This window comes from Polynucleobacter sp. 71A-WALBACH (genome assembly GCF_018882365.1).
GTDB lineage: Bacteria > Pseudomonadota > Gammaproteobacteria > Burkholderiales > Burkholderiaceae > Polynucleobacter.
In genome coordinates, this window is record NZ_JACVOP010000001.1 from 940,112 (window position 1) to 995,266 (window position 55,155).

A 55,155-nucleotide genomic window follows, 5' to 3' on the forward strand; every position below is an offset into this window, starting at 1 on the left:
AAAGTGAATTTCGCTAATGCTGGCTTCGGGGCAACCTCTAATTTATGTGAAACTTTGATGAAGTCGACCTTATCGGCGTCATGGACCTCAGTTTCTTACAAAGGAACTGGCCCAGCATTGAACGATTTATTAGCGGGCCAGGTTGATGTGATCTGCGACCAACCAGCAAGTACATTGCAGCACATTCGCGCGGGCAACGTAAAAGCGCTTGCTGTGGCTACCAAAGACCGGATCAGCTCATTGCCTAGTGTGCCTACTTTTACGCAATCAGGAATGCCTGGTTTTCAGTTATCAGTTTGGCATGGTTTATATGCGCCGAAAGATACTCCAAAGCCAGTCATCGATCGATTTGTAAAAGCACTGAATATTGCCCTTAGTGACCCTGTTTTAGTACGTCGTTTTAGCGAAATGGATGCTGCGGTTTCTACTCCAGCTATGGCCAATCCAACAGCACTATCAAAATTCCTGGCTGCAGACGTAGCGAGATGGAAGACCGCTATGAAGAATGCCGGCGTTAAACCACAATAATATTTAAGTAAGTGTAAAAATGAAAAATTCAGAATCAATAGCGCCTGCAACATTTGAAGTTCTCAATCCGGCAACAGGAGAAGTCCTGGAGCATGTTCAAAATATGGGTGCTAGTGAAACTGAATCCGCTATTGCTAGGGCGAGTGAAGCTTTTCCATCTTGGAGTTCGAAGACGGGTAAAGAACGTGCGATTATTTTGCGTCGCTGGTTTGAGTTAATGCGCGAGAACTCAGATTATCTTGCTGAATTAATGTGTAAAGAGCAGGGCAAGCCTTTGCACGAAGCAAAAGGTGAGGTTAGTTATGCGGCATCTTTTCTAGAGTGGTTTGCAGAAGAGGCTAAGCGTGTCACAGGAGCAATTCCAAGTACTACTTGGAGTGATAAGCGCATGATGGTCTTAAAGCAGCCCATTGGAGTTTGCGCCTCTATTACTCCATGGAATTTTCCATTGGCGATGATTACCCGTAAGGTTGGCCCCGCTATTGCAGCGGGTTGCACAATCGTGATTAAGCCTGCCGAACAGACCCCGCTATCTGCTATTGCTCTAGCCAAGCTAGCTCATGAAGCTGGAGTGCCAGAAGGCGTTATTAATATTGTTACAGCTGATTCAAAGAATTCAATTGAGGTAGGGCGAGTTATATGCGACTCACCAATCGTCAGACATCTTTCTTTTACTGGCTCTACTCCAGTGGGAAAAATATTAATGCGACAGTCGGCTGCTACCGTCAAAAAGCTTGGTTTAGAGTTGGGAGGCCATGCTCCATTTATTGTTTTTGAAGATGCAGATCTAGATGCTGCCGTAGAGGGCGCGATGCAATCGAAGTATCGAAATGCTGGTCAAACTTGTGTGTGCTCGAACCGTTTCTATGTACACGATATTTTATATGATAGTTTTGTGGAGAGATTAGGCAAGGCTAGTAGCGCATTGGTCGTAGGAAATGGCTTGTTAGATGGTGTGCACCAAGGGCCATTAATTGATGAGGATGCCGTGAAAAAAGTTGAATCGCATATTGCTGATGCTGTTCAAAACGGGGCAAGAGTTATTTCTGGAGGCAAGCGTCATCAGTTGGGCGGTTTATTTTTTGAGCCAACTGTACTCGCAGAGGTAACGGAAGATATGTTGATCATGCGCGAGGAGACATTCGGCCCGGTAGTTGCAATCACTCGATTTAAAACAGAAGAAGAGGTGATTGCTGCGGCCAATAATAGCGAGTTTGGTCTAGCCTCATATTTCTATAGCCGAGATATCGGCCGAATCTGGCGTGTAGCGGAAGCGCTTGAATATGGAATGGTAGGTGTTAATAGTGGTGTTATCTCAAATGAGGTCGCGCCATTTGGTGGGGTTAAGCAATCAGGTCTGGGACGCGAAGGCAGCTCTTGGGGGATGGATGAATACCTGGAGATGAAGTACGTTTGTATTGGGCTGTAGCCAGCTGGAGATCTAGCGCACGTACTTGAATGTGCCGACTCCAGTGGCTAAAAGGGTTGAAGAATCAAGCCACACCTCTCCGCGTGCAAAATAAATTCCACGACCTTTGCGCTCAATAAAACCTTTTGCTACCAATATGCTGCCTTCTGCGGAGTTGAGGAAATTAGTTGTTATTGAAAGCGTGACGTTTTTTAATGGGGGCTCTCCTGGTGGTACATACAGACCCGCATAGCCCAAAACAGCATCCAGTAGCGTACACATTACACCCCCTTGTATTCGCCCAATTCTATTTTGGAGATTTGAGGAAACCTCCAACCTCATCTCTGCATAATCAGGACCCCATTCAGTTAATGTCACACCGAGGGATTCTAGAAAGGGGTTGTCTATTGCATGCATAAATTTTTAAATTGTTTCGACTGTTGAGTTTTGGCTAAATAGTTCGCCATTAGGTATTCCTACAATTTTACATTTGATCTTATTTAATCAGCCCGATAGAAAATTAAACTTCACCAGTATTAGTAAATGCCTAATTTTGTCGGTTAACCCAGCAAAACTCATGCATATCCCTAATCAAAACATCCAATAAGCACCTCTTTTTTCAGTCAGTGAACAACACATTCGCTCCAATGTAAATACAAAATCCCCTAGATTTCTCTAGAGGATTTTTATAACTGGTGGGTCAGAGGCGAATGACTTCGCCCACCCATCATTTTCTGCTTACTTGGTAATCTGCAAATAGGGTGCATTAGATATAGAAATCAAGCCTTGATAGGGGTTACTAAAAGTCAAGGAGATGATGAACAGCGGAGTGATGATGGTAAGTGTTGAGATGAGCATAGCCAGCATCAAAGCCTTGGGTTTGGATGAGTGCGTAAAGGCAACGGTAATCAACACCAAAACACCTAAAAATAGTAACGCATACCAACGAATAGGATGGACATCGATTGTGGCATAGGCTAGTCGCGTTTCTCGGGCGTTGTTAACTAAATTAAATGCGCTTAATAGCGCTTTAGATTCAGCCTTATCGGGTAGGGTGTTTGCCGCCTTAAATGTAGTCGCCCTCATCGCGATAAATTTTTCATCAGCCTCTGGCGATATGGATCGATTTTTTGATAATGTTTTCCATTCGTCATGAATGATGGACTGCGTATATTCCTTAGCAGCACCAGATAGATCAATGTCTTTGGGTATTGGGATTGAATTAGCAAGGCTAATAATGTTGAGAATGCCCTGACTCTCGATTTTAATAGCCTTAGTGGCGATACTATAGTTATCCCAGATGGATGTCGCAAGTAGAGCTGCAGTTAGTGAGAACAGCACTGCAGGAAGACTAAAGAAGGGGGCAACAATCCCTTCATATTGTTCAATGAAGTGTTTATTCTTTGGGTGGATAACTAGCCAGGTAATTAGAATGGAAAGGCTTGTGAAGCCGATCAAAAGCGCTAGGATCAGGGTGTTATCGCTTTGGAAGATTAAGTTTTGCAATTTGCACTCTTTTGAATAGGACGCGTTATATATGAAACTATCGAATCAGTGTAAAGGAAAGACAACGTTTTTTAAAATCCCCATTTGGCATTGAAAAACCAGCGAGTTGTCCTTAGGGGCGGCTGAATGGAGTTCACTTGTCGCTGGCGTTGATTACTTGGCGATCGAGGTTGTGTTCTGACTGGAACAAAAGAAAAGGAACCACATTTCTGTGATCCCTTTGTATTGCTGGTGGGTCGGGCGAGATTCGAGCTCGCGACCCATGGATTGCCAAAGCACCAATACCTATACCTATGGCCGTTATAAAGGTGATTTGTTGGTAAGTAACCTTTTATGACCGAAGTAGAGTAAAATACCTTTAGCGAATTTCAAGCTAATAGTGTTGTTGTACTAGTAATTAATACCGCAGTTCTGCGATAGTTCTTTTTAGCATCTCCCCCGCCATTCTTGACTCTCGCCTCATTTGGGGCATAGCCCTTTTTATATTTTTTTAAGGAATAGTCAGATATGGCAAACGGAATTGTGAAATGGTTTAACGACGCTAAAGGCTTCGGCTTTATTACCCCTGATCTTGGTGGCGAAGATTTATTTGCTCATTTTTCAGCAATTAATAGCAACGGCTTTAAGTCATTAGCTGAAGGTCAAAAGGTGACTTTTGATATTACTACTGGCCCTAAGGGCAAGTTAGCATCCAATATTCAACCTGCTTAAATCAGAAGCAAATGCCAGGCGGAAATTATTTGCCTGGCCTAAAGCCCAGTATGACTGGGCTTTTTATTTTTATAAAGGATGTTAAATGGCAAAAGAAGAGTTGCTTGAAATGGAAGGTCTTGTTGATGAAATTCTTCCGGATTCTCGTTATCGGATTACATTAGACAATGGCCATAAACTTATTGCCTATACAGCAGGAAGAGTCAAAAAAAATCACATCCGTATATTGGCAGGAGATAAGGTTTCTTTGGAGGTCTCTCCCTATGACTTAAGCAAAGGCCGTATTACATTTAGACATATTGATAAGAGACAATCTTTTGCTGGTGCGCCGAATAGACGACATTGATAGCCTTGAAGTTTAAAACTGAAAATTAACTTCATATTTGCAAAGAATCTCAGGCTCTTGTCGATACCGCCCCGGGTAACCATGAAATACTAAAACCACCTTCGGGTGGTTTTTCTTTGATCGCCTACTTTGTACCCAAGACGTCTCTTGGTGACAATTTAAAGTCTCAAATCAACCCTTATGGCGCTCTGCAAGCATCACTTGATGATGCGAAGCTGATGCTTATCCAAATTAGCATAAAAAGAGGGTGGGGTGGCTGGTAATATTTGGGCTGGTCTAATCCCATCTAAATATATATGAAAAATATCAGAGCATTCACCAGCGCCTTCATTTCAGTATCCCTAGCATTTGCCTCTATTGGAAACGCTTTTGCTTGCACGGCTCTCATGATTTCCGATGCAAATGGAAACTACTATCAAGGTCGCACAATGGAATTTTCGGCAAAAATTCCTACGTCTCTTACTTACTTGCCTGCGGGCTATAAGATTGTTTCTGCAACGCCCGACCACAAGCAGGCTATGACATTTGATACCAAGTATCCAGTGCTAGGCATGACTCTTGATGTACTTCCCAATGCTAAGCAATCCACTTTGGTGGAAGGCGCTAATGATCAGGGACTTACCTTTAGCCTCAATGCCTTTTATGACTTTACTTCAGTGCCTTGGACTGCAATGCCTACAACAACTGATGCAAGCAAAATACTTTCAGGCGCAGACTTTGGGAATTGGGTTGTAGGAAACTTCAAAAGTGTTGCGGAAGTAAAGGCCGCTTTGGTGGGAATTAATGGTCAGATTTGGCTCCCAGTTATTCCAATGATGGGGAACGTGCCCGTACCTGGCCATTACGCTATTTATGACAAAACTGGTGCTGCTCTTGTTGTGGAGTTTGATAACAATAAAATGAATGTGTATGACAATCCAGTTGGCGTATTGACTAATGGCCCTGCGTTTCCATGGCACCTAGCAAATTTATCGAACTATACATTTAACAATGTTGATAAAAATAATACACAGTTAGGCAAGTTAAAAATTCATTCGACTGATTCTGGTAATGCCTTACAAGCACTACCTTCAGCCCAAACTTCGCCAGGGCGTTTTGTAAAAGCAGCGTTTTATGCAAATTACGTTCAGCAGGGTAAAGCACCTGATCAAGCTATTCTTCAGCTATCTCACATCATGAACAATTTTGATAGGCCTACTGGCCTAACGATAGATCCTCCGGGTGCATTTGGAGATGGCCCTCCAGGGACTACTGCATCAAGTGAAGTCACATGGTGGACCGTAATGAATGACACTTCCAAACATCTTTTTTACGTTCGGAGCAAGAATTCACTGAACTGGACAGTGCTTGATTTCGCCAAGCTAAAAGGCGTAACTCAAAAGAAAACTATTTCTACTTATGATGTAGACAGGTTAGGCGCAGATGCGTCTAACTTATTTATAAACTGAACCATTATTTTTTCACCAATCAGAACCACCTTCGGGTGGTTTTATTTTGTCGGTTAATCCGACATTTGATGTGCTTAAGTGTTCTGAAACACGACACCTCAGAGATGCTCAGTCTCATCCTGCGTCTGACATCCCCACTCGAAAAGTCCATTAAGTTCCGTATCGTTCCGAACAATCACCGCATTTCACTAGCCTACAAAGACAAAACCCCCGCTATTGCTAGTTAGGGTTTCTTGATACTGGTGGGTCGGGCTAGATTCGAACTCGCGACCAACTGGCTTGAAAAGATTCAATTGGGTCTTAACAGAGATATTGCTATAAAAAAGGTGCTTTTTCAGATTAACTGACAAAGGTGGATGACCTCTTTCGGCCAATAGCAGCCGCTAGAGCAGAGGATTGAAAATCCTTGTGTCGGTGGTTCGATTCCGCCCCGGGCCACCAAGAATCTCAATAGCCTACTTGTTGGGCTATTTTCTTTTAAGGCTTGGCATGGTTAGCCACCATTACTTTCGGATACCCTGATTAAGAAGCGTCCTTTAAAAGGACAAATCAATTAGACATCCCTGCGTCAGTCGATGTCGTTTTAAACGACAAATTAGACGCTGAAATCAAAAACGCTTAACGAGGTTTAGAGCGACTGCGGGAGCAGTTCTGTAATTGGTGCTAAGGGCAGTATTGCCGTTGGTGTTAATGGCAGTCACACTTCCTCCCATATTGGCAAGGGCGTAAAGATCTAGGGCTGTGGTTCTATCAATCGCATAGGAAAACTTGGCAAATACGGGAATGAACTTGTTTTGACCAACGCCACCAGCGTAAGGGCCTGAATCATTTAGGCGAAAGCGATAGCTATTATAGGCTGCACCGCCCGACACTTTAAAGTCACTAGTAACCTTATAGGTTAGCTCCAGACCTGCGCCACCCGCTGGACCACCTGGGAATGGATTATTTAGATTCCAGCGATCAGAGATCTTCCAATCAATCACAATAAATGGAAATACTCGGTTCGTATCAATCTGGCGAAAGACGCCAGTACCCAGGCCTAGATTTAAGGTGGGCGAGAGTTGTTTTGAGCCATTAAAAATAGCGCCATAAGTAAGGGAGTTATTTAGATTGGCGCCAGTCTCTGCAGAAGACTCTATTGTGGGAATAAAGTTGAGCCTCCAATCAGAGTCGAGTTTGTGAGAATAGCTGAGGCCCAGTGCCGGAGTGCTAATCGTCGTCCATGGACTCTTCCCACCATAGCCGTAGCTATTCATATTGCTCCAGTTCCAAAACTGGCTGCCATAGCGAACAGAGACGCCAATTGAAGTTGCCGCTGAAATGGGTTTCAGCAAATTGAGCGTGGCGCCAGCACTAGACCACCCAAAATTCCCACCCGTATTTAGGCTGGTATTAAATTGGTTTATTCCCGTAACACTAACCGTAGCCTTAATAGCATCATTTTGTGCGACTCCATCAGGTTGGGCATGGCCTACCATAGGAATTCCAAACCAGATCAGGGATATGCTTAAGGTGGACAAATATTTTTTCATGGTCTTAGGATAATCGTTTTCTAGAATCCAAGGCTGTATAAAAAGCAATAATAAGCCTCTAATATTAAAAATATCTATTTAAACGACAGTTATTATGTCTAGATATCCTCTGCCCTGGTTCGATTCCGCCCCGGGCCACCAAGAAACACTAAAACCACCTTCGGGTGGTTTTTTATTTGGATGTCTGCTTTGGGTCGAAAGCAGTCTCTCGGTAATTCTGACGCTGCAATGTCGGTTAACCAGCGTCCGATATCCCCACTTGAAACGGCTAATAACTTTCGTATTGTTTCGAGCAGTCACCTAATTTCACTAACCTAGAAAGACAAAACCCCCACTATTACTAGTGGGGGTTTCTTGATGCTGGTGGGTCGGGCGAGATTCGAACTCGCGACCAACGGATTAAAAGGGTCCGCCTGACACATTGCAACTCTTGATAGCATAAATCTAACACAGAAATGCACAAATAAACATACTTCTGATTTAAGCTAAATTTTTACTAAAGCTTGGGGTGAAGATGAGGGAAAAATACTCTAGACAGGAAATTTTAGATTTAATTTGGGCACTCCCCATTTCTAAGGTTTCTAGCCAACTTGGCATTGCTGATAGTGCATTGTCAAAATGGTGTTCGACTGCGGATGTCCCCAAGCCGCCAATGGGTCATTGGATTAAAAAAGAGTTAGGCAAGCCAGTGCCCGAAAAGCCATTGCTTAATGCTTGGAATGATGGGGATGAGCCAGAGTTTTCTACCCTTAATAATCTTCAAAAAATAAAGAAGCCAGCTAAGCCTAAGTCTTTGGTTAAACCTATACCTGCTGCAGAAACGTTGGAGGCATCTGATTTTTCGCTAGCTGAGGATGAATTTTCCATCTATCAGGGCCGATCATTTCATCCAGTAATTGAGCAAACTTTTAAGGACTTAGATAAATCAAAAACCAATCGCTTTGGGCGTTGGGAGTCAGCTTCTGGATTTGATGTTCAGATATCTCCCGATAACACCCCACGAGCCAAGAGAATCTTGCAAACCATTCTGAATATATATTTAAACAAAGGGGCTGAGGTTAAAAATTATCAGCGTTGGTCGAATAGCAGCTCCCGACCAGTTTTAGTTATTGATGGTGAGTCTATCCAGTTTAGTTTTTATGAAACTGCCACTAGGCATATTCCACCTCTACGGCGCCAATCTTCCTATATGAGTTATGACGGCAACAGAAGGACTTATATGGCAAGTATTGATTACACGGCTAGTGGAAAGCTTGAACTAAAGATTAGTCATGTAGATCTGTATTCTGAGCGAACGCTGAAAGATTCCTCTAATAAATCGGTTGAAGAGGGGCTCTCTGCAATCTCTGAAATAGTCTCTGACCTAATGGTGAGGGGTAGGGCTGAGCGGATTGAGAGGGAGGCGAAGGAGCTTGAGCGAGAGCGTCTGCGAAAGATCGAGCAAAACAAGGCTGACGAGATTGAGAGGAAAAAGCGTCAGTGGCAGGAGCTACAAGAAAATGCTTCTGAATGGGCCGCTCTTCAAGAAATAAGAGCATTTATCAATGCCGTGAAGGCTGATAGGTATTTCCGCAAAAAACACCCTGATTGGCGCTTATGGGTAAGTTGGGCCTCGGATCAAGTGAATAGACGCGATCCCATTTATAAGATTAGAAATGGGAAAGCCCTTCCTGGCACCCCAATATAGCTTTTTTGGCTAATAAAGCTTAAATAATGTGTAATATATTACACAATTTATGGGATAATATCTTCATGAACTTGCGTGAAATTGGTCTCAAAGTTGGGCAGCGTCGTGCTGATCTGGGTTTATCTCAGGATCGGTTGGCAAAGCTTTGTGGCCTTTCAAGGTCCACTATCCACCATCTAGAGAAAGGCACTTTGAAGGATTTGGGTGCTGCTAAATTACTCTCCTTGCTATCCCTATTGGGTTTGGATGTCATCACTCAAGAGCACAGCAAAAAACATCATGGCTTGGATATGGCCAGTAAAACTGCAAGCGTTAGTTATAAAACTAAGCTTCACAGTAGTGACCTATCTCATTCATTAGCGTGTGGAAGATTGCCGGAAAGTATTTTTCCGCATGTTGCAACATTACTAGATGAGGCGCCTTTAGAAATTATTGTGTCTGCAGTTGAGGAGGCAGCAGCAGTGAATCATGTTGCACCCAAACTAATTTGGAAAAATATTGATCGGTGGGCGCATGAGATGCATTCACCAAGATCGGCATGGGCTTAATTGATGATGACTATCATTGAACGCGATTTACCTTCAGGGGTTTGGGAGGACTTGCTTCCGCATGCGCTTTCCATCATTGAAGATATTAAGAGTCATGGAACCCCCGATCCATTCTGGACTTTCGGGGGTGGTACCGTATTAATGTTTCGATATCAGCATCGTCTTAGTAAAGACATTGATATCTTTGTCCCAGATCCGCAGTACTTGGGCTTTGTCACGCCGCGCCTAAGTGATATAGCTGCAGCAGTCAGTACGGATTATGTTGAAGATCAAAGTTCATACGTTAAGTTAATTCGCCCGGAGGGGGAGATTGACTTTGTGGCATCTCCAAACCTAACAGAATCACCATTTGAGATATGGAATATTGGTGGGGAACATATTCGGGTAGAAACTGCTGCAGAGATTGTGGCAAAGAAATTATGGCATCGAGGCGACAGGGCGACTGCTCGCGATTTATTTGATCTATCTTTAGTTATTGAGCGTGAACCTGAAGCCTTGATGAAGGCTACCAAATTCTTGCTAAAAAATGCCGATCCATTTATTAGTCAGATAGCGAGCAGAGCATCAGTATTAAAGACCCAGTTCTCTGAAATCGATGTGCTTAATTACAGGCCGGACTATGATGAGGCCGCTCAAAGGGCGACTGCATTCCTGAGTACGCTTAAGTAATAAGTATTTTAGAAATGCATGGAGGCAAAATGTTAAAGCGATTTCAGGGGGATGCCGGGCGCAGACTGATAATAGAGGCGCTAACTGGGCAAAAATTAATTGGTGGAAATCGTGCGCTTGCTGAGCTGATCGCTGACAAGATAGAAGTTCAGGAGATTTATGCTGGGAATTGCCTAATTGAGCAAGGAGAATCTGATAACCACTTGTACTTTATTTTTAGTGGCGCCTTTGATGTCATTGTCAATAAGCGACGGATTGGGCGTAGGTTTCCAAATGATCATGTAGGGGAAATGGCTGCGATTGAGCCTTCTCAACCAAGAGCTGCATCAGTGATGGCTACTGAGACTAGTATTGTTGCGCAAATTGCAGAAAAAGATTTGGCAGATGTAAGCCAGCGCTATCCAGAAATCTATCGCTGTATTGCAAGAGAATTATCAAAACGACTCTACCAGCGGAATGTTCATGTAGGGGCTGCTCGTGATCGAATTAAGGTTTTTGTTATATCTTCCGTGGAGTCGCTTGAAATTGCTAGGGCAATACAGAATGCCTTTGCCTACGATGACTTCATTACTACTGTTTGGACGGATGGCGTATTTAAGGTTTCAAACTACACACTACAAAGTCTGCTAGATGCTGTAGATGATTCTGATTTCGCCATCGCTATCGCACATGCTGATGACAAGGCCTTGTATAGAGATCAAGAGTGGCCTGTTCCAAGGGATAACGTAGTATTTGAGTTGGGGTTATTTATGGGTAGGCTTGGACAGAGTCGGGCAATTCTTATGGAGCCACGTGAAAGCAATGTCAAGTTGCCTAGCGATCTAACTGGAATTACAACAGTTAATTATCGATATGAGCCTGGAGTCGACATTGCCTCACTCGTGGCCCCTGCTTGCAACCAACTCCGCGATCATATTCTCCGACTTGGACCAAACAACTAAGAGGCATCAATGGCGCTGTCTGACGACTTAAAGAAGTGGGTTGACGAAACGTTCACCAGCAATTGGGATATTGAAGTAACAGCTGGAGTCCCCGATCCCAAAGACTTACGCTTGAATTCTAACCATGCCAAAGATCTTCGCTCTGCTACAGTTCTCTATGCAGATCTTGATGGATCTACCGATATGGTAAATGAAATGAAATGGGAATTTAGTGCGGAGATTTATAAGACTTTTTTAAAGTGCGCGTCCGACATTATCAAGAGCGAGGGTGGCGTAATTACCGCATATGATGGGGATCGGGTGATGTCAGTTTTCACCGGAAAACTTAAAAATTCTGATGCAGCGCGATGTGCCCTAAAAATCAACTCTGCTGTGAAAGATATTATCCAGCCAGCAATTTCTAAGAAATGGAAGACTGACTTTGTAATTAAGCACGTTGTAGGTATCGATACCAGCCAGCTGAGGGCTTCCCGAATAGGGGTGCGAGGTGATAACGATCTTGTATGGATTGGGCGAGCTGCAAACTATGCTGCAAAGTTAACAAATCTTGGAGGCAAGCCAAGCTTAATAACTGAAGATGTTTATAAAATGCTTGCAGATAAGTCCAAGTATTTCAATGGTAAAAATATGTGGGTTCGTGAGTATTGGGAGGAGATGGATATCTGGATCTATAGTTCCACATGGAAGTGGACTGTATAGAGCTAACTCCCTAGTAATCTTGGTGCAGGGGTATCAAATCAATAGTTGTTCATCGGGTTGGTGATCCGTTACACCTACAGATTAAGGTTGGTGGGTCGGGCGAGATTCGAACTCGCGACCAACGGATTAAAAGTTCTTGTTCTAGTAGTCAAAAAGGCCTTTAACGCCTGTTTATATGGGGTTAAGACTCCATTGGTTCACTATATTTGACAGTATTTTGCTTCGTGGTCGAACTTTGGTTGAGCCTCTTAGGACCTTTTGAAGCCCAAAGAGGTTATTGATATAAGAAGACTGCAAAACTTAAAACCCCATTTCAAAAATGAGTCTAAATCTTTTTTACTTCAAGTAAAAGAATTAGTTCAGTTGAGTTGGCTTGACTAGCAGTACCACTAATGAATGGGAGTGGCCAAGGCCAGCTTGTTAGGCTGTTCTTTGTTGAATCGTTGAGCCCGCCTATGACTAAAAGCTCGTTATCTGTTACAGACAGGCTAGTACGCAGTTCACGCTTATTTAAAGTTGGAGAGCCATTCACACCAGTTGTTGTTTTAACGAAGCTAGAAATCTGCTGAAAAATATCAACATCAACGGCTTGATCGTGGACACGGGGCGAAACTTCAAATAGCGAACCTGATGACTTATATTCGATAGATTGGGTAGAAGTGCCAGTACCAGTGGTAACAATTGCCCCAAGAATAGGAACATCTGAACCGACCACAAATCGAGCCGTAGAGCCCGATTTAACACGGGTATAGGGGCTTGTAAGTATCGTGAAATTGCCGTTACTAGAAAGGACCTGAGATACATAGCTAGCATTCTGACGCTTCAAAGGGTGCTGGGTCATTCAAGCTTGGCAATGACAATGAAATACGCTCACCTAGCGCCTGATCACCTTCAAGATGTCTTAAGGCTCAATCCGATAGCAATTGGTTAAAAAACCAAAGTTTCCAAGTAAATTCAAAAAATTGAGATTTACTTGGAAACAATAAATAAGCCTTAAGCTTTCACAAAATGTAATAGCTGTTGAACTTTTGTTGAACTATTAAAGGAAAAGCCCCGCAAGCGTTAACTTGTGGGGCTTTTAGATACTGGTGGGTCGGGCGAGATTCGAACTCGCGACCAACGGATTAAAAGACGTGGAATTGTGTTCGAACAGTAGTCGAGTCATTGGTTTAAACCTGTGAGGAAAGTGGTGTGGTGTAGGCGGGTGGTCTCCTGGTGCCGGATTTGAATTCTTGGATTCCCAGTGGCGTCGACAGCATCATTATGAAGTGTCCGGAGAAGTGACACTAGGTTTGTCGGGTTAACCGACAAAATCTAAGTAGCCACTTGGGATAATAAAATCAGACTAGGGTAGTTTTTCGTCTTACTCTTCCAGTAGGCTTCTTAACATCCACGCAGTTTTTTCATGAACATCTTGTCGTTGAGTAAGCAAGTCTGCAGTAGGTTGATCATTTGCTTTTTCAACTAAAGGAAAAAGTTTACGAGCGGTTTTGGCTGTTGCTTCTTGAGCTTTAACAAGATGCTTGACCATATCCATTGCTTTTGGCACACCCTCAACCTCTTTTATTGAGGAGAGCTTGGCAAATTCTTTATAAGTTCCTGGGGCTGGCTCGCCAAGGGCTCTGATGCGCTCAGCTATTAAATCAAGTGCTGTCCATTGCTCGGTATATTGAGTCATGAACATGGTATGAAGAGTATTAAACATGGGCCCCTTCACATTCCAATGAAAGTTATGAGTCATTAAATACAAAGAGTAGCTATCGGCTAAAAGCTCAGATAAACCTTTAGCGATGGCTTTGCGATCCTTTTCACTAATGCCAATATCAATTGCGGTTTTGGATAATTTAGTACTCATAACTTCTCCTTCATTGGTAACGATGTTTCAGACGATGCTGATATCAACTTCTATATTGCCACGAGTTGCGTTGGAATAAGGACAAACTTGATGAGCGGTATCCACTAAATCCCTGGCAACTGACTTTTCTAAGCCGGGTAAGGCTATGGCCAATTTGACAGCGATACCAAATCCTTGTGGGATTGGGCCAATGTCAACACTAGCATCAATAGAAGCATCATCAGGCACCTTAACCTTTTTTAGCCCAGCAACATGCTTGAGTGCTCCCATAAAGCAAGCTGAATATCCAGCGGCAAAGAGTTGTTCAGGATTGGTTGCTGTACCAGTGCCACCCATTGCTTTTGGCAAGGCTAGGTCGACATTGAGTAGGCCATCATCACTAACGGCTTTGCCATCTCTACCGCCAGTAGTATGAGTATGGGCTGTGTACATTACTTTTTCGAGTTTGTTCATGGTATTACCCCTTCAATTAAAAAATATGGTGACTGTGTAAGTATTGGGTGGCGCCAATGGCGATTCCAGCAATATCAATGGCGGCGCCGATAATCAAGCGAGTAGGTTCTGTTTTTCTCAAGGCATTGATGATCATGGCTTGCCTCCATTGATGGCATTACTAAAGAATGTTGCCAAGTCTTTTTCAAACTCATGATTGAGAAAGTACAAGCTCTCAGATAAGTTGTAATGGTTCTTCATTTCTCGCTCCTTTCGTTTGTTAATGGCGATGGAGTGATTCTGAGCTGATATTTGTTATCAGTCCAATGAATAATTTTGAACTTTATTATCTAAAAAATAGATTATTATTGATATACGAGTTTTTAAGGCCTTTAGGCCGCTCTTGAGGCTGCTTTTCTCTGGGGGTTCCTAATCTATTAGGCGCTTAGCATTTATTGTTTGTGCTCAAATGAAGTATTGAACACAAGCTTGAGATGAAACCATTTAAAAAAATCTATGTATTGGGTGCAGGTGCCGTAGGGTGCTTCTTTGGGGGTATTTTGGCTCGTGCGGGTCTTGATGTCACGCTTATCGCTCGCCCCGATAGGGCTCAGGCGATTAATGAATTTGGTCTTGAGCTTGATTGCCAGACCTTTCATGATGTGGTGCATTTAAAAGCGAGTAGTGATATCTCATTGTTGGCTGATGCTGACTTGGTATTGTTAAGTGTTAAGTCGCCAGACACGGAGCCCGTTATTCGTTCGATTGATTCAATTTTGCCATCCCATTCTGTAATGTTAAGTTTGCAAAATGGCGTTGCTAATGTACCAATTGCAAGAACTTTTATTGCTAATGCCGTGTATCCAGTAGTTGTATATGTTGCCACTGGCATGATCGGACATCGAACTGTGAAGCATCACGGAAGGGGTGAACTCGTGCTCGGCTCTATTGATACCATGACAGATCAAGATTCAAAGATCCTCGCTGCGATTAGTCAATTATTTAATGAAGCCAGGATTCCTTGCTCTATTACTCAAGATATCAAAAAGCAGATGTGGCTTAAGTTTTTGGTCAATTGCTCTTATAACGGAATTTCAGCTATTGGACATGTATCTTATGGTGATATGGTCGCAGTTCAAGAAGTTAAGGCCTTAATAGATAAGATTACCAAAGAATTTCTGATGGTCGCGTTTATGGAAGGTGTGCATATTAGCGAGCGTGAGGCAAGAGAAGTTAATGAGTCAATTGCCAAGACCATGACTACTCAGATATCCTCTACAGCGCAAGATCTAGCTAAGGGAAGAAGGACGGAAATAAACTATTTGAACGGATATATCGTTGAGCTTGGTAAGCGTTATGGAATAGAGACGCCATGTAATTTATCTGTTTATGCGATGGTTAAAATGCTAGAGAGCTAGATTAAACCCAGCGCCCTTGATTAAGCAGCTTTAGAGTTCGATCGGATCTCATTCAACAGCCACTCCTCAAATAATTTAATTTTTTTATTTGATTTTTCACCACTCCGATAGGAGAGAAAGTGTGTTTCTTCCTTAATTCTTTTAAATTGATTGACTCCAATTTCAACCAGTTCACCCTTTGATATTTCGCGTTCAGCTAAGCGACTGCTCTCAAGCACCACCCCAAGGCCATCTACAGCTGCTGAAATCGATAAGGCGGCCCTATCGAACGAAAGTCTAGGTTGAGCACTTTGTACTAGCTTATTAATTTCAAACCATTTATTCCATGTCATTTGATTGATGGAGGAGTCAATTAATGTCAGTTGAGAAATTTGTAACCTTGCAGAATTCTTCGCATTTAGAATTTTAGGTGAGCACATGGGCAAAATATCTTCGCGACCAAGTGGTATGTGGATTACACCTGCACTTCCTAAGGTAGCTTGGTATGAAATAGCGATATCAATTTCTCGATTGCGTATTAAGTCAATTGGTTCTGGTCCAGACGTTAGTCTTATCGAGATGGTTGGGTTGGTATTGATAAATCTCGCCAGTCTAGGGCTTAACCATTTTGCTGCAAAGCTGGGTGCGCAATGTACCGCTAAGACTTGAGCATTAGGTGCTAATGTTACTTCGCTACATGCTGCCTCAATAACGTCAAACACTCTAGAAAGACTTTCTAACAGTCTTTTACCTTCACTGTTGAGTTCAACTTTACGATTGCGCCTGATAAATAGCGGCTTAGAAAAATATTCCTCCAACTCTTTAATTTGATGACTGATTGCTGACTGGGTGAGATGCAGTTCATTTGCTGCCAGGGTAAAGCTTTCAAGTCGAGCTGCAGACTCAAACGCCCTTAAAAGCACAAAATTTGGTATTTTTCTCATGTTTGGTAATTATATATGAATCACATTCATGTAAACATGCACAACTCTTGATTGTCAAAATAACTATGTCGCTTCAATATGGCGTTCAATTTGATCTAAATCAAATCGATCACAAATAACTGGAGGGGACAAGTGGCTGAGACTATCGATAAAAATGAACGCAAAATGGATCTGGGAAGTAGGGAGTCAATCTATCAACCAGAAGATGCAAGTTTGATTTTTCCTTATGCACCTAAATTTAAGAACTTTGCTGAGCAGCGACAGCATCTTAAAGAGAGGCTAGTCGCTGCATGTCGTGCATTTGCATTGGAGGGTTTTGATTATGGATTTGCAGGCCATCTAACTGTTCGCGATCCAGAGCATCCACATCTATATTGGACAAATCCAATGGCCGTTCACTTTGATCAAGTCAAAGTGTCTAATTTACTCTTGGCTGACCACCAGGGAAATGTATTAGAGGGTAAGCACGCCCTAAATCGTGCGGGATTTGTTTTGCATGCAGCTGTTCATGAAAAGCATCAAGACATCGTTGCTATGTGTCATGCACATACGGTTTACGGTACTGCATTTGCTGCCTTGGGTAAAAAATTAGAGCCTATCTCCCAAGATGCCGCAGCGTTTTACGAGGACCATATTGTATTAAGTGAGCAGGCGGGTCAAGTAGCTGTGGAGGATCAGGCGGGGTACAACGTAGCAGGCTCTATTCCAAAGGTAAAAGGCATTATTCACAAGAATCATGGATTGCTAACGGTGAGCCGTCACAGTATCGATGCAGCAGCCTTCTGGTTTATTGCGCTTGAAAGATGTTGCAAGCAGCAAATGGCAGTTATGGCCACCGGTGTTGAGCCAACCTTATTGAGCCCAGAGGTAGCTCGCTATAGCCGCGAACACGTTGGCAGTGAATATATTGGTTGGTTGCATTTCCAAACTATTTGGAATCAATTAATCGCAAAACAACCTGATATGTTTGCGTAATAAGCAAAAACTGTGGAGAAATTTATGAAGCTATTTAATCTTAAAAAATCACTCGCAATTGCAATTTCCATCTCAAGCTTGATGATGGGTCAAGCATTTGCGCAAAACGCAGAAATTAAAGAACGTACTTTGAAGTTCGCATATGTACAACCTAAGGGTAGTCATATGGGTTTTGGAGTGGAGAAGTTCGCTGAATTAGTGGCTAAAAAAAGCGGCAACAAAATCATCGTTAAAGGATATCCAGATGGATCATTGGGCGGCGATTTGAATGTTTTAACTTCATTACAAGGTGGAACCGTTGATATGACAACAATGCCACCTAGTCTTATGGTTGGCCAGGCGAAAGTGTATGGCGCATTTTCTATTCACTTCTTGTTCAACGATTTTAAAGAAGCCGATACTGTTTTGGATGGCCCGGTTGGCAAAAAGTTTTTAGAGAAAACTCCAAAGGGTGTAGTGGGATTGACCTATTGGGATCATGGCTTCAGAAATATTTCAAACAGCAAGCGCTCTATTGCAAAGGTAGAAGATATACAAGGCCTTAAACTTCGAGTCTTGCAAGAGCCTTTATTTGTAGATTCATTTAGTGCTTTGGGAGCTAACCCAGTTCCGCTAGCGTTTACTGAGTTGTACAGTGCAATGGAAACTAAAGCGGTTGACGGGCAAGACAATCCAATCGCTGCATTTGAGGCAAATAAGTTTTATGAGGTTCAAAAATACCTCTCCTCAACTCGTCACGTATATCAACCTCTTATTGTTTTAATCAGCAGTAAGGCTTGGGATCAATTTACTCCAGCTGAGAAAAAATTGATTCAGGAGGCGGCTAACGAGACAACAATTGAGCAGCGCAAAGTGTCTCGTGGCATGGATGCAAAGGCGATTGATTTGGTGAAGAAACAGGGCGTAATTTTTACTGATGTTTCTCCACAAGAGCGTTCTCGCATGAGAGACAAAGTAAAACCTGTTACTGATAAGTATTTGCAAGATATGAATGCAGTTGATCCTTTGCCAGCAGAATTGGTAAAAGCCGTCGAAGCACAGCGCTCTAAAAAATAAGTAAACTTTAGGCATATCAAGTACTGCTCTCAGCGGTCAATCGCTGAGAGCTTCTTCTATTTTGGCTATATGTTCATGATTTCATCTTTAATAAATTCCTTTTTTCGAATAATGAGGCTATTTACGGCCATATGTTTAGCGGTAATGGTTGTTTTGGTCTTTGGTAACGTTGTTTTGCGTTACGGCTTTAATTCTGGCATTGCATTCTCAGAAGAAATGTCTCGCTGGGCTTTTGTTTGGCTAATATTTGTTGGAGCTATTGGCGGCCTGAGGGATCTCTCACATCTTGGTGTTGATTCATTGGTCTCAAAACTATCGCGAACAGGAAAATTGGTGTGCTACATCCTCAGTCACATTCTGATGCTGGGAATTGTTGGAGTATTTCTATATGGCAGCTTTGCGCTGTTGATGATTAATTTCGATAACGTCACCCCTGTTTCAGGGGTTTCTCTTGCTTGGTACTATTCTGCTGCTATTTTCTTCTCGTTGGCTGCTTTACCGATTCTTTCATATCACTTGTATAAGGCGTTTAGCGGTCGCATTAGTGATGTGGAGCTTATTGCCATTAAAGAGTCAGAGGATGATGCGGATCTAGATGAGATTTTGAAAGATCTTGAGCATGTTAAGTCTCCTAATTTAAGTCGAAAGGGGATCTAATATGACTATTTTCATTTTCATTGGTTCGCTATTAGCACTGATGGCGTTGGGTATGCCCATCGCCTTTGCCTTGTTAGGGTGTGGCATCGCTTTAATGATGCATTTGGATATTTTTGATGCGCAAATTATTGCCCAGAACGTTATCGCTGGAGCTGATAGTTTTCCTTTGATGGCGGTCCCATTTTTCATGCTTGCAGGTGAAGTAATGAATGCTGGCGGCTTATCTAAAAGAATTGTTGCTGTTGCCTTGGGAGTGGTTGGCCATATTAAGGGTGGTTTAGGTTACGTGACTATTGTTGCTGCATGTATTTTGTCGGCCCTTTCAGGGTCTGCAGTTGCTGATGCCGCAGCACTATCGGCATTGCTGGTGCCCATGATGGTTAGTGCTGGCCATGATCAAAAGCAATCAGCTGGATTGGTTGCTGCAGCTGGGGTTATAGGGCCGATCATTCCCCCTAGTATTGGATTTGTCATTTTTGGCGTGGCAGCAAACTTATCTATTACAAAGTTATTCTTAGCCGGAATTTTCCCTGGATTGCTGGTTGGCCTTTCATTATGGCTAACTTGGTGGTGGCTTATTCGCAAAGAGAATATTCAGCCTCCACCGAAGATTCCATTTAATGAAGTGGCAAGATCTTTGATTGATGGATTTTGGGCTTTGATGCTCCCATTGATCATTATTTTTGGCTTAAAGCTTGGAGTTTTTACGCCAACAGAGGCTTCTGTAGTTGCTGCGGTATACGCTATATTTGTAGCCACTGTTATTTACCGCGAGCTAAAGCTTAGTGAGTTATTAGAGTTGTTTTCTAGGGCAGCTCAAACGACAGCGATTGTGATGTTCTTGGTTGCCGCAGCAATGGTCTCTGCCTGGTTAATTACCGTTGCTGATTTACCTTCTAAAGTTGTTGGTTTGCTTGAACCATTTATGAGTAATCAAATATTGTTGATGTTTGCAATCATGGTTTTGGTTGTGATTGTGGGCACGGCAATGGATATGATCCCGACAATTCTGATACTGACTCCGGTTTTGGTTCCAGTTGTAAAGCAGGCGGGTATCGATCCAATTTACTTTGGTGTACTGTTTATTATCAATAACAGTATTGGATTAATTACACCACCTGTAGGTACTGTTTTAAATGTTGTAGCTGGCGTAACAAAAACTTCTATGTCGGATTTAATGAAAGGGGTAATGCCTTTCTTGATAGCGGAGTTGGCCATCCTTTTGCTAATGGTTTTGTTCCCATCCCTGGTGACTGTACCTATGCGTTGGTTCTATTGACATTTGAATAGCCACATACAATAACCCTCATCAGATATGGTGGGGGTTTTGTGTTTTAAGCTTATTTTTGTAAGGTAACCTGACAAATCACCCTAGGCGTCCTTTTAAGAGGAGCTTACTGCCTCACTGGCCCGGCAGAGTCAAATATCCCCACCCAATAAACGCTCAACAGCTTGGCATTGCGACCAACAGTCACGAATACATTCCATTTGGCAAAAAGAAAAAGGACCACATTGCTGTGATCCCTTCGTATTACTGGTGGGTCGGGCGAGATTCAAACTCGCGACCAACGGATTAAAAGACGCAGAATTGTGCTGAACAGTAATCAAAACATTAGCTTAAACCTGCTTAGAAAGTGATGTGATATCGGCGGTTGGTCTAGCGGGTTTGGTTGGCGTAAGGTGGAGATCAATTGGTTTCGACAGCGTCTTGTTGGAGTGTCGCGTTTCCGGACGCTTATGTTGTCGGGTTAACCGACACTTGGAATGGGAGCTATCGGCCACTAAGAGACCTTCTGAAGTTGTTGAGCCGCCTCTTCCACCAAGTCATTGGGTATTCAGGGGGTTGTGGCATTACAGCAGCTATGTGAGTGATTAATCCATTTGACTTGTATGGAAAAGCTCTAAATGCAAAATACGAAGAAATATGCTGTAATTAGCTAATGAGAAAAATCCTGATAATTCTGGCCCTGCTAGCTTTATCGATACAAACATCCTATGCTACGGTTTCTGCTTACTGCCAAGAAGAGCAGGCAGCAGCTTCTCATGTTTCACATCACGAGCATGAGAAGCCAGTCAGCATTGCCTCTGCTAGCGATTCTGCAAGCTACGATTCTGATTGTGGGGTCTGTCATTTGGCGCATTCTCCAGCATTGCATTCCACTTTTAGCATTTCAGTTACCTCTACCATCTTTCATTATGAAGATGCACGAGTAGAGTTTTTAGTCGATATTTCTCCTCACCGCCCCGAAAAACCCAATTGGCTCGCTCTCGCCTAAGTTAGCGAGAGCCTTAACCTAATTCTTCTCCTCTCGCTAACTCTGTTTTGAACAAACAAATGGAGTTTTTATGTTGCGAGAGTATTCGGGCGTAGTTCGTCGCTGCGTCATTCAATTTACTGGATTGGTATTTATATTGGGATCGCCAATAGCGCTGGCTAATGCCGAGCTCAAAGGTGGATCGACCTTAAAGTCCTTCTATGAATCTTCATGGGAGCGCCAACCTGACTACAAGTCCTATCAGTATCGAGTAGAGGCCGCGCTTGCTAAGCAAAAAATTGCTAGCAGCCTTTTGGTAAGCCCAGCTTCGGTTGAAGTGTCGCAAAAGACCGATAGAACTAACAGCAATCAAGGCGCTAGTGAAACCATACTGGGTTTAGATATCCCCCTGTGGTTATGGAATGAGCGGTCAAGCTCAATTAATTTAGCGGATGCTGAATATAAAAAGCTTTTGTCTCAATACTATCTATCCCAATTGAGAATTGCAGCTGAAGTAAGGGATGCCTATTGGAATTACCAGAAATCAAAAATTGAGTCTGATTTAGCGCTACGCAGAAATGAGAATGCAAAGAGCTTAGCTCTTGATGTTGAAAAGAGATTTAAGGCTGGAGACTTATCTCGCGCTGATCTTCATCAGGCCAATGGTGCCCTCGCATCATCAGAAGCTTTTTTGGTCGAAGCGCAGGCCAACGTAATTAATGCTGAGCAAAGGGTGCGTACTTTATTAGGAAGTGAGTATCTCAAGAAAATTCAATTCGGTGACATTGCTAAAAATATTGAACCGCTACCTAAGGTTCCTGAAAACCTGTCAGGACTAGATTCTAGTTTGCCAATCGTTGCAGCCCTTGTAGATCAGTTAGAGGTTGCTAAAAAAGCAGTTGACCTAGCAAAGTCTCAAACTCGGGCTTCCCCACAATTGCAAATATGGACTACTAAGGGCCGTGAAGTCTATGGCGTTCCGTATCAGCAATCAGTTGCTGTTGGGTTAAGAATTCCTTTTGGCTCTGATGCTCGCAATACCAATAGATTGGCCAGTGCTACTGCTGAGATGGTCGATTCAGAGGTTCGATTGTCCTATGAGCGAGAGTCTGCATTAAGTAATGTGGAGTCAAATGTGGCTTTAGTGAAGTCGGCAAAAATGAAGCTTGGCGCTGCAGATAAGAGGTCTAACTTAGCCAATGAAACACGTCAATTTTTTGACAAATCATTTCGCTTTGGTGAAACCGATTTGCCCACAAGACTACGTATTGAGCTAGAAGCAGTGGATGCAAATAGGCAGGCTGCAATTGCAAAAATCAATTACGCAGTTTCAGTTTCAAATTTACGACAGGCCCTTGGCCTGTTACCAGAGTAAGGTCACTTTAACTATGAATTTATTGAACAAATATAGTCAGTGGGCGTCAAAACTATTAATTGCGCTATTTCTGACGATCGCATCGGCAACTTATGCAGGTCCTGGTCATGGGGAGGAAAAACCCACCACTGCACAAACTCAATCACTACCTCGCTTTTATGCTGAATCTGATCTCTATGAGGCGGTAGGAGTGATTAACGGCAAGGAAATCACGCTCTACCTAGATCGCTACTCCTCCAATGAATTGGTCAAAGGAGCCAAGGTTGAAATTGAGCTTGAGGGCTCTAAAATTAGTTCAGAGCCTCATGGCGATGGAGAGTATCTCTTTCGCCTAAAAAATAAAATTAAAGATCAGCCTACTGCGATCACCATCACGATTAATGATGATGTTACCGACATACTAGCAGCCACTATAGATCTAAGTTCCTTTGAGCGCTCCTCATTGATCACTTGGAAATCAGCAATAAAGATCTTGCTTTATTTCAGCCTCTTGATGGCAATTGCCTATTTGTCTTATCGCAAGAAAGAGGTGTTGATGACGAATACAAAAAAACTAATCAAACAAATTAAGGAGCGGGTATGAATCGCAAACAGAGAGATTTTGTATTTCGCCCCATTGTCCTCATTAGTTTATCTGTGGCGCTATTTGCTTTTAAGGTTTATGCTGGGCCGGGTCATGGCGAGTCGGAAGTATCCCAAGTTCAAGGTGACGCCCCTAAAAGACAGTCGGACGGCAGTCTTTTTATTCCCAAGCCTGCGCAACGCCAGTTACACGTGATGACAGCTCCTGGCCAGTTCGGCGAATATGCCAAAACCTATGATTTAGCTGGAAAAGTCATTATGGATCCTAACTTTGGCGGTAAGGTGCAAGCGATTGTTGCTGGCCGTATTACGCCGGGACCAGCTGGTTTTCCATTGCCCGGACAGAAGGTTAGTAAAGGCGATGTCTTGGCGTATGTAACGCCAGAGGCTGGCCCAGGAAAATCAAGATCACTTGCGGAAAGTCGACTAAAGCGTTTGCGAGATCTGAGCGATACGGTCCCTCGTAAGACTATTGAAGAGGCAGAAGCCGCTGTTGCTAATGAAGAATTAAGAGCCCCAGTCAGCGGAATTATTTCTACTACGGGTGTCGTATCTGGCCAAGTAGTGCAAGCAAGAGATCTAATCTTTGAGGTCGTTAATCCATCCAAGCTATTAATAGAAGCGCTTGCCTACGATTCAAGTCTGAGTAAGAACATTGCTGATGGCAAGGTGGATGTCAATGGCAAAGTGATTGAGCTCAAGTATCTTGGTGGTGGACAGACCCTCAGAGAGCAAGCCTTACCTCTAACTTTTTCTGCTAAATCGGACGATCTCCAATTTTTACCCATAGGTCAGCCCATTCGAGTATTTGTAAATACCGATAGCAAGATCACTGGAGTAAAGGCGCCTTCAAAATCATTAGTCAAAAGCAGCTCGAACCAAACAATTGTCTGGATTAAAAAGTCCCCAGAAATATTTGAGCCAAGAACAGTTGTATATGAGCCTTTAGATGGTCAGAGCATTGTTATTACTAGTGGTATTAAAGATGGTGAACGAGTCATTACTGATGGGGCATCCCTCATCAATCAAATTCGTTAAGGATTAAGACATGTTTACTTGGTTATTAGATTTCAGCTTAAAAAATCGCATGATAGTGATTTTGCTCGGTGCTATATCTATGTTCTATGGTGCCTACACCTTAAGCAAGATGCCTGTGGATGTCTTTCCCGATCTGAATAAGCCTACTGTCACCATCATGACCGAGGCTGGCGGAATGGCTTCAGAAGAAGTTGAACAACTCATTACATTCCCACTCGAAACGGCTATGAATGGTTTACCGGGAGTAGAGGCTATTCGCTCAGTATCTAGCGCCGGCCTCTCTTTCATATACGTTACTTTTGACTGGACTGTAGACATCTATCGCGCCAGACAAATGGTTTCAGAAAGACTGTCATCTATGGAGGGAGCAATTCCGGATGGCATTGTTTCGCGCATGGGGCCCATTAGTTCGATCATGGGTGAGATTATGCAAATTGCCATTCCGATTGATGAATCTAAGATTTCATCCATGCAGGTTCGCGAGTATGCTGATTGGGTTTTGCGACCCAGATTGATGGCTATCCCCGGGGTAGCGCAAGTCATTCCTATAGGTGGGCAAGTCAGGCAGTTTCAAGTGCAACCCAATACTCGCCGTATGGCGGAGCTAGGCCTTAGCATATTGCAGATTGAAGATGCATTGCGGGGCTACTCTGCAAATACGTCTGGTGGATTTCTTGAGTCCAATAATCGTGAGTATCTTATTCGTCATATAGGGCGAACCTCTAGCCTTGAAGATTTAAAGAACATTGCCGTATCGAACCGCAATGGACAAACAATACTTTTAAGACAAGTTGCAGATATTACTTTTGCACCAGCAGTTAAGCGAGGCGATGCCGGTTATGAAGGTGGGCCAGCAGTCATTCTAGGTGTACAAAAACAACCTTCAGCAGATACGGTAGCGCTAACAAAAAAGATTGAATCGGCTATTGCAGAATTAAAGCAGGGCTTGCCAACTGGCATGGAAGCTCCAAAAGTAACATTTAGGCAGGCGAGCTTTATTGATGCATCCATTAGCACTTTAGAGGGTAAGCTGATTGGCGCATCAATCTTTGTTGCTGTAGTGCTGTATTTCTTTTTAGGAACAATTCGCCCGGTCCTCATCTCATTAACAGCAATTCCAGTTTCAATTCTCTTAACTGCCCTAGTTTTTAAGTACTTTGGTTTATCAATTAATACGATGACCTTAGGAGGCTTAGCCATTGGAATCGGCGGCCTGGTTGATGATGCAGTAGTTGATGTGGAAAACGTAATTCGTCGCCTTAGAGTAAATCTAGATAAAGCATCTTTAGACCAATTAAGTCCACTAGCGATTGTGAGAGCCGCATCGCTTGAGGTAAGAACCGGAATTATCTATGCTACAGCCATCATCGTTTTGGTATTCATCCCATTATTTGCATTACCAGGTATAGAGGGGCGACTATTTGTGCCTTTGGGTATTGCATTTATAGTCTCTACTCTTGCATCGCTTTTAGTTTCAGTCACTATCACGCCAGTACTCTGCTTTTACTTGCTGCCCTCAATGCAGTCCCTGAGGGATCACGATACAAAGATTGTCACTTGGCTTAAAAGCCATTATGAGGTTCAGTTATCAAGGTTATTGGCGGCGCCTAAAAAGCCTCTGATGTATGCTTTTGCATCCGTCATAGTCGCTGCTGCCAGTGTTCCCTTTATGGCGAGCGCATTTTTACCGCCCTTTAACGAAGGGACTTTACTGATCGGATTGCGTTTAAATCCTGGTGTCTCTCTCTCTGAATCGGCGGGCGTAGCTAGCCAAGCAGAAAAGTTAGTCAGGCAGGTTCCAGAAGTGACTTATGTTGGACGCAGGAGTGGCCGCGCAGAATTGGACGAGCATGCGGAAGGTGTACATGTGAGCGAGTTAGATGTTGGTTTAAAGCCTGCGGGAGATTTAGATCGCTCCATGGCTGAGATACAGGCAGATATCAGGTCAAGATTAGTTAACTTACCCGCTGCAATTGCGATCGGTCAGCCAATCTCACATCGAATAGATCACATGCTTTCAGGAGTGCGATCGCAAATTGCTATTAAGATCTTTGGCGATGATTTGGACGTGCTGCGTAGCCAAGCCGACCTTCTAAGATCGAAATTGGCAGGCATTGAAGGCTTAGTTGATCTAGAAATAGAAAAGCAGGTTTTAGCACCACAAATTAAGGTCCGAATTGATTACGATAAGGCGGCGCAATATGGAGTTTCAACATCTCAGATTATGGCCACCTTGCAGGGCATGGTTGAAGGGGAGAGGCTCTCGCAAATTATTGAGGGTAATCGACGGTTTGCCTTAGTGATCAAGTTACCAGACTCAGCAAGAAATTTAGAAGGGCTTGCTGATATCTTGATTGATACGCCAAATGGAAAAATTCCACTCTCCAAAATTGCTAGCATTGAGGATGGGGATGGCCCAAATCAAATTAGCAGAGACGGCGGTAAGCGAAGAATTGTCTTATCGGCTAATGCCTCCAAGCGTGCCCTGTCAGATATCGTGGCTGATATTAGAACTGTGATCTCTAATCAGACTCTTCCAGAGGGTTACTTTATTACTTTAGATGGTCAATTTAAAGCGCAAGAAGAGGCATCTAAAGTAATTGGTTTGCTATCGATTGGATCATTTCTTTTGATGTTTGCGGTTTTAAATAACCGCTATAAGTCCATGCGCCTATCTTTAATGATTATGTCTAACATTCCCTTAGCTATGGTCGGAGCAGTGATTGGTTTGTGGATTTCAGGCCAGCCACTCTCGATTGCTGCATTAATAGGATTTATCACGCTAGCAGGAATATCTGTGCGTAACGGAATCTTAAAAATTAGCCATTACTTAAATTTGATGCAGTCAGAAGGTGAATCGTTTAGTCTGGCAATGATTATTCGCGGATCAATTGAGCGCTTAAGTCCTGTACTAATGACAGCTTTGGTCACAGCTTTTGCCTTGGCACCATTGTTATTTGAAGCAGAGCGTCCTGGTACAGAGATATTGCATCCAGTAGCAGTTGTTATTTTCTCCGGGCTCATCAGCTCTACCTTATTGGATACCTTTTTAACGCCAGCCATGTTTTGGCTTTACGGGAAAAAAGCATCTGAAATAGCCTTGAGCAATATGAAAACTAACGAAGTATTTTAATTTAAAGGGGTTTATATGAAATCAATGATGGTGATTGCAACCTTGCTAATCAGTTTTATTGGTCCAGCCCATGCTGGAGCCGGCCATGATTTAAAGCCAATGCATGGCGGTGTCATAGTAGAGGCTAAGGACATTGATGTTGAATTGGTTGCAAAGCCTGATAGCCTATCGCTGTATTTGACGGACCACGGTAAACCGATACCTATAGATGGTGGGACCGCAAAGCTGACAGTCTTAATTGGATCAGATAAAAAAGATTATGAGCTACTGCCTAATGGAGGCAAATTGGAAGTGAAAGGTAATTTCGCTATTCCCAAGGGAGCTAAGGCTATAGCAGTTATCAAGATAAAAGCGAAAGTGATTACAGCAGGATTTAATTTATAGCCTAAATCAGCTCAATCTAGTCTGTACTCTGGGTCGCCCTAAATGATCTGGATTAACCTCGCTGAATAGTAAAGACAGCGCCCATCTATAGTTGGTTTTGGGTCGTTATCGGTCCATTGCTAACGGCATCCTACTATGTCGGTTAACCCGACAACCGTCGTGTTTCGAGACGCTCACGGCTAATCAGTGCTTAACATTCCCACTCACAACGACCCAATATTGTCTATTGTTCCCAACGGGCTTAAAAATGTCGAATTGGCTTTAGACAGGGTTCCTTGGGTGTTAACGATTGGTTATTGGTAAATCGGCAAAAGGCCGATGACTGCTTTCGGCTAATAAGAGGCGGTAGTGTCACCTCTTTTTTACTTCACGGGTAGCGATAATTTATTTAAGATCCCGCAATGTGCTGAGTCCTGATTCGCATGACATTGTTTTCTGAGCAGCTTTAATTGTCGCTCAAGTTGGCGTAGCTCATTAATTCGATTGCTTACACCTTCAATATGGGCATCAAGCAATTCATTTACTGCATCACAGTTTTCATCGGGCAAATCTTTTAAGCGAAGTAATTGACGAATTTCACTTAAGGTCATGTCCAGCGAGCGGCAGTGGCGAATAAATGTAAGGCGTTGCAGGTGCTGATCCCCGTAGATTCGGAAGTTACCCTCAGATCGAGCCGGTTTTGCTAACAAACCCTCTTGTTCATAAAACCGAATAGTTTCCACTTGAGTGCTTGTGGCTGTTGCTAGTTCACCAATTCTCATTTGACCTCCAAGTTTTTACATTTTTATTCTAATCCCTTGACTCTATAGTTACTATAGGGTGTTAAATGTTTTATGTCTTCATCATTTAGGTTTCCGCTATGAGCGAATGCAATACCTCCTGTAGTTGTTCAACATCAACCCCTGTGACAAAGGCTTCTGAAATACCGAGCAAGAATAAGGCCATCTATCGCATTGAAAATATGGACTGCCCAACTGAAGAGGCGCTTATTCGCAAAAAGCTAGCGAGTGTAAGCGGCATTGAGTCGCTGGACTTTAACTTAATGCAAAGGATGCTCACGGTTGGTCACAATCTCAACTCACTTGACGCTATCGAGTCCGCTTTGGGTTCAATTGGAATGCAGGCGGTGCTACAAATTGGTGAGACTTCTACAAAGGACAGCTCACTTGAGCCTATGCCTAAAACCAATTGGTGGCCATTAGCTATTGCAGGTATCACTGCAACCTTGGCTGAAATCATGGAATTGCTGCAACTTGGTAATCAGTGGATTGTCATTGCTCTAGTAATCGCCTCAATTGCTTCAGGGGGCCTTACCACTTATAAAAAGGGCTGGATTGCATTAAAGAATGGCAATCTCAATATCAATGCCTTAATGTCAATTGCAGTCACAGGCGCGATGGCGATTGGAAGTTGGCCAGAAGCCGCCATGGTGATGTTCTTATTTACTCTAGCTGAAGTAATTGAAGCCAAGTCATTAGATCGTGCTCGTAATGCGATTCGTGGCTTATTAGACCTCACCCCTGAAACCGCAACCGTTCAGCAAGCCGATGGCTCTTGGGTGCTAACGGATGTAAAGGCTATCGCTTTAGGTGCTTTAGTTCGAGTGCGTCCTGGAGAGCGAATAGCTTTAGACGGCATATTAATAAGTGGTAACTCGGCAGTAAATCAAGCGCCAATCACGGGTGAGAGCCTACCCGTCGATAAGATAGTTGGCGATGAGGTATTTGCAGGAACGATCAATCAGACAGGATCGTTCGAATACAAAGTTACTGCAGAAGCGACTCATTCAACGCTAGCTCGAATTATTCATGCAGTTGAAGCAGCGCAAGGAAGTCGTGCGCCCACCCAGCGTTTTGTTGATCAATTCGCCAAGATCTATACGCCAGCTGTTTTTTTGCTTGCGGTGTTAGTCGCTGTTTTGCCTCCATTGTTAATGGCGCAGTCATGGCAAGAGTGGATCTATAAAGCATTAGTCATGTTAGTGATTGCCTGCCCTTGTGCTTTGGTGATCTCAACACCAGTAACGATTGTGAGTGGCTTAGCAGCCGCTGCAAGAAAAGGCATCTTAATTAAAGGAGGCGCTTTTTTAGAAGCAGGACGGAGCATGAAGGTCTTAGCAGTAGATAAGACAGGGACACTAACCTACGGGAAGCCTGCACAAACGGACTTTTTTGCATTAAGTAGCAATGACAAGCATATTCACGAAATTGCCATCAGTCTTGCGGCACGATCTGATCATCCCGTATCTCTAGCAATTGCCCATGCTAATCAAGAGCAAAAGAATGATTTAAAGACTGTAGATAGCTTTGAGGCGATTCTGGGTCGCGGTGTCAAAGGCGTTATTGAGGGTAATTTGTATTACCTTGGCAATCATCGACTGATTGAAGAATTGGGTTTGTGCTCTGATGATATTGAGAATCGTTTATTACCACTAGAGCAGCAGGGCAAAACGGCCGTATTGCTTACCAACCAAACAGAGGTTTTAGCTATTATTGCGGTGGCCGATACTGTTAGAGAAACAAGCAAGCAGGCTATTGATGAGCTTCACCAATTAGGCGTGACTACCATCATGCTCACTGGTGACAATGAGCACACCGCTAAGGCAATAGGTAAACAGGTGGGTGTCGATGAGATTATGGGTAATTTATTGCCTGAAGATAAGCTCAAAATAATTGACAGTCGCCTAAAAAAGGATCCCAATGTAAAGGTAGGCATGGTTGGAGATGGCATTAATGATGCCCCCGCTTTAGCAAGAGCAAGTATTGGATTTGCGATGGGGGCGGCTGGAACCGATACTGCGATAGAGACTGCTGATGTTGCGCTAATGGATGATGATTTACGCAAGATTGCTACCTTTATTCGGCTATCCAAATCAACCGCTCTAATTCTGACTCAAAACATTGTTCTTGCTCTAGGCATTAAGGCTATCTTCCTTGTGCTTACCTTTACAGGGCAAGCCACGATGTGGATGGCGGTATTTGCGGATATGGGTGCGAGCTTGCTAGTAGTGGCAAATGGATTGCGGTTATTAAGAAGCTAGGTGTTAGTTCATATCAAGCAGTTAACTCAAGGAGTACTAAAATGAAAAAGCTAGGATGGGTTGCGATTTTAAGTTTAGGTGTTTTACTAAGTGCGCCCGTTTTGGCGCAAACAGCAGGGGCGGGCACTAAAGCCTCACAGACACAACAAAAAAATGTTGATGTAGCGGAGTTTGATAAGCAAGCCGCTCAAATTCAAGAGAACTTTAAAAAGATGCAACAGCAGATGGATCAGATCCGTGCAACTCAAGATCCGCAAGAAAGGCAAAAGCTGATGCAGGCTCACTGGAGCACAATGCAGGGCAACATGAATATGATGCAAGGCATGTGGGGTTCGGGAATGATGGGTTGTTGTGGTGGTAACGGCGGCATGATGGGTGGACACATGATGGGTTGGAATGGTATGGGCCCCTATTACTCTAAATTAACACCTGAGCAGTTAAAGCAACGCCAATACATGATGGATCAATACATGGGTATGCAGCAGAACATGATGAACCAAATGATGCAGCAGAACTATATATGTGGATGGATCGGTCAAGGTAGTAACACACTAGGGGGATGAGTTACTGGACTTGTCCTCCAAGGTCTCCCTTGGGTCGATAAGATCCAAATTGATTGAATTCACTCAGATGACTCAAATCGGCCAGAAGTAGTCGCAGTAATTTTAGTGACTGAGCTTATTTGATTGCAATTTCAGAATTAAAGAAGATAGAAATTTAAATTGTGTCTTAAACCTTATCAGTCTTAGTCTACGCCATAAAGAGGTGAGAAGCCGCCTCCCAAGGTTCTTAAATTTGTTGTTTGCCCTTGGTATATGCGACTTACTGAAATGAGTGAATTACCTTCAAAGACATAATCTCTAATATCGACTTTAAGATCAACCTCATTACCATCAATCGTGATGGTTCGTTTGCTTGGTGGAATTACTTTTTGTGCAATATAGCTTTTATCCTTAATTTGACCCCATACGCCTTTAGTTAATTTATCTCCGCGATATACAGCGCGACTCCCATAGCCTTGACTGGGCTTGAAAAAGTAGTCTTTGCGATTTGTCCAAAGAGATTCTTCGTTTTTAGAGGACACTTTTACAGTCTCCGGAATGTGGCTTAGGAGTATTTCTTGTATAGCCAAGTCAACCCCTAGGGAGTCAAGATGTTCCCGATTGCTTAAGATGCAAAGGTTATCTTTATTGGCAAATACTGCATGATTAAAGGGGTTTGGGGTGATGGCTACAAGATCTTGAAGATAAGCGTCTCTAAGCGCTTCGTATGATGAACCTTGAAAATAAAAGTCGGTCGTTCGGTTATAGATTAAGTCAATTTGGACTTCGCCGAAGTAAACCTTTTGATCTTTAATTACGAGACCATCTGGAGAGGTGATGATTGTCGTGATTCCATGCTTTTGAAACAGGGCTTGGAAGAGTTGAAACTCAGGATATAAGAATTGTTCAGTTGGACTCTCATCAACGATTGCAATCGTCTTTAATTGCGCAGAAGGATCCCTATTGAAGGATCTCCACTCCCGGGTAAACATATCCAGAAAAGTCTCATAAATTTCATTGGGCATATTTCTTGCTCCCAAGCGTCTCTCTACTGGCTCACAGCAATTTATCGATGCCCCAATTTCAAGGGCAGAAATCATAGCGCCGCCTGCATTGGTATTGATTTCAATTAATTGCGGGCCATTTACCCCTAGGTGAAAATCAAATCCATAAAAAACACCACTTGTACTTTGTTGATGTCTAGCAATGGATGGAGCTTGCTCAAGAACTAATTTTTGAAATAAAGGCATTTCGCAAACTTTATAGACCGCTTTTACTAATGCTTTCATCTGATCTAAGGCGGCTTGGTCAATAAATACTCCGCTACTTGAGAGCATCGAGCCTATCTTTGTAGCAGTTGAATCAGCAAGGTCCAGAGCACTAATAAGGCGATGAACCTCAATATCTAGTTTCTGTTTGTCTACGCTGATGCAGTTGCACTGGGCATTGAGTTTGGCGGCTTTATCTGACATGGATTTCGAATCTACTATCTTTTTGGTGGGGGATGGTGGGGGTTCTTGTAGCACTTTACGATAAACACCCATTTACAAACCAAATGGATTATTCACATCTTCTTGAATTTATAGCCTCAATAGCCCAGTAAGTTAATACCTAGACTCAAAATGTGAAGAGTAAGGCCGACAAAACGCTAAATTCAGTGTAATATTAAACAATGCGGAAAGTATGCGTTTTCTTATGTTTAAGTTTTTTTATTAGCCTGATTCATGCGGCTAGCATGCCCGTATTCGTTTCCGATCAACACCATGCGCACCAGTCCCAAGCTGCGACTCATGCTGATAATGCTGACTCTCATATGCAGCATAAGCAATGTAACGATTGCACTTCATCGATAGAAAAGTCGGCAAAGAAAGTGGCTACAAAGTGCCATACCGCTTCTCAGTGCTGCGTTGGTATTGCTGATTTAACAGTTTCATCCTCCGTAGTTGCTCCTTTGCAGTATGCGGACAATCTACTGCCTTACGCTCCTACTTTGGCACTCGGCCAATCGCTAGGTAGCATTTACAAACCCCCTCGGATTTAAATTTCCTCAGTAGTAAGTAGATTTTGGCGACAAGTCTTGTCGCTACGTTTGTCTATTGGAGAAATTATGAGCATATTTAAATGCATGTGGGGCAATGGAATGTTTCTATTGGCGCTCACATTACTAGGTAGTCCAGTTGCATCGGCGCAAGATGCGGCGGTAAATGGTTCTTCGGCAAAGTTTATTGCCGAGTCGCTGCAGTACACGTCAGTATTTAAAAATTATCAGCCTTATTCGGAAGAGGAGATCATTCCTTGGAGGCAGGCTAACGCTACCGTCCAAAAGATCGGCGGATGGAAAGTGTATGCAAAAGAAGCTGCTCAGGCTGATGTGGCGCCAACAAGCGAAGAGCACTCGAAAAATCATCACGAGGGAGTTAAATGATGATGACCATGCCTTTCAATAAACGATACAAAATAGTATCAATCTTATTTGCGAGTGCTCTTACTGGATGCGCTAGCGTCAATATTGACGAGGCCTTACAAAAAACGAATCTAGATTCGAGTAAATTTACTAATGGCCAGGTTGTTTTAGCAAAATCGTCAGATGAGCGTGATGTTCTTCAGGGTAGAGCTCAGGAGCTGCTGGCTAAGAATTTAAATCAAAGCGATGCTGTTCAGCTTGCCTTGATTAATAGTCCAGCCGTTCAAGCACTTATTGCCCAGAATTGGTCTGAAGCAGCGTCTGCTGCCCAAGCAGGCAGAATGTCTAATCCTTATTTTGCTTTTGAGCGAATGGTTACTAGTCCAGAGATCGAATTTAATCGCTGGTTTGTATTTGGATTATTAGATCTGATTACTTTGCCACAGCGCAAAGGAATAGCTGATAAGCGAATTGAACAAGCTCAATTGCGTTTAACGACCGAAATCATTGATCAGGTTACTTTGGTTCGCCAAGCCTGGGTTCGTGCAGTTGCAGCAGAGCAATCCCTTAAATATGCCGATCAAGTTTTTCGAAGTGCAGAAGCAAGTGCTGAGTTAGCAAGGCGCATGGAGGCGGTAGGTAATCTCAATAAGATTACTCGTGCAAGGCAGCAGGCTTTTTATGCAGATTCGGCCACGCAGTTTGCTAATGCAAAACAGACTTCAGTAAGCCGTAGGGAGGAGCTTGTTCGTGCTCTTGGGCTAAGTGAAGCTCAGGCAAAAGAACTGAAATTGCCCGATCGTTTACCTGATCTGCCTAAGCAACCACCAAACACCGAATTTATTGCGCAGCAAGCCGGTGTAGAGCGGCTAGATATACGCTTGGCTACAGCAACTTTAGAGGCAGCAGCGAAGGCCCAGGGGCTTAACAACATCACCAGTTTTACCGATATTGAGCTGGGCTTTAATCGCGGCACTAAATTTGATTCAGCATCTGGTGAGAGCACCCCAAAGCAGGGTTATGAAATCTCAATTCGACTACCAATTTTCGATTGGGGGAATATGAGTAGGGACGCCATGAATGCCCAAACTTTGGCTGCATTTAATCGGCTAGAGGGCGTTACTCGAAATGCTAGTTCCAATTTGAGGGAGACTTATTCGGCCTATCGAACTGCATACGATATATCCCAACACTATCGAAAAGAAGTAATACCTGTACGCAAAGCCATTGCTGAAGAAAGTCAGCTTCGCTATAACGGCATGATTATTGGTGTCTTTGAGTTGATTGCCGACTCAAGAGATCAGGTCTCTGCAGTAATTGCAGCGATTAATGCTCAGCAACAATTTTGGTTAACAGATGCTGCTTTGCAGTCCTCCTTAATTGGCAGACCAACAATACTCCAGGTGCCTAGCGTTACTGGGGCGGGGATGTTAGCAAACCCTGCCGGACATTGATAAGGAAAAATAATGAGTTCAAGAAGAGATTTTTTTAAATACGCCGGTATTGCTGGTGGTGCTGTTGCGGTTGCAGCAGTTGGCCGCTATGCCTTATCTGGCGCCCCAGAAATAGTGACGCAGGTAAACGCTAATACGATGCCACCATTGACCCCTAGTACAGGTCGCCCATACAACCCAGTTGTTACCTTAAATGGCTGGACATTGCCCTGGAGAATGAATGAAGGCGTTAAAGAGTTTCATTTAGTCGCTGAGCCAGTAGTGCGAGAAATGACTTCTGGATTTAAGGCGCATTTATGGGGTTACAACGGTCAAAGCCCTGGGCCAACAATCGAAGTGGTGGAAGGCGACCGAGTCCGGATATTTGTTACCAATCGGTTACCAGAGCAGACTTCAGTACATTGGCATGGCCAAAGATTACCAAATGGTATGGATGGTGTAACAGGCTTAACTCAAAAAGGTATTCCACCCGGAAAAACCTTCATGTATGAGTTTGTTGCTCGCCGCCCGGGAACATTTATGTACCATCCCCATGCCGATGAAATGACACAGATGGCAATGGGAATGATGGGTATGTGGATTACGCATCCTAAAGATCAAAATCCACTTATTGATGATGTTAATAGGGACTTTTGTTTTTTATTGAGCTCATATGACATTGATCCTGGTAGTTACACACCAAAAGTAGCCACGATGGTTGACTTCAATATATGGAGCTGGAATAGCCGCGTTTTTCCTGGCATAGATTCTTTGAATGTCGCCCTAAATGACAAGGTCCGAATCAGAGTAGGAAACTTAACAATGACCAATCATCCAATTCATCTTCATGGGCATGAGTTTTCGGTCACAGGCACTGATGGAGGCCCTGTTCCAAAAACTGCTCGTTGGCCTGAGGTAACCACTGACGTGGCTGTTGGGCAGATGCGGCAAATTGAATTTCTTGCAGATGAAGAGGGTGACTGGGCGATCCATTGCCATAAGAGCCACCACACCATGAATGCAATGGGGCATAACCTCCCCACCATGATTGGCGTTGATCATCGGGGGGTTGGCAAGAAGATCAACAGTCTGATACCTGACTATATGGTGATGGGTGAAAGGGGTATGGGTGATATGTCTGAAATGGAAATGCCTATTCCCGATAACACGGCTCGCATGATGACGGGTATGGGTCCTTTTGGGTCGGTAGAGATGGGCGGTATGTTTAGCGTATTAAAAGTACGTAAGGATCAAAAGCCTGGCGATTATGCAGATCCGGGTTGGTATAAGCATCCGGCTGGTACGGTGGCAGAGGCTTACAAAGGCGCATTACCTGCAGCTCCAACGCAACTAAATACTGCAAAACCTATGCAATCAACAAGACCAAGCTCTACAAAAGAAATCGAAGTGCAAGTAAGGAAGCCCAATGGGCATTCTGGACATTAATAATTAAGGAAAACAAAATGAAAAATATTCAATTTACATTGGCAGCAATTGCGATGGCAGCATCTAGTTTGGTGTTTGCGCAAGGTGCAACACAACCTGGCGGTATGGGGATGATGAATCAAGGGGCCATGAACCAAGATCCAATGGCAGCGATGTGTCAAAAAATGCATCCTGAAATGAGTCCTGATCAATGTAAGGCGATGCACGAGAATATGGCAAAAATGACTCCTGAACAAAGGGTGGCAATGTGCCAACAAATGCATCCTGAGATGAGTGCTAGTCAATGTAAGGCGATGCATGACAAGATGCAGGGATCAGGCGCAGGCATGGGGGCTATGGGTGGCATGGGCGCAATGTCTCATGACCATGGCGCTAGTGGTGGTCATGATCATGCCAGCGAAAATTCTAGTGTTGGACAGCCGGGTATTGCAGCCAAAGTAAATCGAACAATTAGAGTTCGCATGACAGACAACATGAGATTTAATCCTAGCAGTATTCAAGTCAAGCAAGGCGAAACTATCCACTTTGTAGTCAAGAATCTGGGTAAAACAAAACATGAAATGGTGCTTGGTACAGATCAAGAGCTACAAGAGCACTATAAGCAGATGATGAAGTTTCCAGAAATGGAGCATGCCGAGCCAAACATGGTTACCTTAGGCGCTGGTCAAACAGGTGAAATTATTTGGCAATTTACGAAATCTGGAAAAGTGCAATTTGCATGCCTACAACCAGGCCATTACGATGCGGGAATGAAGGGATCAATTTCGGTAGCTGGACCTAAATCTGTTTCACCAGCACAGAAAGGGGACGGCCATGGCTCCCATCAACATTAATTTAACAAGAAGGGCTATAACAATGGGATTGGTGCTAGTGCCGTTTGCATCCAGTGCTGTCAGTGAAAAACCATTGATCACAGTATGGAAGAGTCCAACTTGTGGCTGTTGCAAGGATTGGATTTCGTATGTGGAGAAAAATGGCTTTGCTACTAAAGTGATCAGCGATGGTAATGACCAGATTAGAAAGAAGATGGGCATGCCCATTCAGTTTGGGTCTTGCCATACCGCAGTCATTGATGGTTATGCAATCGAAGGCCATGTCCCGGCGAGGGAAATTAAGCGTTTATTGGCCGAGAAGCCCAATGCTGTAGGGATTGCTGTACCAGCGATGCCCATAGGCTCTCCAGGAATGGATGGTCCTGAGTATGGATCTAGAAAAGATCCTTATGACGTTTTATTGATCTCTAAAAATGGTCAATCCCAAATTTATCAATCTTATCGATAGGAATTAAATTATGAACAATCTAAAAAAATATTTGAGTGTTATTTTTCTACTATCAGGAGTAATCTTGACTCATATAGTAAGCGCCCAATCTACTGGTGCATATACGGCTGGTCAGGTACGCAAAGTTGATTTGGAGCAAGGCAAAGTCACCATTCGTCACGAGGAAATCAAGAATTTAGATATGCCCCCAATGACCATGATTTTTAACGTGAAAAACAAAGCCCTTTTAAATGGTCTTAAGTCTGGAGACCAAGTGGAATTTGTGGCATCAAGCGAAGGTGGAAAGCTATATGTCGTCGAATTAAAAAAGGGAGAATGAAAATGAGTCAAATTTATTTAAATGTCGCCGGTATGACTTGTGGATCTTGCGTTAACCACGTTACCAAGGCACTTGAATCTTTAGATGGCGTATCCAATATCCATGTCGACTTGCAAAAAGGAAAAGTGCATTTAGATAGGGTGAGCTGGAAGACCGATGATTTGATTCATGCGCTAAATCAGGAGGGTTATCCATCTTCTTTGGACCTTGATGGCAGCGTTCAGGCGCCACAGAAAAAATCTGGTGGTTGCTGTTGTGGTTAACACTCTCTTTAATTCCCAATTTTTAGACATCCAAAAAGGTAACTGTTCTTAAAGACTCAAACTTCAATTAAGTAAAGGAGTAACAAATGCGTAAATATCTTATCGGTCTGTTGGCAATAGCAGCGGTATTGTTATCAGGTTGTGGGTATAACCAAATTCAGTCCCAAGATGAGCAGGTAACTTCTAGCTGGTCTGAGGTATTGAATCAATATCAGCGTAGAGCGGATCTGATTCCTAATCTAGTAAGCACGGTCAAAGGCGAAGCTAAGTTTGAGCAAGATACCCTGACCAAAGTGGTAGAGGCTAGATCTAAAGCTACCTCAATTCAAGCTACTCCTGATTTGGTAAATAATCCAGAAGCTTTCCAGAAATTCCAGCAAGCGCAAGGGCAGCTCACTTCGGCTTTATCCAGGTTATTGGTCGTTACAGAAAGCTACCCGAGCTTACGAACAAATCAAGGGTTTAGAGATTTGCAAGCGCAACTAGAGGGTACTGAAAATCGCATTACAGTTGCTCGTAATCGGTACATTAAATCTGTACAGGAGTACAACGTCACGATTCGTTCATTCCCATCGAATTTAACAGCAATGGTGTTTGGTTATAAGGCCAAGGCAAACTTTACTGTTGAGAATGAAAAGGAATTAGCGACCCCTCCTAGCGTTTCATTTGATACTCCTGCGGCGAAATAATTGGAGCAACTTTCGTGACCCGCATCTTCTGGCTGCCTAAATGCCTATTCGCCTTGCTAACGCTTTTGGCGCTGCTCTGCTGGCCTCAGTTTTCTGTGGCGCAGCAGACGGTGCCAGCTTTATCAGGGCGGGTCATTGATCAAACAGGTACTCTTACACCCAGTCAGATTGGCTCTCTAGATCAAACCTTAAGCAATTTTGAGGCTAAAAAGGGTAGTCAGATTGTGGTGTTAATGGTGCAATCTACAGCCCCTGAAGCTATTGAGCAATATGCTATTCGCGTAGCTGAGCAATGGAAGATTGGACGGAAAAAAGTAGATGATGGTGCGATTCTGATTATTGCTAAAGCGGATAGAGCCCTTCGGATTGAGGTGGGTTACGGCCTTGAAGGAGTATTAACTGATGCAACTAGCAAGCGAATCATCGACCAAATCATTGTGCCCCGATTCAAACAGCAGGATTTTTATGGCGGCATTACGGATGGCGTAAACGCTGTGATTAGCGTGGTTGATGGTGAGGCGTTACCAGCGCCAAACCCAACTAATACAGAAATGCGTGACCCCGGGGATATTCGTTCGTTTTTACCAATCATTTTTATTGTGGCTTTAGTGCTTGGTGGAATCTTACGATCGATGCTCGGCAGGTTGCCTGGATCCCTCGTTACCGGAGGATTTGTAGCTCTTATCGCCTGGTTTATGTTCGGTGCGTTTTCTATGGCCTTAATCGCCGGTGTTGTGGCATTGGTCGTTGCTCTATCCGGAATGGGGTTGGGTAGACATGGCTTTGGTGGCTATAGCAGTGGAGGAGTTCATGGTGGCGGGGGTGGATTTAGTGGTGGCGGTGGCGGCTTTGGTGGCGGTGGCTCCTCGGGGAGATGGTGAGCATGAATATGAATCGATTAATAAAACATCTCTGGTCTCATAGTCGCAAGGTAGGGAAATGCTTTTCCAAGGAAGATCTTGCCGCAATAACAAATGCGATTCGAGATAGTGAGGCTCAACATTCGGGGCAAATCTGTTTTGCCGTGGAAGGTGCCCTGGATACGCTTGCCTTGTTAAAAGACTTAAGCCCTAGAGATCGTGCAATTGAAGTCTTTACCAATCTCAGAGTTTGGGATACCGAGCACAATAATGGGGTGCTCATTTATATTTTATTAGCCGATCATGCTGTAGAGATAATTGCCGATAGAGGCATTCATTCAAATGCGGATGCCAGTGCGTGGGATGTTATTTGTCATGAGATCGAATCCAAATTTGCGCTCAATGAATATCAGGCTGGCATTTTGTCTGGAATTGAAATGGTGAGTCAACTATTGCAAAGTCAATTCCCGGGGAAATCATCTTCAGATAATGAAATCCCAGATACGCCAGTTTTAATGAATTAGGTAAACAAGGATTTGCAATGAGTAAGCACAATGAGAACAATCATCATGAGCATGGACACGATCACTCCCATCACGAACATTCTTCAGATGAAAATTCCTTGAAGGATCCTGTTTGTGGGATGACGGTCACTTCTCAGTCTAAGCATAGTTACTCGCTTAAGAATATTGCGTATTACTTTTGCAGCAATGGTTGTAAAGAAAAATTTATTGGAGCGCCCAGCAGGTATCTAGATGGGGGGCTACAGGACTCAGAGTCTTCTGCTTCGGTGGCTGGCACAATTTATACCTGCCCCATGCATCCGCAAATTCGACAAGATCATCCTGGTAATTGCCCAATTTGTGGGATGAGTTTAGAGCCTCTGCTGCCTGAATTAGAGGAAGAAGAAAATCCAGAATTAGTTGATTTTCAAAGGCGATTTTGGTGGACACTGCCTTTGACGACAGTGGTGACTGTCCTTGCGATGTTTGGTCATAAATTAAATCTACTAGAGCCTCAAACCCAAACCTGGGTTGAATTGTTCCTATCCTTACCAATTGTTTTATGGGCAGGATGGCCGTTTTTTCATCGTGGCTGGCAATCCATAGCCAATCGTAGTCCAAATATGTGGACTTTGATTGGACTGGGAACAGGTGCTGCATTTTTTTATAGCGTTGTTGCTACGGTAGCTCCACAAGTATTTCCTGCTTCCTTTATGTCTATGGGCAGGATTGGTGTGTATTTTGAGGCAGCCGCCGTCATTATTTCATTGACTCTGCTTGGTCAGGTGTTGGAACTAAAGGCACGCTCACAAACTTCTGCGGCAATTAAATCCTTGTTGGGCTTAGCGCCCAAAACAGCCAGAAGAATTAAGGCAGATGGATCCGAGGAAGACATCCCCTTATCAAATGTGCATATTGAAGACTTATTGAGGGTGCGCCCAGGTGAAAAAGTGCCTGTTGATGGCGTCATTGTTGAAGGCTCTAGTGCGCTTGATGAATCCATGCTTACCGGAGAGCCATTGCCAGTTACTAAGCGTATCGGTGATCGTGTGATTGGAGCAACGATGAATACCAATGGCGCATTGATTATTAAGGCCGAGCGTGTTGGTTCATCAACCATGCTGGCTCAAATTGTGCAAATGGTAGCTCAAGCCCAACGCTCCAGAGCGCCAATGCAGCGAATGGCAGATATTGTTGCGGGATATTTTGTAGTAACGGTTGTAGCTATATCTTTGCTGACTTTTTTCATTTGGGGGGTCTTTGGTCCCGAACCAAGTTGGGTTTTTGGCTTAATTAATGCGGTCTCTGTATTAATTATTGCGTGTCCTTGCGCCCTAGGTCTTGCTACACCAATGTCGATTATGGTGGCTACTGGTAAGGGGGCGACAAAAGGAATTTTGTTCCGTGATGCTGCGGCCATTGAAAATCTTCGTAAGGTGAACACCCTCATTATTGATAAAACAGGCACCTTAACAGAGGGTAAGCCAATTTTTGATAGAGTCATTGCCGCCCCCAGCTTTGATGGCAATGAGGTCTTAAGGCTTGCGGCAAGCCTTGATCAGGGTAGTGAGCATCCTCTTGCCGATGCGATTGTTCGTGCTGCAAGAGATGGTAATTTGCCCCTGGAGAAACCTGAAAACTTTGAATCTAGTTCAGGAATTGGAGTTCAAGGTAGCGTTGGCTTGTTTCATTTGGCGTTGGGTAATACTGCATTGATGGATAAGCTGGGAGTTTCTGTTGATATTTTGAAAGCCCAAGCAGAGGAGCTCCGCTCTGAAGGCGCTAGCGTGATGCATTTAGCTATCAACGGAAAGCTTGCTGGACTTTTAGCTGTCTCTGATCCTATTAAGGCTACTACGCCAGAGGCTTTGCAAACCTTAAAAGAGGCGGGATTGCGAATTGTGATGGCAACTGGAGATGGATTAACAACTGCTAAATCTGTTGGCAAGCGCCTTGGGATTGAAGAGGTCTATGGAGAGGTTAAGCCAGCAGATAAGCTCGAATTGGTAACTCGACTACAAAATGAAGGTCGGATTGTTGCAATGGCAGGTGATGGCATCAATGATGCTCCGGCTTTAGCAAAAGCCAATGTTGGTATTGCTATGGGCACCGGTACTGACGTTGCTATGAATAGCGCCCAAATTACTTTAGTTAAAGGTGATCTCAGGGGTATTGCGATTGCTAAGTCGCTTTCAGACGATACGGTAGGCAATATGAAGCAAAACCTAGTGTTTGCGTTTCTTTATAACGCACTGGGCATTCCTATTGCTGCTGGTCTCTTATATCCTTTCACTGGATGGTTACTCTCACCATTAATTGCTGCACTTGCCATGAGCTTGAGCTCAGCCTCGGTCATTACAAATGCGTTACGTTTAAGGAGAAATTAATCATGGAAAAGTCATTTCATCCATTCTCTGAGTTATTCCTTCAATTAGGACTACCTTCTGATGGTAATAGTATTAAGGCATTCATTGATCGGCATGCTCCTTTAGATGAAGCGATTGAATTAGCGGATGCACCATTGTGGACACCATCTCAAGCAAGGCTTCTTCGTGATGAGTTGCTTTTAGATGCTGATTGGGCCGAGATTGTGGATCAGTTAAATAAAGCCTTACGTTAAGCAGGTCGCTCAGTTTTGGGTGAGAGTTAGCGTACTCAGATTATTGAATTGATGGTCTGCTTTGGGTCGGAGTCTGCCTACCAGATATCCACACATGAAATGTCGGTTTACTCGACAAATTTTCCGATCGACCTTCCTGAAATCTGAAGTTAAGCTACAAGTGTCTCGAAACACGACACTTGAGTGCAAAATCTAAACCAGCTTTTCTTCAAATCTAGTGCATCCCAGTCTGCTGATGTAATTCACCTCCACCGAGGTTTAGTAAGTCTCTTTAAGCGATCAGGCAGCAATCAATGGCAATGCCGCTTTAGGTTGCCCAATTGTCAGTGGCACTCCATGAGCACTGGCCAGGCGGATCTTGAGGAGGCCAAGCATACCTCTATAGCACTCTATGAGCAGACCATGGCTAAGATAAGCCAGGAATTAAGCCTCAAATCCAAGTCATTTAAGCAGTTGGCAGAAGAAGACCTCGTGATGATGGATATTGCCAATAAAGAAGGTAATGGCAAAGCCATCTTTAAGGATTACAAGTTTGTCCTCAATAAATACCTCATCCCGTTTTTTGGAAAATTTCAGCTAAAGGAAATTACTCTCGAGCTGGTTAAGGATTTTGAATCTTGGCGCTTATCCCAGATGGGTAGAGATCCCCAAGCGAGTACCAAACGCACCCATGCTACGACCTATAACCGGATAGTCACTTTAGCTAGAGAGCAAAACCTGATTGCCGATACTTATCGGGTGCCATTACTAGATCCCCATGGCTCCCCCAGTCAAGCAAGACCCGCATTTAGTAAGGAAGAGACCGCTCAATTATTGGCCTATATGCCTAGCTGGGAAAAGGTCGGCAGATCATCCCGCACCAAGGAGATGAGATGGCTATGTCGTTCCTATGTAGAGTTCTTGCTTTACACAGGTGCTAGGCCCGGAACCGAGCTAAAGCCCATGCGCTGGAAGCATCTGCAATGGCATTGGATTGGCGATCAACGCTATCTCAAGGTTTGGCTTTCCGGTAAGACAGGACCAAGGTATTTAATTGCTAAACATTTGGTAGTGGATTGCTTGGAAAGATTAATTGCTTGGCACCAATTGCCATATAAAGATCTCGATGCCGTTATAGAGGCTAGGTTGGATCGTCTGATATTTACTTTCCCAAGAGGGGTTCAGCCTTATAACTTTAATCCTCAGTTTGAGAACTTATTAAAGGAATGCAATTTGCTGAAAGATGTAGCAGGGCGGAATCGCAGTCTTTATAGTCTGCGCCATACATACGCCACATTTGCACTGGCTGAAGGTATAGATATCCACACCCTAGCTAGGCAAATGGGTACTTCGACATTAATGATTGAGCGTCATTACTCAAAACTCACCCCAATGATGGCAGCTGCGAAGTTAGCTTAGTATTTTTGGTAACCAATAAATTACAGCTAAAGATCAATTCGTTTTGAAACATTAACGCTGAGTAGTTGCGTAAGAAGTAACCGTAATTCACTCTCCAAGACAGTTTTTATTTCGCCGCTAGCCATCGCTTGCATAGTGGTAATAATAGTGTCGTGAGGATGGGGGTCACGTCTGGCTAAATGGTAAAACCCTTTATAGGCATTGAAATATGCATGGGAAGCATCGTACAAAAAACTATCCATACAGCCTAATTCGTCCAGGGCATCATTGGCTATAAAAATGCGTTCATAAGAATCATGATCATCTATCCAAAAAAGACTAAGATTTTTATCGCCAAAATATGCCATAAGAAAATCAAATACCTTTGGGAAGCTTAGAACAACGACATCTTTTGGCTTTTTGAATTCATTGTTTAAATACGAGTTTGCAGCTAACACTAGGTGAACCTGACTCTCAATTGACTTGATAGGTCTTGATATTCCAGCTACATAAGCTGCTCTACTTGAATTCGATAAACCTTTAAAGTGTTCTGCATCTGGTAGGTTTTCTTGATGATCAAAAACAAAAAAAGCTCTTGGGTATCGCATTGTCAATCCTTTATCTTTTACGAATGCGGCTAATAATTTGTAAAAACTCCACCAACTCCCCATAAGAGAAGTGGCCGCCTTGGATTTCTTCAAGCATGAGTTTTGCCATCATGAGTAGCTCAATAGAGTTGGTGGGTCTTTGCAAGGGCTCAAGCGTAAAAGTATTTGGAATAATTAAATTCCAACAGATGCGATTAAGGTCCTGGTATTTAGATCCAGCGATTTGCAAGATGTTTGGCGCCAGCTTTAAGGTAGTAAAAACATAGAAAGTCTCGCTATCATCAATTTGCTGTTGCCATTCCTCTTCAAATTGCACCTTATTTACGATCTTTCTGGTGGAGACGGCATGGTTTTTAGCAAGCACAAAGGCGCTAATGCCTTCGTCCCCGCTTACCAATTCAGCAAGCGCCTGCACAGTGATTTCCATCAGCAGTTCAACAGATTTGCGCTTATTCATCTTCAAACTGCCGCTCACGAATAGATTGAGTTATTTCGATATCAGTGAGAATCGTCCTGGCTGATCCGTTTCCAGCATTGACAACACCTGCAATGGCTTGATCTGGTGGTGGCGTTTTGCCAGAGGCTGAGTAGATTGATTTGATCTTGCTGACCCAGGCAGAGGTTGGAGCAGAATTCATATCCAATACGATCGATCGGTTAATAACCCCGGGATCTACCTTATTAAGATGATTTGTTGTAAGGACAAAAACTACATGGGTGTAGTTCATGATGGCCTTGAGCGATGCATGGGCTGCTGCGGTGAGGTTATCTACTTCATCCAAAATCACATAATGTAAGCAACTGGGGTTAAAGCTCATGGTCATGACATGACTTTGAATCTGTCCGATTAAAGTAGCGCCGTTTTGCCCTTGAGCGCAAGAGTAAAAATCAATATTGGGCTGCGTGGAGTCAATAATTGAGCCCACAGGAATTGATTGCAATACAGGGGTAGTTTTAACTGTCTCTAGCCAGCCAGGCAATAGTTTGGCCATGGTAGTTTTGCCAGAGCCATATACGCCATACAGCAGTAGTGCCGATACTCCGTTGCCGGGAAACTTCACTGTGCCATCCAAAACGGCTTCTAGCTTAGCCCTTGTGTGGGGCATTAATACAAAGTCATCAGGTGATGACGGGGTTGAGATATTGAGTGCCATAGTTCCTCCTAGTTAGTTATGGCTTCACTCATTTCTTATCCGTATTGGCTTACCGCTTTGTAAAACAACGCAGTTATGCGCCTACCGCTTGTTTTATTGCACTATCGCGAGATTGATCATCATTGGCTGCTTTAGTGGCTGGAGCTTTCTCTTGTTGCTCCTTGGCTACCGAGTGTGCCAAACTAGCCAGTACAGCGGTAATTGCTGTACCGTTTTGTACTAGTCTGCGAATAGCAAAACTACCATCAGCTTCTCTGGTCGAAAGCAGAATCAATGACCCGTTGTACTCGGATGCTTGAAACTGACCTGCCAATGTATCGCTATGAAAAGAGGCTAAGATTCGACCTTCCATTGCAACGCGGCCAACTGCCGCCTTATCCTTGGCCGTTTTATGGTTGGGTGATCGCTCGCGTCGAACTTCTTCTACCCCACCTTTATCCCTGAAAAACTGTGGGATTTCCATGCTAGGTGTCTTTGACTCTGCTGCCGCTCGTAGCGCAAGGGCGTAAGAACTAACGCGACGGCGATCTTCTTTTCCAAAGACACATTGCACTACCTTTGTCATCAGGTGTGTGTTGTCTTTAAAGTCCCAACCTTGCTGCTTACAAAACTCTAAAAACCCTTTTTTTACAGCCATAGCTTCCGACTTAATGCTATTCATGCTTTGAAACAAGATGTAACAACTTTGCAAGATGCCATAAAGGCGCTCATTGCTTCGAGTGAGATCTTGTGTTTGCCAAGCCTTTCGCTCAGCAATCAAGTTGTTTACTACGGCCCCTACAGATAATTGCGAATCTTGACTGATTTTTTCAACCAGATTCGTAACAACCTGCCCATCTACTTTCTCAGTTACTTCAGCTATTTGGTCCATAAGACCTCCTTAATAAAAATCTAACATTTACCTTTACCAATGTGGCAAAGGGCGAATGTCGGGAAACCCGACAGTGGATAAGAAATGAGTGAATTGTTAAAGAGCGGTAATGCCAATGGAGAGAAATGTAAGTCGAAAATAAGCGTTTTTTTGTCGATGAAAAAAACTAAAATCTCTTGACGCAAAATAGGGATTTTTCTTATACATGTTTAATATGGGTAGAATGATTTATTGTTATAAAAATAGTTGACAAAAAATGAGATGTTTTTTGGAAAATCTAGTACAACCCAAAAGAAAATGAAACGAAAACTCAAACTTCTTGAGCATCGCCGCTTAGAGGGTGCTCGCCTTTTAATGAAGGGGGTAGCTAAAGCAGAAGTTGCCCGGCAATTAGGGGTGAGCCGTCAAAGTGTGCAGAACTGGGCTATTCGATTAACAGTTAAAAGAAAAACCGATATGGGCGGCACTATAACCGCTAGCTTTCAGCAAGAAGAAAAAGAGTTCTTAAGTAATAAGAAGATCTATAAAACGAGCTATAACGATTTGCGCTGTCAGCAGTTAGGTAGACCTAAGAAGCTGACAAATAATGAAGTGCAAAAATTAAAACGGGCTTTAAAGGCTGGCGCTAAAGCGGCGGGGCATTTAACGGATAAATGGACGCTCTCAAAAATTCAGACATTAATTGAGAAAGAGTATTTGGCAGGTGAAACTGTTAGCCGTACCTATGTATTGCAACTATTGCGTGATCTAGGTTTTAGCTGCGAGAAGCCTGAACTCGATGATGAGCTCCCATTGCGTAAATGGGAGCGCTTGGGTTGGATAGAGAGTTAACTGAATTTATATAAGTTCTACGGCCTGTCTCTTTTGCTCATCATTAACATCGATGTACCGCTGAGTTACAGCAATTGATCTATGACCTGCTAAAGAGGCTAAGATTCGTACACCAATGCCTTTATTAGCCAAAGTTGTTATGAAAAACTTTCTTCCTGAGTGGCTGCTCCCGCCACTAATGCCCACATTCTTATAAAGCTGATGAAACCAAACGCATAAGCCATTGGGACTAAAGCGTAAGCGGTGATCAGTATGAAAGAAGGGGATATCAGCACCTTTAGCATGTCTTGTTGTTAAGTAGTTGGCCAACTCTGTTTGTAGTCGCTGAGATACAAATACGGTTCTAGGGTGCTTACCTTTGGTTTGCGCTGCCGATAAGCGGATTTCATTCTTAATGGAGCCATCTGGATTTACTACATCACCCATAGTGAGTGATGCGATTTCGGCAACCCTTAGGCCACCTAAGAAACTGGTAAGAATGATTGCTCTATCGCGTAGAGCATACTTTTTGGTACTAACGTAGTCTAGAACTTGATCAAGTTCTGCTTGAGATAAGGTTTTTGCTTGTGCCATTTGGTTTTCCTGTCATAAATAAAATGTGCGTTTTAAGTATGTTTCCTTAACGGGAAAAGGTCGACCTCAGTTTGTTTGCTAAGTGTCGTGTAACAGGACAAAAAGTCCTTCCAAGAATCAATGACTTACAAATCGGGTTAAGAATATAGTTATATTCTTAACCCGTATTTGCTTATAAGTATTTAGCAATCTTCATTAAGATCTGTCGTCTTTAGACGACGACCTTAGCTAATGCTTCAAATCACTGGATAGCGTACTTTTGTAAGTTCTCAAGTGCTTGCTTATATCCCCCGGAAAATACGCCGTTTGTAGACGGTTTTTGAGGGGTGTTTAGCTCGGATTGTGTAGTGGCTATCAGCGCAGGAGTTGGTTTCCCGGGAACTCTAGCAATACAGCTACGTAGGGGCAGTTCCCAGTAATCATTTATTCCGTGCTCTGAATCTTTAATTTCAATATAAATTCTGCTGTAGTTCATATCCAAAGACGCATAGCCTTCAACTGCGCTTTTGATCCCAGCTTCATAGCGATATATCCAGCTCATTAAAACCCCGTCTTCATTTGTAGGGATGTTCTTGAGGCGATTGGCCATTTCCACATGCACTGGACTCTTTGGAAAGTGAAACCAAGCTTCAACTTCCTCAAAATCTGCTAAATACTTGGCATAAGGACTGGGGATCTCCAATGTGCCGTTGTAGATGGCTTTGCGATATTGACCTTTGCCAAAAGTTGTTCCGTACATCTTGTTTTCCCATAAGCGGGCTGTGATTTCTTTCATTTTTAATCTCCTTGAATGTTGAAAGGAGTCGCGGTGTTGCTTGAGATGCAAGGAGTAGCAGAGACAAAAGATAGTTGCTGTTGCTTGAGTTGCTGTTCAGAGCTACTCATTCGTCCCAAATACAGCAACTAACTGCATCTCTTACTGCAACTTATTTCTTAATCGCATCTCAATGCAACTCATTACGCGACTCGTAAATATTTAGCCCTTGTTAATAAAAACCGTATTTTTTCTATCCAAAATGAGCCGATTTGCTCGTGATCTAAAAAGAGGTCGACCAAAGCGCCGTATCGAAAACACACTTAATGAGCCCGTTAACTACACAGGAGAATTAAATGAGTCAATTAAGTCATCTCAAGCTAGTCGCAGTCAAAAAGCCCCGTAATATGCCGGCAATCGTTATACGTAGAAATAAATTGGGATCAAAACTCTGGGAGCAGATCCAGCTAGCTAAAAGTCAGTTAGAAGGAACACCGTTTGTAGTTATGAAATACAAAACAGTGAAAGATCGTGAAACAGGACTACGCAAACAAGTAGAAGTGCCCAAGCGCATTAAGCCATGGTGGTTTCAGAGTGAAGAAGGTAAAGTCTGCGTCTCTGTGAAATATGGCAGTTGCACTTTGGAGTTAGCCAAAGGCAAGCCTAGCGTTGAAGTAGCTAGTGGTGAGGCTTTAATTAAAGCCTTGGAATCTATTAAAGCAGCAGTAGAAGCAGGGGAGCTCGATCAGCAGATTGAATCTGCAAGCTCCAGTTTAAGAAGTGGGTTTAAACGTTAATTAAATGGGGTGCCCAGCATACCCCGGTATTCCATCAGGATTTACCCTGCAGGGGCTTACCAACGTCATAAGCCTGCGTTAAAGTTTTCAATAACTATTAAAAACTATAAGGGGTTTTCCATGGGCTTTTGGGGATGGGTTGGACTTGTCTTTTTTACTATTGTTGGTTGGAATCTCATTCAATGGGGAATTCAAGCTAATGAAGAAGCAAAAGCAGAGCAGGAGGCTGAGGCACATCGAAAGAAAAAGTACGACGAAGAGGAGGCGTATAGGGATGAAATACGTTCAGCACGAAAACTTGCAATTGAAGTTTGGGAAAAGTTGCGTTCAGAGTATATGGCGGCCCTGGAGGATGAGGATCAGTTAAAAGCATTAGCTAGTGGCAGACGTTTTTATGAGGCAAATAGGCGATATCAAAATTTAAGCTATCAGGATCAAATCATCGCCGATGAAATTAGCATTAAAAATGAGTTGGCAAATAAAAGGGCAAATCCAATTAAGAAGCTGGAATATGAGCCATTGGATCCCAATTACACGAGCCCTTTATAAAACAGCTAAATATCTATATGAAAAGATATAAGGCAACAGTTAATGCAGCAGGGATGTGGGTGGAAACGATCCTTTACGCTCAAAACCAAGCTCAAGCATATAAGTTATTTCAAGCCATCTTTGGACCAAGCAATGTGCCGCACCAGCCATTGCAAATTGGATAACTATGAGATTCGATGAAATATCACCACAAAAGCCATTAAGCCCTGAGCAGGCAAGATTGAAATCTATGAAAGATCGGGTCAAACAAGGCCAGGAAGCGATCAAGGCAGAGCGAGCTAGGCAGAAGATTAAGGCGGGACAAGAGGCACTCATAAAAGCAAGGCAGGTTTAAAGATGTCATGCGATTTAATTTAAAACTTTCTTACATAATATTTTTGATAGAGGTTACAAGTGGCTAATTGCTCAAACTGCGGCAGATATATGGATGGCTTTGGGGGGATATGTGGCGTCTGCAAAGATAACGCAAAGATTCAACAAAATCAGTCGGACATGCAGCGCCAACTTGAGGTGAGTGCAAGAGAGGCTCAATGGGCTGCAGAAGAGTCAATAAATGCTACTAGGGCGGCTGCATTATTGGCTCGCGCTAGCCATGAAGAGTCAATGAAGGCTGAATCTGATCGCCTAGAAGAGCTTCAAAAGCAAACTCAAATCTTATTAGAGGGTCAGATTGCTAATGAAGAGGCATATCAGCGCGGCTTTGATTTAGAGGATGAAAACCTTGATCTTTTGCTCACGGAGGATGGAAGGGTTTATTGGGAAATATATGCCCCTTATTTAGTTGCTAGACTTAATGTGGCCTACGAGAAGGGTACTCAAGATCGGCTGGATAAAGAGTTTGGATCTAATTTCCCAGGTTTGGAATACATGAAGCAAGAGGCATTTGGGCATGGCTATGCTGGAAGCAGAAACTGCAGCATTGTTTATTTGCACCAACTGCCTCATATCTATCCGGCTAAATTGAACATCTTATCGGAAACAGAGCTAAATCAAACCACCAACCAAGAAACTGGACATATCGAGTGGGAGTGGATGCCAACTTATGCGAGTGAGGAGTTAAATGATGCTTATGATGCTGGCGTGCAAAAATACCTAGACGAACAAAATACTGCTGAATTAGTGGCTGAGAGGCTTGAGAAAAATAAAGCAGAATTAGGCAGGGCTGAAGAGTCGGCTAAGGAGCAGGCGGAAGCAGACTTATTAAGACAGAAAAGCGATAAGGCAGGTCAGAAAAAGAAGCTTTATGTTGTATTCGCAACGCTAGTTGTTGGGTTGATTTGTTTGTTTGGCTATTGGAAGTACGATGAATCAAAGACCTCTTACTTGGTATTGCGTGATGCAATACAAAAGGAGGGTTGGAAGCCTTTGGTGAGACCGCCGGTAGTTAAAGATTGGAAGCACGAATTTCCAGAGGTTCAATCTTGTTATGAAGGCTATTGTTATGCTGAATTTATAAATAAATCTAACTCCAATAAGGTGCGCGGTATTTATTTTGAATATTGTGGACATCCATATGGCGGCAAATGCACATTTTTAAATCCAGAGGGATTTATGCGTGTATCAAGCGATGAAATGCTTAGCAGGAAGAAATCAAATGAACACTACGAAATGATTCGAAAACATTATGAGGATTATTAAGTGGAGGCTATTGTGCTTTGAATTATTTTGGGTGGGTATTATCTGGCGATGAGTACTAGGCTCATTGGTGGTATCGATATTCCTGAGTCTTTCCACCATATCCATAGCCAGCAGCTCTAACATCTTGTACGTAGATATAGCTCTCTTCATGAAGATTGCCTAGGATACGTTCAAAACCCTCAAATGCTTCCTTGATGTACTGAGCCTTCTCATCTTTGGTATTGGTCTCATCGGTAATCTTGATGTCAAAGTAAAAACTATTCTTGCCTTGTTCGCTTAATAGCTTGCCACCCACAAACCAGCAATCCAAATCTATATATTCAATCGCGATAGCAGTAACCTCTTTTTTCTTGCCTAGAATGCGGTGGGTAAGCTCTAGTAGTAGTTCATTGATGGCTTTGGTAGTGTCGATACTCTTTTGTCCGCTGACTTTTACGTTCAAGATTGGCATGTAATTCTCCTTTGTTAATTCATTAAAATAAGTTAGCTATGCAACTATTAGGGAAATAAAAAAAGTCCCTATTACTTCAGGGCAGAGCTAATACTTCTAAGTTGTCCGACAACATCTTCAAAGTGTCCAGTTCCTAACGTTTTCTTCAAGCGCTTGGTTGCGGCACCACTTGCTGCGTTAATGGCTTCTTTCATCTCCACAGCCTTTTTGGTCGGATGAATCTCTTGTTCACGACCATCCTTCTCAGAAGCAACCCGCTTAATCAAGCCTAATTTCTCCAAGCCATCTAAACCTCTAGTAGCAGTGGGGCGACTGATATTCATCTCCCTAGCCAGCTCACTTTGTAATAGTGGAGCCTTATCTAGAACGACTCTAAGCATGAAGGCTTGAGAGGGGGTAAGGCCAAATGGCTTAAATGTATTAGTCCACTCCCGCTCTAGCTGGCGAGCTAGGCTGGTGGTATTGAAATAGAGGCATTGTTCAAACATGGAAGGAGTGTAATCGATATTGGTTAGCTATGCAACTATATCTGTCAAAGTGTCGGGAAAAGTGACGCATGAATGTCGGTTAGCCCGACAAAATATCTCCTTAAAGTCGGGAAATAGCGCACTTGGATCAATGGTGATCTTGAAGTAGGATTGTCATAAATCCCTAAATATCCTAATTTGACCCGTCCTTTGTCCAAGAATGTAACTACTGCCGATTTCATTAGACGTGCCCGTGAGGTTCATGGTGATAAGTACGACTATTCAAAGACCGTCTACATAGCAGCAATTAAAAATGTCACGATCATTTGCCCTATTCACGGGGAGTTCGAGCAAAGACCAGCCAATCACAATATTGGACGAGGTTGTCGCGCCTGCGGTGGCAGTAAGCCTTTAAGTATCACGAACTTTGTTATTCGGGCGCAAGCTAAGCATCACAATCGATATGACTATGCTTTAGTGGATTTTAAGAGCGTTGAAGACAAGGTAAGGATTATTTGCCCAGAGCATGGAATCTTTAGCCAAAGGGTAATGACGCATTTGAAGGGGTTTAATTGCCCTAGCTGTGGTCGAGAATCTACAGCTCAAAAACTCAGTCACTCATTAGAACGTTTTTTACAAGACGCCAAAAGTATGCATGGCGATCGATATGACTACTCAGAGGTTGATTACGCAAATGCCTTAAGCAAGGTAAAAATTATTTGTCGCGAGCATGGCCCATTTGTTCAATTACCTGCAGCCCATATTCGCGGGATTAATTGCTCAAAATGCAGCGATATTGTCGGCGCTGATAAACGTAGGCTAACTACAGAAGACTTCGTTGAGGCGGCTTGGTTGACCCATGGGGATAGATATGACTATTCAAAAGTCAAATATGTATCAGCCAGGGATAGGGTGGAGATTATCTGCTCAGAGCATGGATCATTTTGGCAGTCACCAATCAATCACTCAAGAGGGTCGGGTTGCCCTGGTTGCGCCGTTTCTGGATTTGATCAAACTAAACCTGCCACGCTTTACTACCTTGCTTTGTTGACGGATGACAATGAGACTTTATATAAGATAGGTATTACCAATCTCTCGGTTCACAAGAGGTTTCCAAATGCCGATCTTGAAAGAATTAGAACTCTTAAGACATGGCAATTTGATCATGGGGTAGATGCTGCTAGTGAGGAAATAAGGATTCTTCGGGAATTTGAGGATGATCAATATATAGGGCCTGATGTCCTGGTTGGAGCTGGAAATACTGAACTCTTTGTTAGGGACGTGCTGGGCCTAGAAAATGAAGTGGGACTGAAATATTTCAAGCAATGGTCTCAAGAGTCTTTTGATCTGGATGATTAGGTCTGGGCTAGGATATAAGCGTCTGGAAACACGACAATTTCCAATTAATTGCTTAAAATTCACTTATGAATGAATACTCTGGAATAGGCTTTTTCTTGTTTGGGATCTTCTGTGCTTACTGGGCGCAGACAACCAAACGTAATGCTTGGCTTTGGTTCTTTATGGGATTCCTCTTTGCCCCAATTACAGGGCTAGTTCTGCTTTATAAGAATTCAGTTAA

62 protein-coding genes (2 of these 62 only partly in view) are annotated in these 55,155 nt (G+C 43.3%); 45 read left to right on the forward strand and 17 right to left on the reverse strand.

Annotated features, from left to right (window positions below):
* Both ICN42_RS04890 and ICN42_RS04895 read left to right on the forward strand, forming a co-directional pair.
* Positions 1-528 carry the 3' portion of a tripartite tricarboxylate transporter substrate-binding protein gene (locus ICN42_RS04890; protein WP_216251734.1) on the forward strand. The gene continues 441 nt to the left of window position 1, outside the view, so only the last 528 of its 969 coding nucleotides appear in the window; its start codon lies beyond the left edge, outside the window; it ends in the stop codon at positions 526-528.
* 19 nt (positions 529-547) lie between these two features.
* Entirely contained in the window at positions 548-1,957 is a 1,410-nt protein-coding gene (locus tag ICN42_RS04895) for an NAD-dependent succinate-semialdehyde dehydrogenase (RefSeq protein WP_216251735.1), read from the forward strand.
* A gap of 12 nt (positions 1,958-1,969) precedes the next feature.
* On the opposite strand, the gene ICN42_RS11905 is transcribed toward ICN42_RS04895, so the two are convergent.
* Both ICN42_RS11905 and ICN42_RS04905 read right to left on the reverse strand, forming a co-directional pair.
* Positions 1,970-2,218: a PaaI family thioesterase gene (locus ICN42_RS11905; protein WP_255539243.1), complete on the reverse strand. Its 249-nt coding sequence runs from the start codon at positions 2,216-2,218 to the stop codon at positions 1,970-1,972.
* A 456-nt stretch (positions 2,219-2,674) separates the two neighbouring features.
* Complete coding sequence (locus ICN42_RS04905; protein WP_216251737.1) at positions 2,675-3,442, reverse strand: DUF4239 domain-containing protein; 768 nt, start codon at positions 3,440-3,442, stop codon at positions 2,675-2,677.
* Between the two features lie 507 nt (positions 3,443-3,949).
* Here ICN42_RS04905 and ICN42_RS04910 point away from each other — a divergent pair.
* The 3 genes from ICN42_RS04910 to ICN42_RS04920 all read left to right on the forward strand — a co-directional run bounded on the left by ICN42_RS04910 (position 3,950) and on the right by ICN42_RS04920 (position 5,947).
* Complete coding sequence (locus ICN42_RS04910) at positions 3,950-4,153, forward strand: cold-shock protein (RefSeq protein ID WP_216251738.1); 204 nt, start codon at positions 3,950-3,952, stop codon at positions 4,151-4,153.
* Between the two features lie 85 nt (positions 4,154-4,238).
* Positions 4,239-4,499, forward strand: coding sequence for a translation initiation factor IF-1 (gene infA, locus ICN42_RS04915; RefSeq protein WP_216251740.1), 261 nt, complete (start codon positions 4,239-4,241; stop codon positions 4,497-4,499).
* 296 nt (positions 4,500-4,795) lie between these two features.
* Positions 4,796-5,947 (forward strand): linear amide C-N hydrolase, encoded by a 1,152-nt coding sequence (locus tag ICN42_RS04920; RefSeq protein WP_216862431.1) that lies wholly within the window; start codon positions 4,796-4,798, stop codon positions 5,945-5,947.
* Between the two features lie 608 nt (positions 5,948-6,555).
* Here the strand turns inward: ICN42_RS04920 and ICN42_RS04925 are convergent.
* Positions 6,556-7,479 carry a DUF6268 family outer membrane beta-barrel protein gene (locus tag ICN42_RS04925; RefSeq protein ID WP_215347901.1) on the reverse strand — a complete coding sequence of 308 codons (924 nt, stop codon included), beginning with the start codon at positions 7,477-7,479 and terminating at the stop codon, positions 6,556-6,558.
* 514 nt (positions 7,480-7,993) lie between these two features.
* Between ICN42_RS04925 and ICN42_RS04930 the strand changes: the two genes are divergently transcribed.
* The 5 genes from ICN42_RS04930 to ICN42_RS04950 all read left to right on the forward strand — a co-directional run bounded on the left by ICN42_RS04930 (position 7,994) and on the right by ICN42_RS04950 (position 12,023).
* Positions 7,994-9,166 (forward strand): hypothetical protein, encoded by a 1,173-nt coding sequence (locus ICN42_RS04930; RefSeq protein ID WP_216251742.1) that lies wholly within the window; start codon positions 7,994-7,996, stop codon positions 9,164-9,166.
* Between the two features lie 65 nt (positions 9,167-9,231).
* Positions 9,232-9,714, forward strand: coding sequence for a helix-turn-helix transcriptional regulator (locus ICN42_RS04935; RefSeq protein ID WP_216251744.1), 483 nt, complete (start codon positions 9,232-9,234; stop codon positions 9,712-9,714).
* Between the two features lie 6 nt (positions 9,715-9,720).
* Complete coding sequence (locus ICN42_RS04940) at positions 9,721-10,383, forward strand: nucleotidyl transferase AbiEii/AbiGii toxin family protein (RefSeq protein ID WP_216251745.1); 663 nt, start codon at positions 9,721-9,723, stop codon at positions 10,381-10,383.
* Positions 10,384-10,412: 29 nt separating this feature from the next.
* Positions 10,413-11,324 (forward strand): TIR domain-containing protein, encoded by a 912-nt coding sequence (locus tag ICN42_RS04945; RefSeq protein ID WP_216251747.1) that lies wholly within the window; start codon positions 10,413-10,415, stop codon positions 11,322-11,324.
* A gap of 9 nt (positions 11,325-11,333) precedes the next feature.
* Positions 11,334-12,023 (forward strand): adenylate/guanylate cyclase domain-containing protein, encoded by a 690-nt coding sequence (locus tag ICN42_RS04950; protein WP_216251749.1) that lies wholly within the window; start codon positions 11,334-11,336, stop codon positions 12,021-12,023.
* 325 nt (positions 12,024-12,348) lie between these two features.
* On the opposite strand, the gene ICN42_RS04955 is transcribed toward ICN42_RS04950, so the two are convergent.
* From ICN42_RS04955 to ICN42_RS04965, 3 genes are all read right to left on the reverse strand, one after another.
* Positions 12,349-12,864: a type II and III secretion system protein gene (locus ICN42_RS04955; protein WP_216251751.1), complete on the reverse strand. Its 516-nt coding sequence runs from the start codon at positions 12,862-12,864 to the stop codon at positions 12,349-12,351.
* Between the two features lie 522 nt (positions 12,865-13,386).
* A complete protein-coding gene (locus ICN42_RS04960) occupies positions 13,387-13,878 on the reverse strand; it encodes a Dps family protein (RefSeq protein WP_216251753.1) in 492 nt (163 codons plus the stop codon).
* A 27-nt stretch (positions 13,879-13,905) separates the two neighbouring features.
* Positions 13,906-14,331, reverse strand: a complete 426-nt coding sequence (locus ICN42_RS04965; protein WP_216251755.1) for an organic hydroperoxide resistance protein — start codon at positions 14,329-14,331, stop codon at positions 13,906-13,908.
* Positions 14,332-14,804: 473 nt separating this feature from the next.
* Between ICN42_RS04965 and ICN42_RS04970 the strand changes: the two genes are divergently transcribed.
* Positions 14,805-15,728: a ketopantoate reductase family protein gene (locus ICN42_RS04970; RefSeq protein ID WP_216251758.1), complete on the forward strand. Its 924-nt coding sequence runs from the start codon at positions 14,805-14,807 to the stop codon at positions 15,726-15,728.
* A gap of 20 nt (positions 15,729-15,748) precedes the next feature.
* On the opposite strand, the gene ICN42_RS04975 is transcribed toward ICN42_RS04970, so the two are convergent.
* Positions 15,749-16,651 carry a LysR substrate-binding domain-containing protein gene (locus ICN42_RS04975; protein ID WP_216251761.1) on the reverse strand — a complete coding sequence of 301 codons (903 nt, stop codon included), beginning with the start codon at positions 16,649-16,651 and terminating at the stop codon, positions 15,749-15,751.
* Between the two features lie 165 nt (positions 16,652-16,816).
* On the opposite strand from ICN42_RS04975, the gene ICN42_RS04980 reads away from it, so the two are divergent.
* From ICN42_RS04980 to ICN42_RS05025, 10 genes are all read left to right on the forward strand, one after another.
* Positions 16,817-17,626, forward strand: coding sequence for a class II aldolase/adducin family protein (locus ICN42_RS04980; RefSeq protein WP_216252925.1), 810 nt, complete (start codon positions 16,817-16,819; stop codon positions 17,624-17,626).
* Between the two features lie 24 nt (positions 17,627-17,650).
* Positions 17,651-18,682 carry a DctP family TRAP transporter solute-binding subunit gene (locus ICN42_RS04985; RefSeq protein WP_216251764.1) on the forward strand — a complete coding sequence of 344 codons (1,032 nt, stop codon included), beginning with the start codon at positions 17,651-17,653 and terminating at the stop codon, positions 18,680-18,682.
* 111 nt (positions 18,683-18,793) lie between these two features.
* On the forward strand, positions 18,794-19,339 hold the full coding sequence (locus ICN42_RS04990; protein WP_216251767.1) for a TRAP transporter small permease: 546 nt from the start codon (positions 18,794-18,796) through the stop codon (positions 19,337-19,339).
* A gap of 1 nt (position 19,340) precedes the next feature.
* Positions 19,341-20,618, forward strand: coding sequence for a TRAP transporter large permease subunit (locus ICN42_RS04995; RefSeq protein WP_216251769.1), 1,278 nt, complete (start codon positions 19,341-19,343; stop codon positions 20,616-20,618).
* Positions 20,619-21,279: 661 nt separating this feature from the next.
* Entirely contained in the window at positions 21,280-21,615 is a 336-nt protein-coding gene (locus ICN42_RS05000; protein ID WP_015421834.1) for a hypothetical protein, read from the forward strand.
* 70 nt (positions 21,616-21,685) lie between these two features.
* Positions 21,686-22,969, forward strand: coding sequence for a TolC family protein (locus tag ICN42_RS05005; protein ID WP_015421833.1), 1,284 nt, complete (start codon positions 21,686-21,688; stop codon positions 22,967-22,969).
* Between the two features lie 13 nt (positions 22,970-22,982).
* Positions 22,983-23,552 (forward strand): hypothetical protein, encoded by a 570-nt coding sequence (locus tag ICN42_RS05010; RefSeq protein WP_015421832.1) that lies wholly within the window; start codon positions 22,983-22,985, stop codon positions 23,550-23,552.
* Complete coding sequence (locus ICN42_RS05015; protein WP_015421831.1) at positions 23,549-24,589, forward strand: efflux RND transporter periplasmic adaptor subunit; 1,041 nt, start codon at positions 23,549-23,551, stop codon at positions 24,587-24,589. Before ICN42_RS05010 ends, ICN42_RS05015 begins: the two co-directional genes overlap by 4 nt.
* Positions 24,590-24,599: 10 nt before the next feature.
* Positions 24,600-27,722 (forward strand): efflux RND transporter permease subunit, encoded by a 3,123-nt coding sequence (locus ICN42_RS05020; protein ID WP_015421830.1) that lies wholly within the window; start codon positions 24,600-24,602, stop codon positions 27,720-27,722.
* Between the two features lie 15 nt (positions 27,723-27,737).
* Complete coding sequence (locus ICN42_RS05025) at positions 27,738-28,106, forward strand: hypothetical protein (RefSeq protein ID WP_015421829.1); 369 nt, start codon at positions 27,738-27,740, stop codon at positions 28,104-28,106.
* Between the two features lie 362 nt (positions 28,107-28,468).
* Here the strand turns inward: ICN42_RS05025 and cadR are convergent, their stop codons facing one another.
* Entirely contained in the window at positions 28,469-28,867 is a 399-nt protein-coding gene (gene cadR / locus ICN42_RS05030) for a Cd(II)/Pb(II)-responsive transcriptional regulator (protein WP_015421828.1), read from the reverse strand.
* A gap of 98 nt (positions 28,868-28,965) precedes the next feature.
* Here cadR and ICN42_RS05035 point away from each other — a divergent pair, with 98 nt between their 5' ends.
* Both ICN42_RS05035 and ICN42_RS05040 read left to right on the forward strand, forming a co-directional pair.
* The gene (locus ICN42_RS05035; RefSeq protein WP_215346990.1) at positions 28,966-31,146 is read left to right on the forward strand and encodes a heavy metal translocating P-type ATPase; all 2,181 of its coding nucleotides are present in this window, start codon (positions 28,966-28,968) and stop codon (positions 31,144-31,146) included.
* A 41-nt stretch (positions 31,147-31,187) separates the two neighbouring features.
* Positions 31,188-31,709, forward strand: coding sequence for a hypothetical protein (locus ICN42_RS05040; RefSeq protein ID WP_216251773.1), 522 nt, complete (start codon positions 31,188-31,190; stop codon positions 31,707-31,709).
* 182 nt (positions 31,710-31,891) lie between these two features.
* On the opposite strand, the gene ICN42_RS05045 is transcribed toward ICN42_RS05040, so the two are convergent.
* Positions 31,892-33,160: a hypothetical protein gene (locus ICN42_RS05045; protein WP_216251776.1), complete on the reverse strand. Its 1,269-nt coding sequence runs from the start codon at positions 33,158-33,160 to the stop codon at positions 31,892-31,894.
* A 200-nt stretch (positions 33,161-33,360) separates the two neighbouring features.
* On the opposite strand from ICN42_RS05045, the gene ICN42_RS05050 reads away from it, so the two are divergent.
* The 14 genes from ICN42_RS05050 (at position 33,361) to ICN42_RS05115 (ending at position 44,904) form a co-directional block, all read left to right on the forward strand.
* Positions 33,361-33,729: a hypothetical protein gene (locus tag ICN42_RS05050; RefSeq protein WP_216251778.1), complete on the forward strand. Its 369-nt coding sequence runs from the start codon at positions 33,361-33,363 to the stop codon at positions 33,727-33,729.
* Between the two features lie 66 nt (positions 33,730-33,795).
* Positions 33,796-34,113 (forward strand): hypothetical protein, encoded by a 318-nt coding sequence (locus ICN42_RS05055; protein ID WP_215346982.1) that lies wholly within the window; start codon positions 33,796-33,798, stop codon positions 34,111-34,113.
* Complete coding sequence (locus tag ICN42_RS05060) at positions 34,113-35,546, forward strand: TolC family protein (RefSeq protein ID WP_216230291.1); 1,434 nt, start codon at positions 34,113-34,115, stop codon at positions 35,544-35,546. The genes ICN42_RS05055 and ICN42_RS05060 overlap by 1 nt, the downstream gene beginning before the upstream one ends.
* A 12-nt stretch (positions 35,547-35,558) precedes the next feature.
* The gene (locus ICN42_RS05065) at positions 35,559-36,971 is read left to right on the forward strand and encodes a multicopper oxidase family protein (RefSeq protein ID WP_215346980.1); all 1,413 of its coding nucleotides are present in this window, start codon (positions 35,559-35,561) and stop codon (positions 36,969-36,971) included.
* Positions 36,972-37,297: 326 nt separating this feature from the next.
* Complete coding sequence (locus ICN42_RS05070; protein WP_215350260.1) at positions 37,298-37,804, forward strand: plastocyanin/azurin family copper-binding protein; 507 nt, start codon at positions 37,298-37,300, stop codon at positions 37,802-37,804.
* Entirely contained in the window at positions 37,785-38,252 is a 468-nt protein-coding gene (locus ICN42_RS05075) for a DUF411 domain-containing protein (RefSeq protein ID WP_216251780.1), read from the forward strand. Before ICN42_RS05070 ends, ICN42_RS05075 begins: the two co-directional genes overlap by 20 nt.
* Before the next feature lie 10 nt (positions 38,253-38,262).
* Positions 38,263-38,571: a copper-binding protein gene (locus tag ICN42_RS05080; RefSeq protein WP_215346979.1), complete on the forward strand. Its 309-nt coding sequence runs from the start codon at positions 38,263-38,265 to the stop codon at positions 38,569-38,571.
* Between the two features lie 2 nt (positions 38,572-38,573).
* Complete coding sequence (locus tag ICN42_RS05085; protein WP_215346977.1) at positions 38,574-38,834, forward strand: heavy-metal-associated domain-containing protein; 261 nt, start codon at positions 38,574-38,576, stop codon at positions 38,832-38,834.
* 86 nt (positions 38,835-38,920) lie between these two features.
* Positions 38,921-39,523 (forward strand): LemA family protein, encoded by a 603-nt coding sequence (locus ICN42_RS05090; RefSeq protein WP_215346975.1) that lies wholly within the window; start codon positions 38,921-38,923, stop codon positions 39,521-39,523.
* Positions 39,524-39,537: 14 nt separating this feature from the next.
* Positions 39,538-40,404 carry a YgcG family protein gene (locus ICN42_RS05095; protein WP_370624968.1) on the forward strand — a complete coding sequence of 289 codons (867 nt, stop codon included), beginning with the start codon at positions 39,538-39,540 and terminating at the stop codon, positions 40,402-40,404.
* A 2-nt stretch (positions 40,405-40,406) separates the two neighbouring features.
* On the forward strand, positions 40,407-40,907 hold the full coding sequence (locus tag ICN42_RS05100; RefSeq protein WP_251374374.1) for a TPM domain-containing protein: 501 nt from the start codon (positions 40,407-40,409) through the stop codon (positions 40,905-40,907).
* A 17-nt stretch (positions 40,908-40,924) separates the two neighbouring features.
* On the forward strand, positions 40,925-43,273 hold the full coding sequence (locus ICN42_RS05105) for a heavy metal translocating P-type ATPase (protein ID WP_216251784.1): 2,349 nt from the start codon (positions 40,925-40,927) through the stop codon (positions 43,271-43,273).
* Positions 43,274-43,275: 2 nt separating this feature from the next.
* On the forward strand, positions 43,276-43,506 hold the full coding sequence (locus ICN42_RS05110; protein ID WP_015421810.1) for a DUF2789 family protein: 231 nt from the start codon (positions 43,276-43,278) through the stop codon (positions 43,504-43,506).
* 336 nt (positions 43,507-43,842) lie between these two features.
* The gene (locus tag ICN42_RS05115; protein ID WP_216251787.1) at positions 43,843-44,904 is read left to right on the forward strand and encodes an integrase; all 1,062 of its coding nucleotides are present in this window, start codon (positions 43,843-43,845) and stop codon (positions 44,902-44,904) included.
* 26 nt (positions 44,905-44,930) lie between these two features.
* Here ICN42_RS05115 and ICN42_RS05120 read toward each other — a convergent pair whose 3' ends face one another.
* From ICN42_RS05120 to ICN42_RS05135, 4 genes are all read right to left on the reverse strand, one after another.
* On the reverse strand, positions 44,931-45,491 hold the full coding sequence (locus ICN42_RS05120; RefSeq protein WP_216251790.1) for a hypothetical protein: 561 nt from the start codon (positions 45,489-45,491) through the stop codon (positions 44,931-44,933).
* A 10-nt stretch (positions 45,492-45,501) separates the two neighbouring features.
* Positions 45,502-45,948, reverse strand: coding sequence for a hypothetical protein (locus ICN42_RS05125; protein WP_216251793.1), 447 nt, complete (start codon positions 45,946-45,948; stop codon positions 45,502-45,504).
* A complete protein-coding gene (locus tag ICN42_RS05130) occupies positions 45,941-46,645 on the reverse strand; it encodes an AAA family ATPase (RefSeq protein ID WP_216251796.1) in 705 nt (234 codons plus the stop codon). Before ICN42_RS05130 ends, ICN42_RS05125 begins: the two co-directional genes overlap by 8 nt.
* Before the next feature lie 73 nt (positions 46,646-46,718).
* Complete coding sequence (locus ICN42_RS05135) at positions 46,719-47,516, reverse strand: hypothetical protein (protein ID WP_216251798.1); 798 nt, start codon at positions 47,514-47,516, stop codon at positions 46,719-46,721.
* Between the two features lie 297 nt (positions 47,517-47,813).
* Here ICN42_RS05135 and ICN42_RS05140 point away from each other — a divergent pair, with 297 nt between their 5' ends.
* The gene (locus ICN42_RS05140) at positions 47,814-48,347 is read left to right on the forward strand and encodes a hypothetical protein (RefSeq protein WP_216251801.1); all 534 of its coding nucleotides are present in this window, start codon (positions 47,814-47,816) and stop codon (positions 48,345-48,347) included.
* Between the two features lie 6 nt (positions 48,348-48,353).
* On the opposite strand, the gene ICN42_RS05145 is transcribed toward ICN42_RS05140, so the two are convergent.
* Complete coding sequence (locus ICN42_RS05145; RefSeq protein WP_216251816.1) at positions 48,354-48,920, reverse strand: site-specific integrase; 567 nt, start codon at positions 48,918-48,920, stop codon at positions 48,354-48,356.
* Between the two features lie 241 nt (positions 48,921-49,161).
* Positions 49,162-49,695, reverse strand: a complete 534-nt coding sequence (locus tag ICN42_RS05150) for a hypothetical protein (protein WP_216251819.1) — start codon at positions 49,693-49,695, stop codon at positions 49,162-49,164.
* Positions 49,696-50,030: 335 nt separating this feature from the next.
* On the opposite strand from ICN42_RS05150, the gene ICN42_RS05155 reads away from it, so the two are divergent.
* From ICN42_RS05155 to ICN42_RS05175, 5 genes are all read left to right on the forward strand, one after another.
* A complete protein-coding gene (locus ICN42_RS05155; protein ID WP_216251820.1) occupies positions 50,031-50,471 on the forward strand; it encodes a DUF6641 family protein in 441 nt (146 codons plus the stop codon).
* 120 nt (positions 50,472-50,591) lie between these two features.
* Positions 50,592-51,020 (forward strand): hypothetical protein, encoded by a 429-nt coding sequence (locus ICN42_RS05160; protein WP_216251824.1) that lies wholly within the window; start codon positions 50,592-50,594, stop codon positions 51,018-51,020.
* 17 nt (positions 51,021-51,037) lie between these two features.
* The gene (locus ICN42_RS05165; RefSeq protein ID WP_216251828.1) at positions 51,038-51,184 is read left to right on the forward strand and encodes a hypothetical protein; all 147 of its coding nucleotides are present in this window, start codon (positions 51,038-51,040) and stop codon (positions 51,182-51,184) included.
* Between the two features lie 2 nt (positions 51,185-51,186).
* Positions 51,187-51,354, forward strand: a complete 168-nt coding sequence (locus tag ICN42_RS05170) for a hypothetical protein (protein ID WP_216251831.1) — start codon at positions 51,187-51,189, stop codon at positions 51,352-51,354.
* A gap of 59 nt (positions 51,355-51,413) precedes the next feature.
* Entirely contained in the window at positions 51,414-52,658 is a 1,245-nt protein-coding gene (locus ICN42_RS05175) for a hypothetical protein (protein ID WP_216251848.1), read from the forward strand.
* Positions 52,659-52,719: 61 nt separating this feature from the next.
* On the opposite strand, the gene ICN42_RS05180 is transcribed toward ICN42_RS05175, so the two are convergent.
* Together ICN42_RS05180 and ICN42_RS05185 are read right to left on the reverse strand one after the other, a co-directional pair.
* Positions 52,720-53,109, reverse strand: a complete 390-nt coding sequence (locus ICN42_RS05180; protein WP_216251850.1) for a 4-oxalocrotonate tautomerase family protein — start codon at positions 53,107-53,109, stop codon at positions 52,720-52,722.
* Between the two features lie 71 nt (positions 53,110-53,180).
* Positions 53,181-53,597 carry a MarR family winged helix-turn-helix transcriptional regulator gene (locus ICN42_RS05185; protein ID WP_216251853.1) on the reverse strand — a complete coding sequence of 139 codons (417 nt, stop codon included), beginning with the start codon at positions 53,595-53,597 and terminating at the stop codon, positions 53,181-53,183.
* Between the two features lie 189 nt (positions 53,598-53,786).
* Between ICN42_RS05185 and ICN42_RS05190 the strand changes: the two genes are divergently transcribed.
* On the forward strand, positions 53,787-54,935 hold the full coding sequence (locus ICN42_RS05190) for a hypothetical protein (RefSeq protein ID WP_216251856.1): 1,149 nt from the start codon (positions 53,787-53,789) through the stop codon (positions 54,933-54,935).
* Between the two features lie 65 nt (positions 54,936-55,000).
* Positions 55,001-55,155, forward strand: the 5' portion of a protein-coding gene (locus ICN42_RS05195; protein ID WP_216251859.1) for a hypothetical protein. The gene runs 10 nt beyond the window's last position; the window shows 155 of its 165 coding nt (coding positions 1-155); the start codon lies at positions 55,001-55,003; its stop codon lies off the right edge, out of view.

What these genes read in the sequence shown, in the direction of transcription:
- ICN42_RS05050 (WP_216251778.1), top strand. Translation starts at nt 33,361, where the DNA reads ATGCGGAAAGTATGCGTTTTCTTATGTTTAAGTTTTTTTATTAGCCTG.
- ICN42_RS05010 (WP_015421832.1), top strand. Translation starts at nt 22,983, where the DNA reads ATGAATTTATTGAACAAATATAGTCAGTGGGCGTCAAAACTATTAATT.
- infA (WP_216251740.1), top strand. Translation starts at nt 4,239, where the DNA reads ATGGCAAAAGAAGAGTTGCTTGAAATGGAAGGTCTTGTTGATGAAATT.
- ICN42_RS05035 (WP_215346990.1), top strand. Translation starts at nt 28,966, where the DNA reads ATGAGCGAATGCAATACCTCCTGTAGTTGTTCAACATCAACCCCTGTG.
- ICN42_RS05125 (WP_216251793.1), bottom strand. Translation starts at nt 45,948, where the DNA reads ATGAATAAGCGCAAATCTGTTGAACTGCTGATGGAAATCACTGTGCAG.
- ICN42_RS05165 (WP_216251828.1), top strand. Translation starts at nt 51,038, where the DNA reads ATGAAAAGATATAAGGCAACAGTTAATGCAGCAGGGATGTGGGTGGAA.
- ICN42_RS05070 (WP_215350260.1), top strand. Translation starts at nt 37,298, where the DNA reads ATGGGGGCTATGGGTGGCATGGGCGCAATGTCTCATGACCATGGCGCT.
- ICN42_RS05075 (WP_216251780.1), top strand. Translation starts at nt 37,785, where the DNA reads ATGGCTCCCATCAACATTAATTTAACAAGAAGGGCTATAACAATGGGA.
- ICN42_RS04930 (WP_216251742.1), top strand. Translation starts at nt 7,994, where the DNA reads ATGAGGGAAAAATACTCTAGACAGGAAATTTTAGATTTAATTTGGGCA.
- ICN42_RS05110 (WP_015421810.1), top strand. Translation starts at nt 43,276, where the DNA reads ATGGAAAAGTCATTTCATCCATTCTCTGAGTTATTCCTTCAATTAGGA.
- ICN42_RS04980 (WP_216252925.1), top strand. Translation starts at nt 16,817, where the DNA reads ATGGATCTGGGAAGTAGGGAGTCAATCTATCAACCAGAAGATGCAAGT.
- ICN42_RS04950 (WP_216251749.1), top strand. Translation starts at nt 11,334, where the DNA reads ATGGCGCTGTCTGACGACTTAAAGAAGTGGGTTGACGAAACGTTCACC.
- ICN42_RS05115 (WP_216251787.1), top strand. Translation starts at nt 43,843, where the DNA reads ATGAGCACTGGCCAGGCGGATCTTGAGGAGGCCAAGCATACCTCTATA.
- ICN42_RS05170 (WP_216251831.1), top strand. Translation starts at nt 51,187, where the DNA reads ATGAGATTCGATGAAATATCACCACAAAAGCCATTAAGCCCTGAGCAG.
- ICN42_RS04975 (WP_216251761.1), bottom strand. Translation starts at nt 16,651, where the DNA reads ATGAGAAAAATACCAAATTTTGTGCTTTTAAGGGCGTTTGAGTCTGCA.
- ICN42_RS05120 (WP_216251790.1), bottom strand. Translation starts at nt 45,491, where the DNA reads ATGCGATACCCAAGAGCTTTTTTTGTTTTTGATCATCAAGAAAACCTA.
- ICN42_RS05105 (WP_216251784.1), top strand. Translation starts at nt 40,925, where the DNA reads ATGAGTAAGCACAATGAGAACAATCATCATGAGCATGGACACGATCAC.
- ICN42_RS05150 (WP_216251819.1), bottom strand. Translation starts at nt 49,695, where the DNA reads ATGAAAGAAATCACAGCCCGCTTATGGGAAAACAAGATGTACGGAACA.
- ICN42_RS04935 (WP_216251744.1), top strand. Translation starts at nt 9,232, where the DNA reads ATGAACTTGCGTGAAATTGGTCTCAAAGTTGGGCAGCGTCGTGCTGAT.
- ICN42_RS05135 (WP_216251798.1), bottom strand. Translation starts at nt 47,516, where the DNA reads ATGGACCAAATAGCTGAAGTAACTGAGAAAGTAGATGGGCAGGTTGTT.
- ICN42_RS05005 (WP_015421833.1), top strand. Translation starts at nt 21,686, where the DNA reads ATGTTGCGAGAGTATTCGGGCGTAGTTCGTCGCTGCGTCATTCAATTT.
- ICN42_RS05160 (WP_216251824.1), top strand. Translation starts at nt 50,592, where the DNA reads ATGGGCTTTTGGGGATGGGTTGGACTTGTCTTTTTTACTATTGTTGGT.
- ICN42_RS04940 (WP_216251745.1), top strand. Translation starts at nt 9,721, where the DNA reads ATGACTATCATTGAACGCGATTTACCTTCAGGGGTTTGGGAGGACTTG.
- cadR (WP_015421828.1), bottom strand. Translation starts at nt 28,867, where the DNA reads ATGAGAATTGGTGAACTAGCAACAGCCACAAGCACTCAAGTGGAAACT.
- ICN42_RS04965 (WP_216251755.1), bottom strand. Translation starts at nt 14,331, where the DNA reads ATGAACAAACTCGAAAAAGTAATGTACACAGCCCATACTCATACTACT.
- ICN42_RS05145 (WP_216251816.1), bottom strand. Translation starts at nt 48,920, where the DNA reads ATGGCACAAGCAAAAACCTTATCTCAAGCAGAACTTGATCAAGTTCTA.
- ICN42_RS05060 (WP_216230291.1), top strand. Translation starts at nt 34,113, where the DNA reads ATGATGACCATGCCTTTCAATAAACGATACAAAATAGTATCAATCTTA.
- ICN42_RS05020 (WP_015421830.1), top strand. Translation starts at nt 24,600, where the DNA reads ATGTTTACTTGGTTATTAGATTTCAGCTTAAAAAATCGCATGATAGTG.
- ICN42_RS05055 (WP_215346982.1), top strand. Translation starts at nt 33,796, where the DNA reads ATGAGCATATTTAAATGCATGTGGGGCAATGGAATGTTTCTATTGGCG.
- ICN42_RS04990 (WP_216251767.1), top strand. Translation starts at nt 18,794, where the DNA reads ATGAGGCTATTTACGGCCATATGTTTAGCGGTAATGGTTGTTTTGGTC.
- ICN42_RS04955 (WP_216251751.1), bottom strand. Translation starts at nt 12,864, where the DNA reads ATGACCCAGCACCCTTTGAAGCGTCAGAATGCTAGCTATGTATCTCAG.
- ICN42_RS04960 (WP_216251753.1), bottom strand. Translation starts at nt 13,878, where the DNA reads ATGAGTACTAAATTATCCAAAACCGCAATTGATATTGGCATTAGTGAA.
- ICN42_RS04910 (WP_216251738.1), top strand. Translation starts at nt 3,950, where the DNA reads ATGGCAAACGGAATTGTGAAATGGTTTAACGACGCTAAAGGCTTCGGC.
- ICN42_RS05015 (WP_015421831.1), top strand. Translation starts at nt 23,549, where the DNA reads ATGAATCGCAAACAGAGAGATTTTGTATTTCGCCCCATTGTCCTCATT.
- ICN42_RS05100 (WP_251374374.1), top strand. Translation starts at nt 40,407, where the DNA reads ATGAATATGAATCGATTAATAAAACATCTCTGGTCTCATAGTCGCAAG.
- ICN42_RS05080 (WP_215346979.1), top strand. Translation starts at nt 38,263, where the DNA reads ATGAACAATCTAAAAAAATATTTGAGTGTTATTTTTCTACTATCAGGA.
- ICN42_RS04895 (WP_216251735.1), top strand. Translation starts at nt 548, where the DNA reads ATGAAAAATTCAGAATCAATAGCGCCTGCAACATTTGAAGTTCTCAAT.
- ICN42_RS04995 (WP_216251769.1), top strand. Translation starts at nt 19,341, where the DNA reads ATGACTATTTTCATTTTCATTGGTTCGCTATTAGCACTGATGGCGTTG.
- ICN42_RS05025 (WP_015421829.1), top strand. Translation starts at nt 27,738, where the DNA reads ATGAAATCAATGATGGTGATTGCAACCTTGCTAATCAGTTTTATTGGT.
- ICN42_RS04985 (WP_216251764.1), top strand. Translation starts at nt 17,651, where the DNA reads ATGAAGCTATTTAATCTTAAAAAATCACTCGCAATTGCAATTTCCATC.
- ICN42_RS05040 (WP_216251773.1), top strand. Translation starts at nt 31,188, where the DNA reads ATGAAAAAGCTAGGATGGGTTGCGATTTTAAGTTTAGGTGTTTTACTA.
- ICN42_RS04970 (WP_216251758.1), top strand. Translation starts at nt 14,805, where the DNA reads ATGAAACCATTTAAAAAAATCTATGTATTGGGTGCAGGTGCCGTAGGG.
- ICN42_RS05130 (WP_216251796.1), bottom strand. Translation starts at nt 46,645, where the DNA reads ATGGCACTCAATATCTCAACCCCGTCATCACCTGATGACTTTGTATTA.
- ICN42_RS05065 (WP_215346980.1), top strand. Translation starts at nt 35,559, where the DNA reads ATGAGTTCAAGAAGAGATTTTTTTAAATACGCCGGTATTGCTGGTGGT.
- ICN42_RS05155 (WP_216251820.1), top strand. Translation starts at nt 50,031, where the DNA reads ATGAGTCAATTAAGTCATCTCAAGCTAGTCGCAGTCAAAAAGCCCCGT.
- ICN42_RS11905 (WP_255539243.1), bottom strand. Translation starts at nt 2,218, where the DNA reads ATGTGTACGCTACTGGATGCTGTTTTGGGCTATGCGGGTCTGTATGTA.
- ICN42_RS04945 (WP_216251747.1), top strand. Translation starts at nt 10,413, where the DNA reads ATGTTAAAGCGATTTCAGGGGGATGCCGGGCGCAGACTGATAATAGAG.
- ICN42_RS04920 (WP_216862431.1), top strand. Translation starts at nt 4,796, where the DNA reads ATGAAAAATATCAGAGCATTCACCAGCGCCTTCATTTCAGTATCCCTA.
- ICN42_RS04925 (WP_215347901.1), bottom strand. Translation starts at nt 7,479, where the DNA reads ATGAAAAAATATTTGTCCACCTTAAGCATATCCCTGATCTGGTTTGGA.
- ICN42_RS05185 (WP_216251853.1), bottom strand. Translation starts at nt 53,597, where the DNA reads ATGTTTGAACAATGCCTCTATTTCAATACCACCAGCCTAGCTCGCCAG.
- ICN42_RS05180 (WP_216251850.1), bottom strand. Translation starts at nt 53,109, where the DNA reads ATGCCAATCTTGAACGTAAAAGTCAGCGGACAAAAGAGTATCGACACT.
- ICN42_RS05045 (WP_216251776.1), bottom strand. Translation starts at nt 33,160, where the DNA reads ATGTCAGATAAAGCCGCCAAACTCAATGCCCAGTGCAACTGCATCAGC.
- ICN42_RS05000 (WP_015421834.1), top strand. Translation starts at nt 21,280, where the DNA reads ATGAGAAAAATCCTGATAATTCTGGCCCTGCTAGCTTTATCGATACAA.
- ICN42_RS05085 (WP_215346977.1), top strand. Translation starts at nt 38,574, where the DNA reads ATGAGTCAAATTTATTTAAATGTCGCCGGTATGACTTGTGGATCTTGC.
- ICN42_RS05140 (WP_216251801.1), top strand. Translation starts at nt 47,814, where the DNA reads ATGAAACGAAAACTCAAACTTCTTGAGCATCGCCGCTTAGAGGGTGCT.
- ICN42_RS05090 (WP_215346975.1), top strand. Translation starts at nt 38,921, where the DNA reads ATGCGTAAATATCTTATCGGTCTGTTGGCAATAGCAGCGGTATTGTTA.